Source organism: Rhodoferax sp. GW822-FHT04A08 (genome assembly GCF_058801025.1).
Genome location: NZ_JBXAMW010000014.1, coordinates 1 through 57,671 on the forward strand (window position 1 = coordinate 1; position 57,671 = coordinate 57,671).

A 57,671-nucleotide genomic window follows, 5' to 3' on the forward strand; every position below is an offset into this window, starting at 1 on the left:
CTAAGGCTGATTCGCGTACACCTCCCGGATGCCCCGGTACTGCTCATCGCTGACGTGCGCAAAGCCTTCGCCATTCATGCCGCGAAACATATCTTGCAACGAGGCGCTATTCTGGAAAAAGGCCTGTTTGATCTTGTCTATCACTGGCTGGCAGAGTTGGCCGCGATAGACAAAGGGGTCGTAGGGTATGGGGGATGACTTCCAGAGCACCTGCAATTCGTCTGCCCGCAAGCTGCCGTTGCGCACGGCCTCGTCCAGGCGGCTGCTGGAAACAAAGGCGGCATCAACCAGGCCTTTCTGCACGGCCTGTATGGCGCGGTCATGGGAGCCTGCGAAGGTGATGCGACCGAAGTAGTGCTCCAGCGCCACGCCGGTCAGCTTGGCGATGGCCTGCCGCGGTATCAATGCGCCCGAAGTGCTGGCCGGGTCAATCAGGCTGATGTTGCTGCCACGCAAATCAGGCAATCCATGGAACTTCTTGTCGCGCCGCACCACCAGCAGTGAGCGGTAGCTGTCGCCCGCTTCGGTATGGGGGCCCACGCGCTGGATCATCGATGCAAAGGCCGTGATGCGATTGTCCCGCGCCTTGGCTTGTGCGTAGGACGCCGGCCCCAGTTCAGCCAGGTCCACGGTGCCTGCCAGCAGACCTTCCACCACCGCTCCGTAGGAAGAGGCCATGACGATCTCCACCGGCTGTCGCACCGCAGCTTCCAGCACCTTGACCAGGGGTTGGTACTCCGCGCCCAGGGCATCGGATGACTTCTTGGGGATCAGCGAGACACGAATGATCTTCGGGCTTTCGCAAGTCTGGCCCTGGGCCAGGCAGGCACAACCTGCCATGAGCAGGCCCAGCAAATGGATCGCGATGGTGCGGGTCATTTAGGCGGTGTCAGTATGGATTGGCGAATGAGTTGGCCCGCCGCTCCTGCATCCACCGGGCGGCTCATGTAGTACCCCTGGACCTGGTCGCAGTTGATGGACTTGAGGTGCAGCAGTTGGTCCTGTAGCTCGACGCCTTCAGCCACCACCTGCATCTGCAGCTTGTGTGCCATGGTCACTATGGTTTCCACAATGGTGGCATCCTGCGGGTTGTTGCGGATGTCCTTGATGAAGGCACGGTCGATCTTGATGGCGTGAATCGGCAGGGTGCGGATGTAGGAGAGGCTGGAATAGCCGTTGCCGAAGTCGTCCAAGGCAATGCGCACGCCAATCTGTTGCAGCTCGGTCAATACTTTGGTGGCGATTTCTATGGACTCGACCAGGCTGCTTTCGGTGATCTCGACTTCCAGCAGATGCGTTGCAATGCCGAACGATGCCAGCATGGACGCAACCCGCTGCGGAAACTCCAGGTCGCGCAGCTGGCGTGCCGAGACGTTGATGGCAACCGGCACTGGCTCCAAGCCCATTTCCTTCCATTGGGCCAGTTGCATGCACGCGCTTTGCGCTACCCAGTCGCCCAGCGCCACGTCCATGCCCGAGAGCTCCGCCATCGGTACAAATTCGCCGGGGTAGATCAGCCCATGCTCCGGGTGCTGCCAGCGCACCAGCGCCTCCAAGCCCACGATCTTGAAGTCGCTCAACCGCACCTTGGGCTGAAAGTGCAGCACCAGCTCATCTTCGGCAATGGCTGTCGGCAAGCGCTGCTCCAGGCTGAACTGGCGGTCGCTGGCGGGGTTGAGTGCGGGGTCGTAGAAGGTATAGCGCCCCCGTCCGGCACGCTTGGACTGGTACATGGCTGCGTCCGCGTGCTGGCACAGCGTCTCCACGTTATGCCCGTCCTGCGGGAACACGGCGATGCCAATGCTGGGACTGACCTGGATGTCATTGCCATCCAGATTGGTGCAGGGGCGGCTGATGAGCTCGATGATCTTGGTTGCCACGCTCACGATGTCCGCCACGCTGTCGAGCTCATTGAGCATCACCGTGAACTCGTCGCCACCCATGCGGGCAATGACGTCGGATTCGCGCAAGGCGGACTGCAGACGACTGGCCACGGTTTGCAGCAGCAGGTCACCCACATGGTGGCCCAGCGTGTCGTTGATGCTCTTGAAGCGATCCAGGTCCACATACAACATGCCGAAATGTTTGCGGCTGCGTTTGGCACGGGTCAGGTGCGTGTGGCTCATCTCCAGGAACAGGCGGCGGTTGGGCAGGCCGGTCAGGGCGTCGTGCGAAGCCAGCTCGTAGGCCTGGTGCTTCTGGTCTTCCAGTTCCAGGATCAGCTTGCGGTTTTCCAGGTCTGCCTTGCGCAGCGCGTCGAACAGTTTTTCGCGGGCCCGCAGCGAGCGCCCGATCCAGAAGGTGGCCAGCAGAATGATGACGGTGAACAGACACAAGACGCCCAGACCGCGAGCGCGACTGGCGCCGTATTCCACCTGCAGTTCGGCCACGTCGCGGCTGACCACCACCATGAAGGGGTATTTGGCCAGGTGCTTGTAGCTGGTCAGGTATTCGTGTTCGTCGCCAAAGTAGTTTGCGACCACCGATCCCTGCTCGCTGTGCAGTGGCTGGAAGAGGGCGGTCTGCCAGGTTCCCTGGGTGTATTCCAGCCCGCCCATGCGTGCCCTAGCCACTTCCTTGCCGTCGTTCAGCAGGACTTGTATGGCGCCGGTGCGGCCTATGTCGACGTCGCGGTAGAGCCCCAATACATAGCCCAGATCCAGCACCACCAACAGGATGCCGCGGCTCTTGTTGTCCTTTCCAAGCACCGGAAGCAGCATTTGTACTTGCCAGGCCCGCGTCATGGAGTCCACGGGAGGGACCAGCTGCAGCCCCGACATGTCCGCGGGATTGGCCAGCCGATCATGGATGGCCTGCGTCAAAGCACTGGTGTCTGTATCCGGCGAGGATGCGTACACCTGCCGCGCCGTATCGTCGTAGAGCGCAATGCGCAAAAAGAGCTGGTTGGCCGAGCACATGGCCGAGAGGCGCTTGGCGGCATCCTGCGGGTTGCCGTCAAACCACTCGGATGACGCCATCGAGAAAATCCGGGCCTGGTCCATGGCCCGGTTGAAGTTCTCGGAAATGATGATGGCCAGGCTTTCCTGCCGCGCCTGGGAGTTCTTGAGCATCAAAACCTGCTCGTTGCCCAGCCATTGCCAGGTTACGGACCAGGTGGTGGCCAGAAGGATCAGTGACAGTGCGATGACGCCATGCAGCGGACGTCGCAGGTCTCTTGCCTTGGGTGCGTACAGCTTTTGCCAGAAACGTGGAAGGATGGTGTCGGTCACTCGGAGGTACTGGACAGGGCCAAAAGGCCAGAGTGTGTTTCCATCATGTGACAGTTATGTGACGAATTTGTCAGAAATGCCGCAATTGCCGGTATTTCGCAATTTGGTCGGAAATTGCCGATGAGACCAGATGCTGTTTGAACTGAATCGCATGAACCGTGTGACGCATCCCCCCAGAATTGATTTGCATCAACGCAGAAGTTGTCCGACTATCCGAACATGCGCTCTTGAAAAATTCGGGAGTCCAAAATGAATGTTTCCAATCTGAAGATATCTGCCCGCCTGGCCTTGGCATTTGGCGCCGTCCTAGTGGTGTCGCTGGTTGCGGCAGCGCTGTCGCTGTTCAAGCTTGCCAGCATTCAGGAGAATCTGAGCGACATCGTGCTCGACAACAACGTGCGCATCGAGTTGAGCAACTCCATGGGCGACGCCATCCACATCGTCACCCGTGTCATGCGCAGCGTCGTGATTCTTAGCGACAAGTCGGCCAAGGATGCCGAAATGACCAAGATCACCAAGGCCCGCGAGGCCTATGACAAGGCCTGGACAGAGCTGCAGAAGATGCCGGCCAGCGAGGCAGGCAAGGCGATACGCGAAAAAATTACCGCAGCCCGCGACTTTGCCAGGCCTCTCAACAACAAGGTGATCGAACTGGGGCTGGCTGGCAATGTGGATGAGGCCAACAAGCTGCTGGTCCAGGAGGCCGGCCCGGCGACCCAGAAGTGGCAGGACTTGCTGGAGGAGAACATTGCGTTCCAGAAGAACATCACCCAGCAGAAGTACCAGCAGGCTACGGAGGACTATGCCCAGGCTCGCAGTCTCTTGATCATTGCCAATTGCATCTGTATCGCCCTGTCGGCCTTGCTGGGCTGGCTGGTAACGCGTTCCATCACGGTGCAGCTTGGCGCCGAACCTGCCGAGGTCACTCGGTTGGCGCACGCCGTTGCGCACGGAGATCTAAGCCTGCCCATTGCGTTGCGTGAAGGCGACCAGCACAGCATGATGGCGCAGCTCAAGGAGATGCAAAGCAGCCTGGTGCGCATCGTGGCCAGTGTGCGCGCGGGCGCCGAGTCCATGGCTACCGCCACGGGTCAGATCGCTGCAGGCAATGTGGACCTTTCTTCGCGCACCGAGGAGCAGGCCAGTGCACTGGAGGAAACAACGGCCTCCATGCAGGAGTTGGCTTCCACGGTGAAACAGAATTTTGAGAGCGGCAGGCACGCCAACCAGTTGGCCACTTCAGCTTCCCATGTGGCCGTAAAGGGGGGGGAAGTGGTGACGCAGGTGGTGCATACCATGGAGGCCATCAATGTCTCTTCGCGCAAGATTGCCGACATCATTGGTGTGATTGACTCCATTGCGTTCCAGACCAACATCCTGGCGCTCAATGCTGCAGTGGAAGCGGCGCGAGCCGGCGAGGAGGGTCGTGGCTTTGCCGTGGTGGCCAGCGAAGTGCGCAATCTGGCCGGTCGCTCTGCCACGGCGGCCAAGGAGATCAAGGCGCTGATTGAAGCCTCAGTGACTAACGTGGCCGACGGCTGCAAACTGGTGGAGCAGGCCGGTAGTACCATGGACGAGATCGTGGTGAGCGTGCGGCGGGTTTCCGACATCATGGGCGAGATTTCCGCCGCCAGCCAGGACCAGAATGCCGGTATCGACCAGATCAACCAGGCTATGGGTCAGATGGATCAGGTCACGCAGCAAAATGCGGCCTTGGTGGAGGAGGCCGCAGCGGCGGCCCAATCGCTGGAGCAACAGGCGCGTCAGATGGTGGATGTTGTCAGCGTGTTCAAGCTTCAGGGTGGCGGCCACTCCATGCGCTTGTTGGCAGCATGAAGAGGTCCGATTCGTGCACGTGATGACATAAAGGCAGAGTGATTCGTATGGCGTATTTCGAATGGGCAAAAGACATGGAGATCGATGGCGGGGCCATCGATGCGGACCATCGCCGGCTGGTGGACCTGGTCAATGATCTGCACACGGCAACCAGCGTGGGAGAGGGGCAGGCGGTGGTGGCAGACATACTAGCTTCACTGATCAAGTACACCAAGACCCACCTGAAGACCGAAGAAGAGCTGATGGCCCGCATGCATTTCCCCCATATGGAGGGACATCAGCGCGGACATGAGAAGTTCATCGAGGACCTCCTGAGTCTGGAGAAGAAGTACCAGAACGGCAGCATCACGGTGGCGTCCCAGTTGTCGACTGTGTTGCGGGACTGGCTGTCCTTGCATATCAGGCGCAACGACAAAGAGCTGCACCAGTATTTCAAACGTGGTTAGATGACACACAAGCGCGCAGGATCAGACAAGCCGCCCGCAGAGCGGGATTCAGCGCTTGCTCCGCCACAGGATTCACAAGAGTCCGCGCACAGTCTGCGCAGACTCGTTCTCAGCGAGGAGATGTACCGCAAGGCCTTCTTCCTAACCCCGGATGCGATGAATATCACCCGTCTTGAAGACGGGATGTATGTTTCGGTCAACCATGGCTTCACCCAGATCACGGGCTATGAGGAGTCGGATGTCATAGGCAAAACGTCTCTTGAAGTGGACATCTGGGTCCATGCCGAAGACAGGGCCCGCCTGGTGCAGGGGCTCAAGACCGATGGGATGGTCATCAATCTGGACGCACAGTTCCGGACCAAGCGCGGCTTCATCATCGATGGGCTCATGTCGGCTGCCGTGATCCGGCTGGGGGAAGTGCCGCACATCATCAGTGTCACATCGGACATCACCGACAGAAAGAACGCAGAGACCCAGTTGCAGAGAAGCGAGGAAAAGTACCGTCAGCTGGCAAACGACTTGCCGGCGTTCATCGTGACCTACTTGCCGGGCGGTGTTCTGACCTTCGCGAACCAGGCCATTGCAAAATTGGTCGGCATGGAGCCGCATCAGCTGGTAGGGTTGAATTTCCTGAGCTTCCTCAATGAGTTCGACCGACAGGTGGTGCAGAAACGCTTGTCGCAGCTGACGCCGCAGCAGCCTGTGGAAGCCCATGAGCAGACCTATGTTGGCCCGGCGGGTGAAGTGGGATACCACCAATGGACCAACCGGGCCTTTTTCGATGCCGGTGGCGTTGTGACGCACTTTCAGGCCGTGGGAGAAGACATTACCGAACGCAAGCTGGCCGCGGAGGAGATGAAGATTGCCGCGACCGCATTCGAGTCGCGTGTGGGTATTGCAATCACCAATGCCAAACTGGCCATTCTGAAAACCAACAAGGCGTTTACCGACATCACGGGCTACTCAGCGCAAGAGGTTGTCGGCAAGACGCCGAAGTTGCTGAGTTCGGGGCGGCACGGGCCGGAGTTCTATGCCGAGATGTGGCAATCCATCACGCAGAGGGGAACCTGGGAAGGCGAAATCTGGAACCGCCGTAAAGGCGGTGAGGTCTTCCCCGAATGGTTGACCATCACCGCCGTGCGGGACGGCGCAGGCGTTGCCACCCACTACGTTGGAACCTTCACGGACAACACCTTGCGCAAGGTGGCGGAAGACCAGATCAAGACCCTGGCTTTCTACGATCCGCTGACCCAGCTGCCCAACAGAAGGCTGCTGATGGATCGGCTGGCCATGGCGCAGACCAACAGCTCCAGGCGGCAGCACCGGTGCGCCCTGCTGTTTGTTGACCTAGACAATTTCAAGACCATCAACGACACCGTGGGACATCAAGTGGGGGACAGGCTGCTGGAGGAAGTGGCCAGGCGCCTGTCACATTGCGTGCGCGAAGGGGATACGGTGGCGCGTCTAGGTGGCGATGAGTTCGTTGTGATGCTTGAAGACCTGAGTCTGCATGAATTGGATGCGGCCACACAGGCCGAAGCCATTGGCGAAAAAATTCTCAGAGCGCTCGATCAGGTCTACGAAATTTCCGGGCATCGCCACTACAGCACGGCAAGCATCGGCGTAACCTTGTTTGGAAGCGTCAAGAACGAAAGCATCGACGAGCCGCTCAAGCGCGCAGACATGGCTATGTACCAGGCCAAGGCTGCAGGGCGCAACGCCTTGCGTTTCTTCGATCCCAATATGCAAGCCGTGGTGGCGGCCCGTGCGGAGCTCGAGGCTGGCCTGCGCAAGGCGCTGGACCAGCATCAACTGGTGTTGCATTACCAACCCCAGGTATCCAAGGATCACCGCGTGCTGGGTGTTGAGGCTTTGGTGCGCTGGAAGCATCCGCAGCGGGGCATTGTTTCTCCGTCGGAATTCATCCCGTTGGCTGAAGAGACGGGGCTGATTCTGCCGCTAGGCGACTGGGTGCTGCGTGCGGCCTGTGCGCAATTGGTCGCGTGGTCTTCCAATCCCGATACCAGCCATTTGACCGTCGCCGTCAATGTGAGCGCGCGCCAGTTCCACCAGGAAAAGTTTGCTGAGCAGGTACTTGCCGTACTGGATCAAACCGGTGCCGATCCGCGCTTGCTCAAGCTGGAGTTGACCGAAAGCCTGCTGGTCACCAATGTGGAAGGCGTCATCGCCAAGATGAACAAGCTCAAAAGCCATGGCGTTTGCTTTTCGCTGGATGACTTTGGCACCGGCTATTCATCGTTGTCCTACCTGAAGCGGTTGCCGCTGGACCAGCTCAAGATCGATCAGGGGTTCGTCAGAAACATCCTGTCCGACCCCAATGATGCCGCCATTTCGAAGATGGTCATTCTGCTGGCCGAAAGCCTGGGACTTGACGTCATTGCGGAGGGTGTGGAAACGCAAGCCCAGGAACAGTTTCTTCATAGCCAGGGTTGCAGGTCCTGCCAGGGCTATCTGTTCAGCCAACCCTTGCAAGCCAGGGACCTGGAGGCTTATCTGCATCGATTTGCGTCGAAGTCGTAATATTTTTCCTGTAGCATGCTGTCAAAACATTGCAACAGCACAGGGAGTAAACATGCGGAATGCAACGATTGCATTGGCGGCACTTGTCGCCAGTTTGGGTGTCCATGCGCAGGAGTCACACTGGCGCTTCATGGCTGGACTTGGCTACGCAGATGGAGGCGAGAAGATCGCATCCGGCACCATCACCACCATCGGCACCAATACCGTGCGGCCCTTCGATATCCAGTCTGGCAATGGCTTCCAGTTCCGGGTGGGGGGCGAATACCGTTTGAGCGACCGGGTTGCACTGCAGGGCTCACTGGGCCATTCATCGAGCGAAGCCATGGGTATCAACGGCAGCTATGACTTCACCGTCATACCTTTCGAGTTGATGGGTTTTGTGGATATCGCAGCGGGGTGGCGTGTTGGCATTGGTGCACGCCAGTCGTCTGCGGAGCTGCGCGGTACCGGCGTGGCCGCTAATTCACCTGTCAACGGCACTTTTGTCAGCAGCCAAGGTGCGGTTCTGGAGGTGCAATATCTCTTTCAAAACGAGTCGGGGGCCCGGGGCAAGTCCGTTCCCCAGTTCGGCTTAAGTTTGCGCGGTGTGAACGAGACCTTTACCCAGACCTTGGGCACAATCAACGGCAACCATGTAGAGATTGGCGCGGTCATCTATTACTAAGTAGGTTGCCCGACCCGAGCTCTGAGGCCGTCAGGAGAATGTCTGGGGGCTCCATTGCAAGTGTCACAATGGCGCATCCATTCGATGTGTCAAAAAAATGAGCTTGCCAACCACCCGCACTGAGCCATCCATCTCTGCCGATTTCGAGCAGATGTTTCATTCGGCACCCATATCGCTGTGGCTTGAGGATTACAGTGCACTCAAGACCCTGTTTGATGCCTGGCGCGCACAGGGTGTGACGGACATCGCATCGCATCTGCGGCAGTTCCCTGCATTGATCACCCAGTGCTCCAGCAGCCTGAAGGTGCTGAAGGTCAACCAGCAGACATTGCGCCTGTTTGCCGCACGCGACCAGCAAGATCTGGTCAGCCGGTTGCACGAGGTATTCCGGGATGACACCTTGGACCAGATGCTCTCCGAGCTGGTGCATCTGTGGTCCGGCAACTTGAGCTTTTCCAACCAGACCGTGAACTACGCGCTGGATGGCCGCCGCATGGATGTGCAGATCAACGTCAGCGTTCTTCAGGGGCACGAGTCCACCTGGGACCGCGTCATGGTGTCGCTGGAAGATGTGACCGACAAAGTGAAGGCGCGCGCCGATCTGATTGCCAGTGAGCGCTATGCCCGCAATCTGTTTGACTATTCGCCGGTGTCGCTCTGGGTGGAAGACTTCAGCGGTGTGAAGCAACTGCTGGACGAGGCGCGCGCACAGGGCATAGAGGATTTCCGCACGTTCGTGAGCGTGCACCCGGACTTCGTCGTGCGCTGTGCGGAAAAGATCAAGGTGTTGGACGTGAACCGGCAAACGCTGCAGATGTTTGCTGCCAGAACCAAGGAAGAGTTGCTGACCCGGCTGGATGTGGTGTTTCGCGACGAAATGCATGTGTCATTCACCGAGCAGCTGGCCGACCTGTGGAACGGCAGTACCAACCAGATGCGCGAAGTGGTGAACTACTCGCTGGCCGGCTCGCTGATTAACATCCACATGCAGTTTTCCGTCCTGAGCGGGCACGAAGACACGTGGGACCTGGTGCTGGTGTCTCTGGTGGACATCACCGCACGCAAGAAGGCCGAAGCCTATCTGGAATTCCTGGGCAAGCACGACTCGCTGACCAAGCTGCACAACCGCGCCTTCTACACGGAGGAGCTCAACCGTATTTCGCGCCGCGGCCCGTGGCCGCTGAGCATTCTGGCGATGGATCTCAACGGGCTGAAGTCCGTTAACGATGTGGAAGGCCATGCGGCAGGCGACGGTATGCTGCGCCGCGTGGGCGAGGTGCTCAGCAGCGCTTCGGCCGGCACCAACTATTGCGTGGCACGGGTGGGAGGCGACGAGTTCATTGCACTGCTGCCAGGCTGTGACGAACGCGTGGCCCAGGCCTTCAAGGAGCGCGTGGAGTCCTTGCTGGAAATCAACAACCAGTACTACACCGGGCGCAAACTCAGCCTGGCCATCGGCATCGCCACGGCACAATCCGCAACCCACGTAGATGCACTCAGCCATGAGGCGGACAAGGCCATGTTCGCTGCCAAGACGCGCTTTTACGAAGACACCAAGATGGAGCGCAGGCGCTAGTCAGTGTGAGTTCGCTGGCGGCTTATATCCGTCGGTGAGCGTGCGCAGGAACGCGACCACGTCGCGGATCTCGGCGGCATTGAGCGCAGGCTTGTCACCACGCTTGCCACCAAATGGGGCGTCGGTGTTGATGGCGATTTGCAGGTCGTTGGGTAGGTCGTCGAAACGCTGCACTTCGCCTTTGCTGTTGCGTGGGTAGTATTTCTCGGGGCGGGTGTCACGTTCAACGTAAAAGGCCACGGCCTCCTCCAATGTGTGGAATACGCCGTTGTGGAAGAAGCTCTTGCGTATTGCCACATTGCGCAACGACGGTGTCTTGAACCTGCCGCAGTAATCCTTGTGATCCGTCAGATCCGTGCGTATGGGGCCGCACAACCCCATGTCATACCAGTCTTTGTTTGCGTTGGCGGCAATCCTGTTGTTGCGCGGCACGCCCAGGGCAATGAGGCCGAAGTCAGTGAAGTCCGGGAATGCGCCGCGTTTGACAGCGCTCACATGGCAGGATGCGCAGTTTCCTTTCTCCGGATCGTTGAAGGCACGCATACCGCGTAGCTCCTGTTGGCTGAGTTGGGTTTGGCCCCGCAAAAAGGCATCGTACTTGCTGTTGTAGGGATAGAAGTCTTCAGGATTCTGTTGAAACACCTCCAGCGCCCACAACAAGCCGTTCCAGGCCTTGTCGGGCGTGTCCAGTACGTGGGGGCCGAAAGTTTCGCGCATGCGCTGCGCGCTGGCAGATTGCTGCAACTGCCGAACCACACTGGCCGAGTCTGCATTGGCCATTTCCAGCGGCGACAGCAGGGGGAGCTGGGCTTGCTCATGAACACTGCTGACACGGCCATCCCAGGTGCTTCCGCCGGTAGGGCCTTGGTCCTCACTGTCGTTGCCATCGTTATCACTGAAGTGCTCGTTGAACGGTGGTGTTTGCTGGCGATAGGTCAGCGATGGCACCGCGCGCAGTCCGGGCGTGCGCAGGGCCGGGCCACCCAGTTGCACAGGTAGTGCATTGGGTGGGCCGTAGGCATGTTGCGGACTATGGCAGGACGCGCACGACATCTTGCCGGACGCCGACAGAGCCGTGTCAAAGAACAGGGCCTTGCCCAACTCTGCGAGTTCTTTTGCACTGGGGCGGCGCTCGAATGCCGTCTCATAGAAAGAGCGTTGTGGTGCTGGGGCTGAGGCCGCATGTGCCGGTGCAGATAGGGCAGGCGTTGCCGGATTGCAAGCGGTCAGCCAAACGGAGCACAACAAGGCAATGGGAAGAGTGGGCGTGACGACGCGCGCCGCTGAGCACCTCAGAAAGCGGCAAAGAACGTGAACTTGCATGCATTCAGCTTACTTTTGCCGTATGACGGTTGGGTGACAAGACCTTCCACCTTCATGAAGTTGTCTTAATGCGTCGATACATTGGGCCTTTCGACAAACAAATTTTGGTAGCGCTCATGAAGAATTCGCCGATGAAAGCATGGTTCCCACTCACAGCAGTAGCCGCTCTGGCACTTACCGCCTGCGGCAGCGGAGACACTGATCCGACCAAGGTTTTGCAATCCAGAATCAAGAACGTTGTGGTGATATACGCAGAGAACCGTTCTTTCGACAGCCTGTACGGCAAGTTCCCAGGGGCCAACGGACTCAATGCTGTGCTGGATGCCAATGGCAACCCGACTTCCGCCTATATTCCTCAAAAGGACCGTGATGGCACTACAGTGCTGGCCACGCTGCCGCAAACCTGGGGCGGTGTTACGGCTGGTGGTGTTACGCCGGTTGTGACGCAGGCGCAAAGTGCTAATTTGCCGAATGCACCTTTCTCAGTGGAAACGGCTTTTTTCGCGGCTTCTGGCTCCAAGTTGACCACCAGCACAGTGACACGTGACCTTTTCCACCGCTTCTTTGAAAACCAGATGCAAATCAACGGTGGCAAGAACGACATGTTTGCTGCGTGGGCCGATGGTGGTGGTCTCACTATGGGAGGCTTTGACTACAGTGCGTCGCCCATGTTCAAGTTGGCCAAGCAGTACGTGCTGGCAGACAACTTCTTCCAGGCGGCGTATGGTGGCTCTTTTCTGAACCACCAGTACCTGGTGTGTGCTTGTGCGCCGGAATATCCCAACGCAGATACGGCGACCGCAGCGCCTACCATTGCGAAACTCGATACCGATGCGTCGGGCAATTACCTTCCCAAACTGACCGTCAAAGGCACCAGCCCGGCCTCGGCAATGACAGGTCCAGCCGCTTTCCTGCTGAGCGGCAACATCACACCCGCCAACTATTTTGGTGATGGCAAGTTCTACGCCGTCAACACCATGCAGGCGCCTTACCAGCCCAGCGGCAATCCGCCCGCCAACGTGACTGGCAACAATGCTTTGTATGCCGACACCACCAAGGCCACCACATTGCCCCCGCAAACCGCCACCACCATCGGTGATTTGCTGGATGCCAAGAAGGTGAGCTGGAAGTGGTATTCGGGCTCCTGGAACAACGCGGTGACAGACGGCATGCAGGCACCGACGGCCACCCGCAATGTGATCTACAACGGCAACACCTTTGGCGTTGCAACGACCGCCAACCTGGACTTTCAGCCGCATCACCAACCGTTCAATTACTACGCCAAGTTTGATCCGGTGGCCAATACCGCCAACCGCACGGCACATCTGAAGGACTACACCGATCTGGTCGCCGATGCCGCCGCAGGTACATTGCCCGCCGTGACTTTCTACAAACCGGAGGGGCTCTACAACCAACATCCCGGCTACGCCAACATCTCCGATGGCGATGCCCGGATTGCAGACCTGATCGCCAAGTTGCAGGCCAGCCCGCAGTGGAACAACATGGCAATCGTGGTGACCTACGACGAGTTCGGTGGTCAGTGGGACCATGTGGCACCACCCAAGGGTGACAAGATTGGCCCTGGCACGCGCATTCCCGCATTGGTGATTTCGCCCTGGGCCAAATCCGGTACCGTGGACCATACCCAATACGACACGGGCTCGGTCTTGCGCCTCATTACAAGAACCTTTGGTCTGGACACCTTGCCCGGCCTTGCCGCGCGTGACGCCGCATTGAAGGCCAATGGTGCATCGCCCATGGGTGACATGACCAACGCGCTGATTCTGAATTAATTGTTCCATCCGCCCGTCCGCTGTGGCGGGCGTTTGCAAGACGCACGTGTTGCAAACACGGTAAGCGCCTGACCGGAACGCCGGGCAGGCGCTTTCTCTTTGGGCCATTCGGGGACCCGTTTCTGAGCACCTGAGCACAGAACATACAATATGCCCGTGCTCGCTGGAGCACATTCGCTAGGGGTGTTGGTCCGCGCAATCGGACTGACTGAGAAAGTCCCTTTGAACCTGATTGAGGTAATCCTCGCGCAGGGAAGCAGTTTCAGACGGCACCGAGCCGTAGTCTCCCGCTTACCTGCCAACACTTTTGCATGGAGCAACAGGATGGCAACGACAACTACCGGCACTTCGTCCGGATCTACCAATTACGCATTGGGCAGCCTGCCCGCCAGTGAGCGCGTCTTCAGCTGGCATGAGCATGCTTCGCTCTGGTTCAGCCTGGGGGTGGGCCTGCTGGTGATGCAAATGGGCGCCTATCTGGTGCCCGCTGTAGGCACGCGTGATGCGGCTATTGCCATCTTGCTGGGTACCGCAGTGGGTGCGGGCCTGCTGGCCTGGACTGCCAAGCTGGGCGCGGACAGCGGCCTCACCAGCGCGGGCCTGATGCACAAGACCTACGGTCACTGGTTTGCCCGGCTGCCGGTGTTTCTCAATATCGCGCAACTGATCGGCTGGACCACGTTCGAGCTGGTCATCATGCGCGATGGCACCTTGGCCATTCTCAAACAATCCCTGGGCCTGCCGCTCGAAGGCTGGGTGGGCAACGCGGCGACCACGCTGTTGTGGGGCGCGGTGCTGACGCTGCTGCTGGCCGGGTCCATGACCCAGCTGGTGCGCAAGATCATCGGCCGCTATGGCCTGCCGCTGGTGCTGCTGTCGCTGCTGTGGCTGAGCTGGCAGTTTGGTGGCAAGGTGCAGTCACACGGATTCGCTGCCTTCATGGACCGCGCGGGTGACGGCAGCATGGGTCTGCTTGCTGCCATGGATCTGGTCATTGCCATGCCGGTGTCGTGGTTGCCGCTGGTGGCGGACTATGCACGCTTTGGCAAGAGCGGACGCGGTGCCTTCTCGGGTACCTGGGTCGGCTACGCGGTGGCCAATGTCTGGTGCTACGCGCTGGGTGTGATGGTGGCCAGTGTGTCGGCCCCCGACGCCGATCTGGTGGGCACCTTGCTGCTGGCGCAAGGCGGCCTGATTGCGCTGAGCCTGATCCTGGTCGACGAAATCGACAACGCCTATGGCGATGTGTATTCCGGCGCGGTTTCCACCCACAGCCTATTACCCAAGTGGTCCATCCGCACCTGGGGCATGCTGCTGGCGGTGCTGTGCACCGTGCTGGCACTGGTGCTGCCCATGCACGACCTGGAGCCTTTCCTGCTGATGCTCAGCTCCGTGTTCGTGCCACTGTATGGCGTGATCCTGGGGCGCCTGGGCTTTGCAGAAACCCGGGGTAGCTCGGGCGTGAAGGTGGATTTTGTCGCCGCCGGCATCTGGATCGCAGGCATTGTCGTGTTCCAGGTGTTGACGAATTTGGCGCCGCAGTGGGGTGCCACCTTGCCCACCCTGCTGCTGACCGGCGTGCTGGCGGTCGTGACCCGCAAACCCTGAGCGTTTCAGCGCGGCAAGCGCACCATGGCCTGGGGTGCGTAGCCGTGGTTGAGTGGTCCGCTGCCTTTGCCGGTGCGCACCTGCGCACCGTGCAGCAGGGCACCCCGTATGTAGTTGCGGGCAGATTGCACCGCCTCTGCCAGGGGTTGGCCCAGCGCCAGATGGGCGGCGATGGCCGAAGACAGAGTGCATCCGGTGCCATGCGTGTTGGGCGTGTGGATGCGGCTGTCGCGCATCCAGACCTTCTCGCCGGTCGCCAGCGCCAGCAGGTCACTCACTGCCTCCCCCTGCAAGTGCCCGCCCTTGACCAGCACCGCGTTGGCGCCCATGGCTAGCAGGGCGTTGGCTGCGGCTTCCATGTCGGCTTCATTCTGAAGCTTGCGCTTCACCAGCAGCTCCGCTTCGTCGAGGTTGGGCGTGATCACAGCCGTGCGCGCAAACAGCTCACGCACCAGGACGTCTATGGCCTCATTGTCGATGAGCACGGCGCCGCTGGTGGCGACCATCACCGGATCGAACACCACTTTCTGCAGCGCGTGACGGTCAATGGCCTGGGCCACGGTGCGCACGATCTCGGGGGAATGCAGCATGCCGATCTTGACGGCATCCACGCCAATGTCCTCCACCACCGCATCGATCTGATCGGTCAGCATCTGCGCCGGCACGCCATGGATGGCGCGCACGCCCTGGGTGTTTTGCGCGGTGAGGGCGGTGATGGCCGTCATGCCAAAGCAGCCCAGCGCGCTGAAGGTCTTCAGGTCGGCCTGAATGCCGGCGCCACCGCCGCTGTCGGAGCCGGCAATGGACAGTACACGGGGGTAGGTGAATGGCAAATCAATGGGCATCGATCAGGTCTCTCAAGTGTTGGCTGGCGCTGCGCGGGTCATCGGCCGAGCAGATGGCACTGACCACGGCCAGGCTGTCGGCCCCGGCCTGCAACACGGCAGCAGCGTTGTGGGCATGGATGCCGCCAATGGCCACCAGCGGCAGCGGCGTTGCGGCGCGTGCGCGCTGCAGACCATCCAGTCCCCAGGGCGTGGCGGTATCGGTCTTGGTGGGAGTGGCATAGACCGGGCTCACGCCTAGATAGTCCACCGGCAGGCTCGCGCTTTGCATCACTTCGTCCAGTGTCTCCACCGACCAGCCGATGAAGACCCCCGGCGGGAGCAAGGCGCGTGCCGCTGCCACCGGCAGATCGCTTTGCCCCAGATGCACACCCTGTGCGCCACACGCCAGGGCAATGTCCAGCCTGTCGTTGATGATGAGCGGAATCTGCAAGGGCTGCAGCAGGTCCATCAGGGCCATGGCCAGCGCGTGGAAGTCGCGGCTGTTTGCGTGCTTCTCGCGCAGTTGCACGCAGGTCACGCCGCCCTGAACTGCGGCTTGCACCACATCGGTCAAGGTGCGACCTTTCAGGCTGGGTTGGTCGGTGACCAGATACAGGCGCAGAGCTTCGCGCAGCCGCTCGCGGCTCCAGGGTGTGGCCTGAGCGTGAGTTACCAAGGCTTGAATTCCATCTTCAGGCGCTGCTCAAACGTGGCCTGGTCCAGCAACTGCAATTCGTCGAGCATGATCACCTGCATGCTGCCCACGCCCTGGCGGCGTACCACGGCCTTTTCGGCAGCCACTTCACCGACCACGCCCATCAACGCCATGGCAGAGACTGTGGCGCGCCAGGCGTCGGGCTGCACGGCGCAGAAGGCGCCGATCAGGGCCGTAGCCGAGCAGCCCACGCCGGTGATGCGGGTCATCCATTCATGGCCGTTGCTCAGCAGCGCCCAGCGCTTGCCGTCCACGATATGGTCGGTCGGGCCGCTCACGCACACCACGCCGCCGGTGCGCGCCACCAGGGCGCGCGCCGCACCCAGCGCATCGTTGGATGCGGCGCTGCTGTCCACGCCCTTGGTCTGCACGTTGGAGCCGGCCACGCTCATGATCTCCGAGCCATTGCCGCGGATGACGGTGGGCGAGGCGGTGCCCAGCAGCAGCTCGATGCTCTCGTTGCGGTAGGCCGTGGCACCGGCACCCACCGGGTCCAGCACCGTGGGAATACCGCGCTGCGTGGCGGTCTGCAAGGCCAGGCGCATGCTCTCGATCCAATAGGGCTCCAGCGTGCCGATGTTGAGCACCAGCGACTGCGCGATGCTGGCCATGGCCTGCACCTCTTCGCGGGCATGGGCCATCACGGGCGAAGCACCGGCGGCCAGTAGTACATTGGCGTTGAGGTTCATCACGACGAAGTTGGTGATGCTGTGCACCAGGGGAGCACGCTCACGCACAGCGGTGACGTCGGCCCAGATATCGGCGGGGGAGAGCAGGTCGGTCATGGTCTTCCTAGTGTGGTCAGGGACCGGGACCATGCAGGTGGCAGTGAAGCGAGCTTCCCTACGCTGGCATGACCCAGATCAGGTTCAAAGAGTATTTCTCAGCCGCCGACGGCGGCACCTCTAGCAGGGGGGATTATCGGCGATGTTGCATTGCCAGCAACAAAGGTCTCACTTCATTTTGGAGGCCAGTTTGATGGTTTCTCCCGCAATGGCAAACAGGCCGTGCCCGCGGTGGTGCAGCGTGGCCGGTTTCTTGAGAGACGCGTCCACCCAGGCCTGCACCACTTCCAACACAAAGAAGCCATAGCGATTGACCATGCGTGTATCAAACACCCGGCACTCCAGACTGGCATAGCACTCTGCCACCAGGGGAGGGGCCACTTGAGAAGCTGCCACGCGGGTCAGGTCGAAGGCCTGGAACTTGTCCAAGTCTCGGCCCGTGCTGTTGCCGCATTGCACGACCTTCTTGGCCAGGTTGGCGGTGGGAATGTTGAGCACGCATTCGCGCGTGGCCTTGAGCGCGGTATAGCTGAAGTCACCAGTGCTCACCACGCATCCCACCAGCGGTGGCTCAAACTCCAACATGGTGTGCCACGACAGGGCCATGACGTTGGAGTGGCCTTTGTGTGCAGTCGTCAGCAGCAACACCGGGCCAGGCTCCAGCAGTCCATACACCTTGGCAAGGGGAAATGATCGCTTGGACATGTACGCAGACTCCTGATGCGCGGGGCTTGGCAGCGGGTCCGGTTCACTGTACTCCTGCACGCAATCGTTTCAAGAGGTGCAATGGTGCGAATCTGTTTTAGATCAAGAGTTGGGGCCATCCCTGGCATAGAATGGCCCGAAAGCTATAAGCCCGCGACAGAGTGAGACCGTGTGGCTCTGGGAGGGGCCGCAATGTTTTTCTTCTTCCCTGCAAACTAGGATCAGCCAGGCCTGATCGGTTCTTCGTACCCAAGAAGTCCGCTTCCCGTCAAAGGGGGGCGATTTAATTCTGGCTCCTTGTCGAGCCACGGCGGATGAACCTGTGCAGTGCAAACCGCATGGCCACCTGCCAAACCCCAGGAGGTGCGATATGGATATTGGAACGGACGGGGATAGTTCTGCAGCACCACCAGAGCCCGACCTGAATGCACTCCATGTGCGGCAAGCAGACCGGCAGGAGCGCCGTGCGGTCATCAGCCAGTTGACCTCCAGGCAGTTGGTTCACGAATTGCGTGTGCACCAGATCGAGCTGGAGTTGCAAAACGAGGAGCTTAGGCGCATGCAGAATGAGCTGGCCGATGCCCGCAGCCGGTACTTCGATTTATATGACCTTGCACCCGTGGGCTACTGTACTGTCAGCGAAGGCGAAATCATCCTGGAGGCCAACCTCACTGCCGGCAGCCTGCTGGGTTTGCCGCGTGACGCCATGGTGGGGAAGCGGGTACAGAATTTCATATTGGCTGCTGACCAGGACGTCTACTATCTGCATCGCATGCGGCTTTTTGATACCGGACTGCCGCAGTCCTGTGAGGTGCGGCTGCTGCGCGCCGATGGCAGCACGTTCTGGGGTCTGCTGCGCTCCACATTTGACTCGGGCACAAGTGCCAATGCCTTGCACCGTCTGGTGCTGACCGATGTCGACGAACGCAAGCTGGTACAGGACCACATACGCATCAGCGACATTGCGCTCAAGGCTGTGTCTCAAGGCGTATTGATTGCCAGCCCCGACTTGCGCGTGGTCTCTGCGAACCAGGCCTTCCTGTCGATGACGGGCTACAAAGAGTCCGAGCTTACGGGCGTTTCGTGCAGCGTATTCAATGGGCCACAGACCAATGCGGACACGCTCGCCGCGTTCATGCTGGCCGTCAAGGAGCAGCGCGATTTCAGCGGCGAATTCGTCAACTATCGCAAGGACGGAAGCCATTTCTGGAATTTGCTGACCATGTCTCCTGTGCGCGACGATCAAGGGCGGCTGACGCATTTCATCAGCATCAATACCGACGTCAGTGTGCGCAAAGAGCTCGATCGCGTTCTGCTGGAGAAGAACCTGGAGCTCCAGCGCACCACGGCGCTGGCTGAGCGAGCCAATCAGGCCAAGTCCGACTTTCTCTCCAGCATGAGTCATGAATTGCGCACGCCTCTCAATTCCATCCTGGGGTTTGCGCAGTTGCTGGAGTCGGGTACCCCGGAGTTGACCACGCTGCAGCAAAGAAATATCCAGATGGTCCTGCGCGGGGGCTGGTATCTGCTGGCGCTGATCAACGAGATACTGGATCTGTCGTCCATTGAGTCCGGAAAACTCGCGCTGTCACTGGAACCGGTTGCCATATCGCAAGTGCTGGCTGATTGCCAAAGCCTGATTGCCCCCCAAGCGGAACGCAGCGGCATCCAGGTGAATTTTCCGGTGCTCAGCGATTCGCTGGTGGCCACAGCCGATCCCTTGCGGCTCAAGCAGGTCATCGTGAATCTGCTGTCCAACGCCATCAAGTACAACCGCGTCAATGGCGTGGTGGATGTGACGGTGAGCAGCGACGCGCAGCAGACGCTATGCATCCGCGTGCAGGACATGGGTGAGGGCTTGTCCGAGGAGAATATGTCGCAGCTGTTCCAACCCTTCAACCGGCTCGGGCAGGAGTCCAAGGGAACGGAAGGGACAGGCATTGGCCTGGTCCTGACCCGGCGCCTGACCGAGTTGATGGGAGGCCGCGTCGGAGTGCAAAGCACCATGGGGGTAGGCAGTGTCTTCTGGATCGAACTCTGCGTGCCGCAAGGATGAAGGTATGACAAACAAGAAAAACGCCACACGCAGCACGGATGATCGTGCAGTGGCTGCTGTGGATTCCGGTGCAGTGTCTTTCCCTATTGTCGGAATCGGCGCCTCTGCCGGTGGTCTGGCTGCGTTTGAGGCCTTCTTCGCCGGCATGCCTGCGGACCGCGACACCGGCATGGCCTTTGTGCTAGTACAGCACTTGGCGCCCGACCACAAGAGCATTCTCAGCGACCTGATTCGAGGCTACACCCGCATGCAGGTCTTTGTGGTGACAGAAGGCATGGTGGTTCAACCTGACTGCGCTTACATCATTCCGCCGAGCTTTGACATGGCACTGGTGCACGGCGTGCTGCATCTGGTCGAGCCGCTGGCGCCGCGTGGGCAGCGTCTGGCGATTGACTATTTCTTCCAGTCGCTTGCGGAGGACCAGCAGGAGCGCGCCATTGGCATTGTGCTGTCGGGTACGGGTAGTGATGGCACGCTGGGCGTGCGTGCCATCAAGGGCGTAGGCGGCATGGTGATGGCGCAAAGCACGGCGTCCAGCGAGTTCGATGGCATGCCGCGCAGCGCCATCGCCACCGGTCTGGTGGATTACCAGCTGCCGCCAGCGGATATGGCGGCACAGCTCATGGCCTATGTTGCCCATGGCATGGGCAAGCTGTCGCGTACCGTCCATTCAGCCATGCCCATGAGCGAAAGCGCGCTCAAGGAAATATTTGTATTTCTGCGCACCCAGACCGGGCACGACTTCTCGCAATACAAGCCCAGCACCATCTGCCGCCGCATCGAGCGACGCATCACCTTGCATCAGCTGGACTCGCTGGAGACGTACGTCACCTTCCTGTTGCAAACTCCGACCGAGGCACAGGAGCTGTTTCGTGACCTGCTGATCGGTGTGACCAATTTCTTTCGTGACCCGCAGGCATTCCAGGTGCTGGCTGATGAAGTCATTCCCTCGCTGTTTGAAGGCAAGCCTTCTGGCGCCACGGTGCGTGTGTGGTCGGCCGGCTGCTCCACCGGCGAGGAGGCGTATTCGCTGGCGATTCTGCTGGTGGAGCAGATGCAATTGCGCAAGCAAAGTTATACGGTGCAGGTGTTTGCCACCGATATCGACGCCCGCGCTATCGCCGTGGCACGGGCCGGGCTCTACCCGGCTGGTATTGCCGCTGACATCAGCCCAGAGCGGCTGGCCCGTTACTTTGTGCAGGAGCCCGATGGCGCGGGCTATCGCATCCACAAAAGCATCCGTGATCTGCTGGTGTTTTCCGAACAGGACCTGATCAAGGACCCGCCTTTCTCCAGGCTGGACCTCATCAGCTGCCGCAATCTGATGATTTACCTGGACGCCAATTTGCAGAAGCGGCTGATCCCGTTGTTTCACTACGCGCTGCGGCCCGGCGGAACGCTGTTCCTGGGCAGCTCTGAAGGCATTGGTGAATACGACGCCCTGTTTGCTGTGCTGGATCGCAAGTCCAAGCTGTATCTGCGCAGCGGCGAAAAGTCGGCTGGACAGCCCAACCTGGGTTTCCTGCTTGCACCGCTGCCAACGGATGAGTCCCCAGCGCGCCAGGGGCGGCCTACCAAGGCAGCGTATTCCTTCAAGCCGCCCTTGCGTGAGCTGATGGAGCAGGAACTGATCAAGCGCGTGGCCCCGGCCGCGGCCCTGGTCAATGCCAAGGGTGACATCGCCTATCTGCATGGACGCACCGGGATGTACCTGGAGCCCAGTGCGGGGGAGGTTGGGGTGCAGAACATTCTCAGGATGGCGCGCGACGGGTTGCGTCCCGGTCTGAGTACGGCCCTGCGTACTGCTGCAGCCACGCAGAAATCAGGTGAAGCCCTCAACCTCATGGTCAAGACCAACGGGCACTACACGCAGGTCCATGTGCTGGTCCATCAGGTGGGCGCCAGCGGCGCGGGTGTACCGGAGGAACCGGTGTTTCTGGTCATCCTGCAGGATGCGCCCCACGCTGCGCCGCTCGCAGCGGCAAACGGCAGCGCCGACGTGACTGCATCTGACAGCCGCGCACGCATCGAGGCGTTGATGCAGGAGTTGCGGGCCAAGGATGAGTACCTGCAGAACACCCACGAAGAACTGGAGAGCTCCAACGAAGAGCTCAAGTCCAGCAACGAAGAAATGCAGTCCGTCAACGAAGAACTGCAAAGCACCAATGAAGAGTTGGAGACATCCAAGGAAGAGCTGCAATCCGTCAACGAAGAGCTGGCTACGGTCAATGCCGAGCTGCAAAACAAGGTCACCGACCTCTCGCATGTCAACAACGACATGAACAACCTGCTGGCGGGCACCGGCATCGGCACGGTGTTCGTGGACTTCAAGTTGTGCATCCTGCGCTTCACCCCGGCAATCAGCAGCATCATCCATCTGATCCCTTCCGATGTGGGGCGCCCGGTGGCGCACATTGTTTCCAATCTGGTGGGCTACAGCAGCCTGGTGGCCGATATCAAGAAAGTCCTTGCAGATCTGGCGCCCCTGGAGCGCGAAGTGCAAACCCCCGAGGGACAGTGGTACACCTTGCGTATCCAGCCGTATCGCACCTTGGACAACGTCATCGAAGGTGCGGTGATTTCATTTGTCGATATCTCCGAAATCGTGCGCGTGCGCACTGCGCTGGCCACCACGCGTGCGCTGATGGAGCGCATCGGTGAATTGGCCAAGGTCGGCGGCTGGGAGTTCGAGGTGCAGAGCCGCGCACTGTACTGGTCTCCGGAGACTTGCAGAATTCACGAGGTGGACCCACCGCTTGCACCCACACAAGAGGCCTCGATCCAGTTCTATGCGCCGCAGGCCAGAACAGCAATTCAGACGGCTTTTCAGGCGGGCATGGAGCATGGGACCGCTTGGGATCTGGAGTTGCCGCTACAGACGGCCAGGGGTCGCGCCATCTGGGTGCGCTCACAAGGTATGGCCGTGATGGAGGCCGGCAGGGTGATACGACTGTTGGGCGCCATTCAGGACATTACCGAGCGCAAGCAGATTGAAGAGGCACTGCGGGAAGCGAACCACCGACTGCTGGCCCAGGCACAGGACCGGAACTGACTCGCTAAGCCCGCCTACTTTTCAAAAGGCGGCAGGCTTGTGGCACTGTGACACGGGCTTGTCATATTATTCTATTATCATCGAACTATGGAATCCAACGAAGTAGTCAAAGCCCTCGCGGCGCTTGCCCAGTCGTCCCGGCTGGAGGTGTTCAGGATGCTGGTTGTCGCCGGTGCGCCCGGACTGACCCCAGGTGCCCTGGCAGAAAAGGTGGACGTGGCGGCCAATACGCTGTCGTTTCACCTCAAGGAGCTCCTGCACGCCGACCTGATCACCCAGGAGCGCTCCGGGCGCAACCTGATCTACCGCGCCCGCTTTGACCAGATGAATGCCTTGCTGGCCTACCTGACCCAGAACTGCTGCCAGGGCCAGGCCTGCCTGGCAGAAACCTCCACGCAATGTGATTGCTGAAACCCGAAAGACCACCCGTGACAACGACAACCCCACCTCTGAATGTGCTGTTTCTGTGCACCCACAACTCGGCGCGCAGCATCCTGGCCGAAGCCCTGCTCAACAGCATGGGCAAGGACCGCTTCAAGGCCTATTCCGCTGGTAGCAGCCCGCGCGAAAACCAGCAGCCCAATCCCTTGGGTCTGCAGGTTTTGCAAAAGGCAGGCATTTCCACCGAGGGCTTGCGCAGCAAGAGTTGGGACGAGTTTGCAATCCCCGGCGCGCCGCAGATGAACCTCATCATCACTGTCTGCGACAACGCCGCCGGCGAGGTCTGCCCGATCTGGCCTGGACACCCTGCGACTGCCCACTGGGGCTATCCAGACCCTTCCGAGGGCGACGGCACGGATGCGGAAAAGCTGGAAGCATTTCGCAAGACCCTGCACGCCATGAAACGTCGTCTGGAGCTGCTGGTCAGCTTGCCGTCTGCCAAGCTGGATCAAGGTGTGCTGCAAACCAGCGCGCGCGAACTTTCCAAGGCCTGAGCCCTCAATGCGTACACAAACCATGAGCGTGTTCGAGCGCTACCTGACGGTATGGGTCTTTTTGTGCATCGTGATCGGCATCGCCTGCGGGCAGTTCCTGCCGGATGTGTTCCAGGCCATTGGCCGCATGGAGATTGCCAAGGTCAATCTGCCGGTGGGGTTGCTGATCTGGGTCATGATCATCCCCATGTTGGTGAAGGTGGACTTCGCCGCTTTGGGTGAGGTGCGCAAGCACATCAAGGGCATTGGCGTCACGCTGTTTGTGAACTGGCTGGTCAAGCCATTCTCCATGGCGTTTCTGGGCTGGCTGTTCATCCGCCACTGGTTTGCGCCACTGCTGCCGCCGGACCAGCTCGACAGCTACATCGCCGGCCTGATCCTGCTGGCTGCCGCGCCCTGCACGGCAATGGTGTTTGTGTGGAGCAGGCTCACCGGCGGTGACCCGCTGTTCACCCTGTCGCAGGTGGCGCTCAACGACAGCATCATGGTGGTGGCATTTGCGCCGCTGGTGGCCTTTCTGCTGGGGCTCTCTGCCATTACCGTGCCGTGGGATACCTTACTGACCTCGGTGGTGCTCTACATCGTGATTCCGGTCGTCCTGGCGCAGTGGCTGCGCAGGTCCTTGTTGTCCAGGGGTGTTGCGGCTTTCGATGCGGCCATGGCCCGCATCGGCCCCTGGTCCATCACTGCGTTGCTGGCAACCCTGGTGCTGTTGTTCGCTTTCCAGGGCGAAGCCATCCTGCAGCAACCGCTGGTGATCGGTCTGCTGGCGGTACCTATCCTGATCCAGGTGTTTTTCAACTCGGCACTGGCCTACTGGCTCAACCGTGCGGTTGGCGAGAAGCACAACATTGCCTGCCCCTCAGCGCTGATTGGCGCCTCCAACTTCTTTGAACTGGCGGTGGCCGCAGCCATCAGTCTCTTTGGATTCCATTCGGGAGCCGCATTGGCAACCGTGGTGGGCGTGTTGATTGAGGTGCCGGTCATGCTGCTGGTGGTCGCCATTGTCAACCATTCCAAGGGGTGGTACGAGCGCAGTGAAGCGGCCTGAATTACCACTAGGTTCAAGAGGTTACTCCTTAGTCATACAGTCGTTGCATCCCCACGCGGGCATGGCAACTTCCAAGGAGCATTCATGAACTACCGGTCAAAACTACTTTCCACATCTCTGGTTGGAGCGCTGCTGGCATTCAGCGGCGCGTGTATGGCAGATACCATGCGTATCAAGGCTTCACTGTCCGGTGCCAGCGAAGTTCCTGCTACAACGAGTGCAGGCGTAGGCATGGTGGACGGAACGTTTGACACACAGACCAATCAACTTAGCTGGACGCTTACCTATTCGGGTTTGACGGGACCGGCAAAGGCCGGGCATTTTCATGGCCCGGCTGATGTGGGAAAGAATGCGGGCGTTGCCCTGGGCTTCACCGGGTCGGTGGAGAGTCCGATCAAGGGTACGGCCACACTGACTCCGGCCCAGGCACAAGATCTGTTGGCCGGCAAGTGGTATGCCAATCTGCATACGGCGGCCAACCCCGGCGGTGAAATCCGTGGCCAGGTGACAGCCGCGCCGTAAGCCAAGTCAGGGACATCCAATGGAGCGATACGCAGGCGGCAGATGGTTTCGCTCGTGGTTCCAGTGGCGCGCGCTTGCGCTCCTGGGTTTGATATGCACGTCGATGGCAGCCATGGCACAAACCAAACCAGCAACTCCCACAGCATGCCCTGCGCTGCTGCAGTACCAGTTCCCGCGTCTGCAGGACGACAGTCCCCAGAATCTGTGCCAGTACGCTGGCAAAGTGCTGCTGGTGGTCAATACGGCGAGCTACTGTGGCTACACCCGACAGTACGAGGGGCTGGAGGCCTTGTATGCCAAATACGGCAAAGATGGTTTGGTGGTGCTGGGCTTTCCGTCCAATGATTTCGGCAAACAGGAGCCCGGCAACTCCAAGGAAATTGCCGACTTCTGTTTCAACACCTACGGCGTGAAGTTCCCCATGTTCGCCAAGAGCGTTGTCTCAGGGCCGGGCAAAAATGCCTTTTATGGGGCGTTGACCCAGGCAACCGGCGCCACACCGCAGTGGAATTTCCACAAATACCTGATAGACCGCAGCGGCAAAGTGCTTGGCCATTACCCCAGCGACGTGGAGCCACAAAGTCCCAAGCTGGTGGCGGCCATAGAGCAGGCATTGCGCTGAACGGCGCCTGCTCTAGCTGGTGCTGGCTTCTGCCACCAGCCAATCCTTGAGGTATGCCACATCGGTGCGCAGGGCCTTGCCCTGAGGGGCCGTGATGTAGAGGGGGTGATCGGTCGTCACGCTGGCGTCAATGGGGCGCACCAGCAGGCCCTGCGCGATCAGCGGTTGCACGATATGCCGCCAGCCCTGCGCCACGCCTTGTCCCTCGATGGCCGCCTGCAGCACGATGGAATAGTCGTTGAAGCGAAACAGCCGGGGCTGGCGTGGCAGGCTGATGCCAAAGCGGGCCAGCCACTCCTTCCAGGCCATGCGCGGACGGTAACGCTCTTCCAGCAGCAGCAGAGGGCTGCTGGCTAGGGCTTTCAGGTCGGGCAGCGGGTTGTTCTTCAGAAACTTCGGGCTGCAGACCGGGAAAATCTCCTCGTCCACAAAATGCCAACGCTGGTAGTGGGCAAAGTCGTCTGCACCCAGGGTGACAGCCAGGTCTATGCGCTCGCGCGCCAGGTCCAGGTCGGTGTCGGTGGTGATGACGCGCAGCTCGATATCCGGATGCATCTGCTTGAAGCGCGCAATGCGGGGCAGCAGCCACCAAGTGGCGGTCGCGGTGGAGACGGCCAGCGTCACTTGGTGCGCCTGCATGCCGCGCACTTCGCGCAGTGCCTGGTCGATCAGGGATAGGCCCATGCCGACCTGCTCCAACAGGTACTTGCCAGCCTCGGTGGTTTGCACGCCCTTGTGCTGGCGCTCGAACAGCGCCACACCCAGGTCTGCTTCCAGCAGGCGCATGGCGTGACTGACTGCAGGCTGGCTTATCCCCAAGTCTTCCGCAGCGCGGGTAAAGCTGCCCCGGCGCGCGGCGGATTCAAACACCAACAGGTTGTTCAGACTTTGGTTGGTTTTGGTGTCGGTCATAAGCTGAGTTTATGACAGACATGAGTGCGTTTGCCATTCACAGACACGGACGTTTGGCATAAGCTGGGCTCACGGCTGGCTCAGGGTCAGTCGCTGGTGCAGCTCTCTGCGCCAGTCCACCAACAACAAGGCAGAAACGATGACCGAAGCAGTAGCCTCCACCTCAGACGCCGAACTCCCACCAGTGGCTGCGGGTACCGACCACAAGAAGCACCGTCGTGCCGGCGGACGCGAGCGCCGCGACCCCAAGGCCAAGATCAATGGCCCGGCCTACATCCAGCGCAACATCCCGACCTACGACGTGATGGGCGAGGAAAACCTGCAGAAGATCGAAGCGACTGCGGAGCGCATCCTGGCCGAGGTGGGGTTGGACATCCGCGATGACGAAGAATGCCTGGACCTGTTCCGCAAGGCCGGCGCCAAGGTCAACGGTATGCGTGTCACCTTCGAGCCGGGCCATGTGCGCGAGATCCTGAAGACGGCGCCCAGGGAGTTCACCCAGCACGCGCGCAACCCGCAGCGCAGTGTGCAAATCGGCGGCAAGAACGTGGTGTTCTCTCCGGCTTACGGGTCGCCCTTCGTGATGGACCTGGACCGGGGCCGCCGCTACGGCACGCTGGAGGACTTCCAGAACTTCATCAAGCTGGCTTATGCCTGCCCTTGGCTGCACCACAGCGGCGGCACCGTGTGCGAGCCTACCGACGTGCCGGTCAACAAGCGCCACCTGGACATGGTGTATTCGCACATGCGTTACTCCGACAAGGCCTACATGGGCTCCATCACCTCGGAAGAGCGTGCCGAGGATTCCATCGAAATGTCGCGCATCCTGTTTGGCCGTGAGTTTGTCGACCAGAACTGCGTGATCCTGGGCAACGTCAACGTCAACTCACCGCTGCTGTGGGATGGCACCATGACCAAGTCGGCACGGGCCTACGCGCGCGCCAATCAGGCGGCGGTCATCGTGCCCTTCATCCTGGGTGGCGCCATGGGCCCGGTCACCAATGCCGGCGCCATCGCCCAGGCCCATGCCGAGACCATGGTGGGTTGCGCCATCACGCAACTGGAGCGGCCCGGTGCGCCGGTGATCTATGGCAACTTTTTGTCCAGCATGTCGCTGCGCTCGGGCTCGCCCACCTTTGGCACGCCCGAACCTGCCATCGGCTCCATGGTGATTGGCCAGCTGGCGCGCCGCCTGAATCTGCCGTTGCGTTGCGCGGGCTCCTTCACCACCTCCAAGCTGCCCGACGGACAGGCCATGCAGGAGAGCGTCATGTCCATGCTCTCGGCCATCCATTGCGGCGCCAACTTCATCCTGCATTCGGCTGGCTTCCTCGATGGTCTGCTGTCCATGAGCTACGAGAAGTTCATGATGGATGCCGACTTCTGCGGCGCCTTGCACAGCTACCTGGGCGGCGTGGTGGTGGACGACAACACACTGGCCATGGACGCCTTCAAGGAAGTCACGCCCGGCGGCCATTACCTGGGCAGTGCCCACACCATGGCCAACTACACCACCGCCTTTTTCGACTCCACCATCTCCGACAACACGCCGTTTGAATCCTGGGTCGAGGCCGGCAAGACCGATAGCGCCACGCGTGCCAACATACGCTGGAAGACCGCACTGGCCGACTACGAGGCGCCCGTCATGGACGTGGCCGTCGATGAGGCCCTGAAAGACTTTGTGGCCCGCAAGAAGGCCGCCACCACCGATCAGTGGTACTGAACGCAATTCCATCCGAAAGACTCTCCATGGCTCCCGAGAACGATCCCCTGTTGCAACCCTTCCAACTCAAACATCTGCGGCTCAAGAACCGGTTGATGCTCACCTCCCACGAGCCGGCCTACCCCGAAGAGGGCATGCCCAAGGCCAAGTACCGCGCCTACCATGTGGAGCGCGCCAAGGCCGGCATTGCACTGACCATGACGGCTGGCTCGGCAGCCGTGTCGCGTGACAGCCCGCCCGTGTTCAACAACATCCTGGCCTACAAGGATGAAGTGGTGCCGTGGATGAAAGACCTCACCGACGCCTGCCATGAGCACGGCGCGGCGGTGATGATCCAGATCACCCACCTGGGACGGCGCACTAGCTGGTCCAAGGCCGACTGGCTGCCGGTGGTGTCGCCTTCGCATGAGCGCGAGGCATCGCACCGGGCCTTCCCCAAGAAGATGGAAGACTGGGACATTGCACGCATCATCAAGGACTATGCCGATGCCGCTGAGCGCATGCATGCTGCCGGTGTGGACGGTTTGGAGTTGGAGGCCTATGGGCATTTGATGGACCAGTTCTGGTCGCCTGTGACCAATACGCTGGAGTCGCCCTACGGCGGCTCGCTGGAAAACCGGGTACGCTTCACGCTGGAGGTGCTCAAGGCCATCCGTGCGCGCGTGGGGCCGGACTTCATCATCGGAGTGCGTGGCGTGGCCGACGAGGCGCAGCCGGGTGGTTTGACGGCAGAGGAGGGCCTGGGCATTGCGCGCTATCTGGCCAAGTCGGGCATGGTGGACTTCCTCAACATCATCCGGGGCCATATCGATACCGACGCCGGTCTGACCGACGTCATCCCGGTGCAGGGCATGCGCAGCGCGCCGCACCTGGAGTTTGCGGGTGGCTTGCGCGCGCAACTGGGTGGCATTCCCATCTTCCACGGCGCCAAAATCCAGGATGTGACCACCGCCCGCTTTGCCATTGAGAGCGGCAAGCTCGACATGGTGGGCATGACCCGTGCGCACATGGCCGACCCGCACATCGTGCGCAAGATCATGCTGGGCCGCGAAGACACCATACGCCCCTGCGTGGGCGCCAACTACTGCCTGGACCGCATCTACCAGGGTGGCGATGCCTATTGCCTGCACAACCCGGCCACCGGTCGCGAGCTGACCATGCCGCACACACTGGCCAGGGCGGAGAAACCGCGCAAGGTTGTGGTGGTGGGCGCGGGGCCTGCCGGGCTGGAGGCCGCGCGTGTGGCCTCCGAGCGCGGTCACCAGGTGGTGGTGCTGGAAGCGGCAGACAAGCCGGGCGGCCAGATCCGCCTGACCGCACAGAGCCAGCGCCGCCGCGAGATGATTGGCATCATCGACTGGCGCGTGGCGCGTTGCGAAGAGGCCGGCGTGCAGTTCCACTACAACACGTTGGCCGACAGCACGCGCGTGCTGGCCGAGCGGCCGGATGTGGTCATCATCGCCACCGGAGGCCTGCCGCACACCGAAGTGCTCAGTCGTCCGCCGGGCCTCCCCAAGGATGACTGCACCCCCTCGGGGGGCCAGGCGCAGCCTGGGCTGGGGGCCATGTCGGCAGGCAATGAGCTGGTGGAATCCACCTGGGACATCATCAGCGGAGCGGTCAAGCCAGGCAAGAATGTGCTGCTGTTTGACGACGCCGGTGACCACGCCGCGCTACAGGCCGCCGAGGTAATTGGTGCCAGTGGCGCGCATCTGGAAGTCATGACACCCGACCGCAGCTTTGCGCCCGAGGTCATGGCTATGAACCTGGTGCCCTACATGCGCAGCCTGCAGAAGCTGGACGTCGTCTTCACTGTGACCTACCGGCTGCTGTCGGTGGAGCGCGGTCCGCAGGGACTGATTGCCCACGTGGGCAGCGACTACGGTGGCGTGCGAAAGCAGCGCGTGGTGGACCAGGTCATCATCAACCACGGCACGCGTCCGCTGGATGATTTGTACTTTGAACTCAAGGCAGATTCCCTCAACCAGGGCGCCGTGGACCATGCTGCATTGATTGCCGGCGTGCCACAGCCGCACAGCGCCGCCACAGGGCAGGGCTATCAGTTGTTCCGCATTGGTGATGCGGTATCCGCGCGCAACACCCATGCGGCCATTTACGACGCATTGCGTTTGGTGAAGGATTTGTAAAGTATCCCCATACGCGTCGGGTTGCGCTACCCCGATATGTACGGGGAGCAGTATGTGCAAGAATCGTCCTATTCGGGATTTCGCTACATACAACAATGATTCGGTGGTTTGCTTTACTTGTTGGCCTGCTCATGGCAGTGCCTTCCTTTGCGCTGACAGTGGCATTCATCAATCCCGGAAAGTCGGATGAGGCCTACTGGGTTGCCGTGGCCGAGTCCATGAAAGCGGCGGCGGACAGCCTGGGCATTACGCTGGAAATGCGCTTCGTGGAACGTGACCATCCACGTGCCTTGGCCGTAGCAAAGGAAATTGCCAGCCGCCCCAAGGCCGAGCGGCCCGACTACCTGATACTGACCAATGACTACGACCTGGGGCCCAAGCAGCTGAGCCTGCTGGAGGGTAGCGGCATACGCTGCTTCTTTGCTTTCAGTCCGCCCAGCGTGGCGGCCCGCAAGGAGATTGGGGCTCCGCGCCAGCGTTACCCATTCTGGATAGGGTCGTTGCAGCCGCATGCCTCCGATGCTGGTTACCTCACCGCCAGAAGCCTGATAGCCAAGGGCCGCGCTGAAAAAGCCCAGGCCCCCGATGGTAAGCTGCACATGCTGGCGATCGCGGGCGACCGTTCCACACCCGCCTCCATAGAGCGCAACGAGGGCATGCGCCACGCGGTCTTGGATGCCGGCGATGTCGTGCTGGACCAGGAAGTCTTTGCCGACTGGAGCCGTGACAAAGCCGCTGAACAAAGTGCGGTGCTGTATGGCCGCTATCCGGGTACGCGCCTGGTATGGGCTGGTAGCGACCAGATGGCCTTTGGTGCCATGCAGACCTGGGAAAAGCGCGGGGGAAAGCCGGGGCAGGACGCCTGGTTCAGTGGCGTCAACACGTCGCAGGAAGCCCTGGAGGCGGTGCAGTCCGGTCGCCTGACGGCTCTGGCCGGCGGGCATTTCATCGCCGGTGCCTGGGCGCTGGTCATGATTTACGACTACGCCCACGGCCGTGACTTTGCCGACGAAGGTCTGGAACTGGATCGTCCGATGTTCACCTTGTTCGATGCGGAGAGCGCAGAGCGATTTCGTGCGCGCTATGCCAGCGGCTACAGCAGGATCGACTTTCGCAAATACAGCAAGGTACTCAATCCGCAAGTCAAGCACTACAACTTTTCTTTTGAGCAGCTCATACGCTGAGGGCAGGGTCCCGCCATGCCAAGCCGTCCCTTCCGACCCATTGCCAACGTACTGATCCAACGGGTCGTTGCGCTAGCGGCGCTGTGCTTTGTCGTGCTCGGGTCACTGCATGCCCTGATTGAGTACCGCTCTGGGAAGGTCGCCTTTCAGACCACCATACGCGACATATCCGTAGCCAGTGCTCCGCAACTTTCCGTCAGTCTGTGGGACATTGAGCTGGAGGCGGTGCGCAAGCAGCTCACCCTGATTGCGCAGCGCCCAGAAGTGGCCTATGTGGAGCTGTGGACCCTGACCGGAGAACGTTACGTGGCAGGCGACACCACGCTCACCGACGGTGAGGTCAAGAGTCGCATTGAAGTTCCGTCCCCCGGCGGCAGCGGCGCACTGGGCACTTTGCAGGTGACCGGCAAGGATGCGTACCGGCATGCCAAGATCAAGCGTGAGATCGCCCAGTTGCTGCTGGGCTATTTTGTATTTGTGACGGCCATCTGCCTGGCCATCACGGTGCTGTTGCGCCAGAAGCTGGAACGCCCGCTGTCCACGCTGGCACGGTTCGCGCGGGAGCTCGTGCCGGGCGCTGCTCCGGCACCCGTTGTGTATGACAAGGGCTCCAAGCGCTATGCGGACGAAGTGGATGTATTGGCCGAAGGATTTCAGACCTTGCAGAGTGCCGTCTACTCACACGTGTCAAACCTCGATCAGCTGGTGGCCGCGCGCACGGGTGAACTGGCTTTGCACAACCAGATACTGGATCAAATCAGCCGTGATGTCCCCCTGCGCAATCTGCTGGACGCGCTGACCCGGCAGGTGGAGCAGCTGCACCCGGATATGTTCAGCTCGATCCTGCTGCTGGACAAGGAAGGCAAGCACCTGCGGCATGGCGCTGCGCCTGGTCTGCCGCAGTTTTTCGTGGACGCCATTGACGGCGTGGCCATAGGCGAAGGGGTTGGTTCATGCGGCACAGCGGCTTTCCGTGGCGAACGGGTCATCGTTGAAAACATCCAGCAGCATCCCTACTGGGCGTCGTACCGAGATATTGCTGGCCAAGCGGGCTTGCAGGCGTGTTGGTCAGAGCCCATTATTGGAACCGAAGGGCAGGTGCTTGGCACCTTTGCGCTGTACCACCGCAAGGCAGCAAAACCGTCAGGCGTCGAAATTGAGCTGATCGAGCGCTATGCCAGACTGGCTGCTCTGGCCATTGAGCGCAAGCGCGCGGGCGAGCGCCTCAATACCCTGTCACGCGCCATTGCGCAAAGCCCGGTTTCCATCCTGATAACCGACCCCTTGGGCGTCATTGAATATGTGAATCCCAAGTTCGAGGAGGTCACCGGCTACCGCAGTGCAGAAGCCATAGGCAAGACCCCGGGGATTCTGAGCAGCGGTGAAAAGTCGCGCGAAGAGAACGACAAGATCTGGCGGACCATCCGGTCCGGTCATACCTGGAGCGGGGACTTCCATAACCGCCGCAAAGACGGTTCCCTGTTCTGGGTGCACGCTTCCATTTCCCCGATTCTGGATGAGCAAGGTGCACTGCTTCACTTCGTGGCGGTCAAGGAGGACATCACGCAACGCAGGGAGCATCAGCGGCAGCTGGAGCATATTGCGCACTATGACGTGCTGACCAATCTGCCCAACCGTGCCTTGCTGGCAGACCGCCTGGTTCAGGGCATGGCGTTGGCGCATCGACGCGGACACAAACTGGCCGTGGTGTACCTGGATCTTGACGGCTTCAAGGCCATCAACGACCAGCACGGGCATGCAGCCGGCGACCAGATGCTGATTGCCGTGGCCAGTCGCATGAAACATGCACTGCGTGAGGTGGACACACTGGCCCGCATTGGCGGCGATGAGTTCGTGGTAGTGCTGGTTGATCTTCCGGATGCGCAGGACAGCCATCCCATGCTCAACCGCTTGCTGGTTGCGGCATCGCAGTCCGTACAGGTGGGTGAGCTCACACTACGGGTTTCGGCCAGCCTGGGCGTGACGTTCTACCCGCAGGCTCAGGAAGCGGAAGCGGACCAATTGCTGCGCCAGGCGGATCACGCCATGTACCAGGCCAAGGTGAGCGGCAAGAATCGGTACCACGTCTTCGACGCCGAGCACGACAACAGCATTCGCGATCACCACGAGAGTCTGGAAAACATCCGACTGGCCTTGCTCAATGACGAATTCGTCCTGCATTACCAGCCCAAAGTCAATATGCGTACCGGCGCCGTCATCGGGGCCGAGGCACTGATTCGCTGGCAGCACCCGACCAAGGGTCTGCTGCCCCCAGCCAGCTTCTTGCCGATCATCGAGGACCATCCGCTGGCGGTCGATTTCGGGGAGTGGGTGATTCACCGGGCACTGAGTCAGATGGGCGCCTGGCAGGCGGGCGGGCTCGATATCTCGGTAAGCGTCAACATTGGCGCCCGTCAGTTGCAGCAGACGGATTTCGTCGAGCGTCTGCGCGATCTGATGACAGCGCATCCCGGGGTCAAGCCCGGAGACCTCGAACTGGAGGTGCTCGAGACCAGTGCGCTGGAGGACCTGGAGCACGTTTCCAGCGTCATGGAAGCCTGCCGGGCCATGGGGGTTGAATTTGCGCTGGACGACTTCGGAACGGGCTATTCATCGCTGACCTACCTCAAGCGTCTGCCCGTGACCATGCTCAAGATCGACCAGAGCTTTGTGCGTGAAATGCTGGATGACCCAGATGACCGGGCCATCCTGCAAGGCGTGATCGGCCTGGCCGCGGCTTTCAGACGCAAGGTCATTGCAGAAGGGGTGGAGTCCGTGGCGCACGGCACCGTGTTGCTGCAGTTGGGTTGTGAGCTGGCGCAGGGCTATGGCATTGCACGCCCCATGGCCGCCGACCAGTTGCCGACCTGGGCAGCGACCTGGCAACCCCACAGCCGTTGGAGTGCGTAGCCTTTTTGGTGCGTGGAATAGGTTGTCCAGGGCATTTGGCATACCTTTAATCCCGAAAATGCACTGAAACAAGACGTCTTTAAAGATCTTTGCGCCGTTGTGGCGCATTTATTGCTTACAAATGGTGCGACAGTGGGCGTGTGCAATTTTCCGCACCGTCTGAATGCATTATTTCCAAGAGGTTGTTTATGAATGCACTACAACAGGGCGCCAATGCCCTGTTTATTTTGTTGGGCGCAATCATGGTGCTTGCCATGCATGCGGGTTTCGCTTTTCTGGAGTTGGGTACGGTTCGCCGCAAGAACCAAGTCAATGCGTTGGTCAAGATCCTGGTGGACTTTTCCGTTTCCACGGTTGTGTACTTTGTGCTGGGTTATGCCGTGGCTTATGGCACCAGCTTCTTTGTCGGTGCGCAAGACCTGGCGGCCAAGAATGGCTATGAGTTGGTGAAGTTCTTCTTTCTGCTGACCTTTGCTGCGGCCATTCCGGCCATCATTTCCGGAGGCATTGCGGAGCGCGCCAAGTTCTGGCCCCAGCTCATGGCCACGGCCATGATCGTGGGCGTTGTCTACCCCTTCTTTGAAGGCATAGCCTGGAACCAGCACTTTGGTGTGCAGGCCTGGCTGCTGGCAAACACCGGAGCCGAATTCCACGATTTCGCCGGCAGTGTGGTGGTCCATGCGCTGGGAGGCTGGATTGCGCTGGGTGCGGTCATGTTGTTGGGTGCGCGCAGCAACCGCTATCGCAAGGACGGCGCCATATCGGCACATCCGCCCAGCAGCATTCCATTCCTGGCGCTGGGCGCCTGGATTCTGACGGTGGGCTGGTTTGGCTTCAATGTGATGAGCGCGCAGACCCTGGACAAAATTTCCGGCCTGGTGGCCGTGAACTCGCTCATGGCCATGGTGGGCGGTACCCTGACGGCCCTGCTTCTGGGCAAGAACGACCCCGGCTTCGTGCACAACGGCCCGCTGGCGGGCCTGGTGGCCGTGTGCGCTGGCTCCGACCTGATGCATCCGCTGGGCGCCTTGGTGGTAGGGGCCGTTGCCGGTGCAATCTTTGTATCGATGTTCACTCTGACGCAAAACAAATGGAAGATCGACGATGTGCTGGGTGTCTGGCCCTTGCATGGGCTGTGCGGGACGTGGGGCGGGGTGGCCGCTGGCATCTTTGGCAGCAAGGCCCTGGGCGGTCTGGGCGGGGTCAGCATGGGGGCTCAGGTGCTGGGCACCGGCCTGGGTGTCGTCTGGGCACTGGTCAGTGGTTTTGCCGTCTACGGTCTGCTCAAAGCCCTGCTGGGGTTGCGTTTGAGCCAGGAAGAAGAGTACGACGGTGCCGACTTGTCCATTCATAAAATCAGTGCGAGCCCGGAGCGGGAGGCCAATTGGTAGCCTCCTGAATCGTTCTGTAACAATTTAATGCCCTTTTTGCCCGGTAACAGACAGAAGTTTTGACACAATGCCCAGCATTCATGGTGGACTCACACTGCGATCTTTATGAGAACAGGTAGCTATTAATGGGACGTTGGGAAAATGGTGCAGAGCGCTGGCTGCCTGCACTTTTAAATAAAGTGTTTCGTGCCAGCGATGACCGCGCATGCGAAGAGGCCCTCAAAAGCCTTCCGCCCATTCGCTTCAGTCACACCCCTTTTGGCGTGCGTTCCTACATCACCGCGGGAACGGGTGCCTACACCGTGGTTTTCGAGTCCGGCCTGGGCCAAGGCAAGGAGGTCTGGGCACCTGTTTTCAATGCCCTGAGTGCGGTGACCCGTGTCGTTGCCTATGACCGCGCCGGCTATGGACAGAGTGATCCCTCCGGGCTGACGCGCGACGGCGGACAAATCGTCGAAGAGCTGCGCGCCATGCTGCAAGCTGAAAACATTCCACCGCCCTACGTTCTGGTTGGACATTCCCTGGGTGGCACGATCATGAAGCTCTTTGCCCGCACCTACCCCGAGGAAGTGGCGGGCGTGGTGCTGGTCGATGCCAGAGATGCCGACTTCGTACAACGCTGCAAAGGGCGTGGCCTGCTGCGCCTGCTGTACGAGCCGCCAATTGGTCTCTTCATGCTGGGCCGCTCGGAAGTGCGCCGTGAGCTCGAGGCGGCGGCCATTACGCACCAGCAGGCCCGCATTACCGGGGACTTCCCCAACATTCCATTGAGCGTGCTGACCCACCATCGCCGGATCCTGCACTGGCCCGACAGCATCGCGCGGGCGTGGGCAGAGGGGCAAAGGCGTATGGCAAGCATGTCTGCCAAGGGCTATTTGCGGGTGTGTGACCGCAGTGGACACCACATCCACCGTGATCGCCCCGATCTGGTGGTGCAAGCCATCCACAGGGTTTTGCAGGCGATAGCGCCCGCCCACATGCTTAGCCACGTTACGATGTAGGCATGGCACCTCGACGAAGTGGCGCGCTGCCGAATGCAGAAAAGTGAAAAGGTGAAGAACGTTGAGTACTGAACACCCGGGCCTTGATCGCATACCTGTTTCCGTACTGATGCACGACGGCATGCGCGTCAGGGGCTATGTCTATCTTCCGAGTGATCAGCGCCTTCAGGACTTGATGAACGACGTACGGGGATTCATACCCATTGACCAATCCAATGCGGACGGAACCATGACCATGCTTGCGAAGCGTTACATGGTTTCCATCGAAGAACTTGACGAGAGCATGACTGAATCGGTGTTGGGGCCGCTGCGACTGGTCTGAAACATTTCAGTAGCTAGACCTTACTGCGGTCCCAGTTCAGCTGGCGTGGTACGCGGGGTGTCAGGGTCTATCTCCCAGTCGTCCTGATCTGCTACCTTGTAGCCCGCCCGTCCCGCCATCTTTGCCCGGTACATAGCCGCATCGGCGGCGTTCACAAAGGTGCCAGGCAATAGGCCGAAAATGGAAGACGTATTGGCAACACCGATGCTGAAAGTCAAAGTGGACATGCCTGAGCCCTTGTGCTCAATGGCCCGCTGGCGCAACAACGTGATGCAGGTCTGAGCAATTTCGACGGCATGGTTCAAGTCGGACCCTGGCAGGAGCACCACGAATTCCTCTCCTCCGTAACGTGCCACGGTTTCACCTGCCCGCCGCACACAGCGCCGCAGTACGTCAGCAACTGCACGAAGACATTCATCACCAGCCACGTGACCATAGTGGTCGTTGTACTTCTTGAAGTGATCGATGTCGATCATCAGCAGGCTGATCGGAGTGCCACTGCGTTCGGATCTGGACAGTTCAATGGCCAGTACTTCATCCAAACGGCGTCGGTTGATCAGACCGGTAAGCGGATCCATGCTGTTCAATTGTTGCAGCAGTGCATTGCGATCCTGCAGCTCCCGCTCCTTGCGTACCAGATCCGTCACGTCGACCCAGGAAGTCACCAGATAGCCTTCTGCGGTTCGCTGATCGTGGGTTCTAAACCACTGATCACCCGTGTATTCCTTCAGCTGTGGATCCGTCTTCCTGCCCCGCATCTGCATACGGGTTGCCAGCCATTCCTCTTCGCGTCCAATAGCCACCACAATTTGCCGCTGCTGCAACTTCGCGCGAGTCAGCTCTTCAAAGGTCTTGCCAATGTCTCCGGGGGTCCTGAAGTCAATGCGCAAGCGATTGATTTGCTTGTTGTAGTGCAAGAGCCGGTCGTCGGCGTCCCAGATTTCGAGCCCCACATCTAGCGTATTCAGCACCGAAACCAGAAGTTTTCTGGAAGCCTCCGCCCTGCGCGCCAGTTGATAGGCCCTGTACCAGGTTGCCATCACGAACCCGAACACACTGAGCAGTCCCAGCCACAGCGGCAGCGCCTGTAATTTCGGCTGATCGTCGCGCCACCAGGCGAACACCTCGAATCCCAGGCCTACCATTGCCAGAGGCACAAGAGCCCAGAACCACCCAATGTGTTTCGCGATTTTCACTGTGGTTGCAATATTTCATCTGCCCCCAGCCTTGTCAACGCACTTCCCGCATGGGGTAACAATTCGACACAAATTAGATTGCCCCGGTCAAGAGGGCTCTATGGCCATGCGTGTCACCTTAGCCTGTTTCAACAACCAGGCATTGAAGGCCTGAATTTCTGGGCGAGAGCCACTTCGGGGGCCTTTGATCAGGAAGGTGGCATACGGTGTTTCCAGGCGTTTTCCAGGAAAGATCTCGACCAAATCACCATTGGCCAGACTGTCGGCAACCATGGGGGTTCTGGCCAAGGCTACACCTTGGCCAGTGAGCGTCGCCTGCAGGATCTGGTGCGCGTAATTGAGGTACAGCCAGCGCTTTGGCTCCAGCTTGGCGTGGCCATTGGCATCCAGCCAACGACGCCAGGTCAACCATTGCAGATGCTTGGCCTGGTGGCTGTTGGTAGCCTCGATGAGCGCATGGCGCGCCAGATCCGCTCCATGGCGCAAGGGGCCGTTGCGTTCAAGTAGCCAAGGGCTTGCAACCGGCGTCAGTTGCTCGCCAAACAACCGGATCGCGTCCGGCCCGACTTTCTCCGGGCGGGTGTAACGCAAAGCCAGGTCTGCGTCACTGGTCTCCAGATCGACGGGCATGTCGGTCGCATCGATGCGGATGTCTATATCGGGATATTCCGATTGGAACGCCTCCAGTCGCGGGATCAGCCAGATGGAGGCAAACGAAGCCCAGGTATTCAATGTCACCGTCTTGCGACCTGCGGAATGGCGAATCGTGCGCACTGCACTGTCAATCCGGTCCACGGACGGTGATGTTGCACGCAATAGTTCGGCCCCGGCGCCGGTCAGCTCAACCGACCGGGTATGGCGCAAGAACAAGGGGACACCCACTTCATCTTCCAGTGCCTGGATTTGACGGCTGACTGCACTCTGTGTCAGCGCCAGTTCATCGGCCGCAAGGCGGAAATTCAAATGCCGAGCGACCGCTTCCAAGGTGCGCAAGTGGCCCATGGATATAGGCCGACTGGGCATGCGACTTTCTGACGGGGATGATTTGGAAGTGCCCATACTTTCGTTTGATTGATGCGAAGCGGGAATGAATAGCATATCCCGATTTCATTGGACCCGTGCCGCCCCTGCGGCCAGGATGGCATACCATCCCACAACAAGGAATTGGATAAGGAACCCCGATGAAACTCATAGGTATGCTGGATTCTCCCTATGTCCGCCGTGCGGTCATTTCGCTTCGCATGCTGGGTCTGAAGTTTGAACACCAGTCATTGTCGGTCTTCAGTACCTACACCGAATTTCAGCGCATCAACCCCGTAGTCAAGGCACCAACACTGGTATGCGACGATGGTACGTACATCATGGACTCGACGCTGATCATTGAATATGCTGAGGCGCTGGCACAGCCACGCAGCCTGATGTCACCCAATATCCGTGACAAGCAGTACGAATTTCACGTGGTGGGGCTGGCGCTCGCGGCATGTGAAAAAAGCGTGCAGATCGTCTATGAACGGAACCTGCGCCCCAGCGAGAAGCAGCATCAGCCGTGGGTCGCACGGGTGACCGAGCAGCTGCTTGCAGCCTACGGCGCCTTGGAAGAGGCAATCACGCAGCGACCACTTGCTTCCCCCGGTGCAGCCATGGGGCAGGCAGGTATATCGACTGCGGTGGCATGGTATTTCACGCAGAAGATGTTGCCTGAAATCGTGCGCGCGTCAGACTTTCCCAACCTGGTGGCGTACTCGAAGGCGGCTGAAGCGCTGCCCGTTTTCCTGGCGGCTCCGCATGGCGATTGATTCATCAGTTTGCAAATGCAAAGGTGCGCTCCATTCAGTGCGTCCATATTGGCTTGCCTTGGTTGGAATGATGGCCGTTGCTTCAGGCGCAGCCCAAGCTGAAACCGAAAACTATGCCATCGATCCCAGCCATACCTTCGTCACTTTTGAAATAGGGCACTTTGGTGCATCGACCAACCGCGGTCGCTTTGACCGGAAGGAAGGTTCCGTTCAGCTGGACCGCACTGCCAAAGTGGGCAAGGTGGAAATATCCATCGATATGACTTCTGTCAGCACGGGAACCGAAGCCTTCAACAAATTCCTGCAGGGTTTTGAGATATTTGATTCGGCCACCTATCCGACAGCCAAGTTTATGGGCGACAATTTCAGCTTCAGCTCAGACAACGTGAGCGAGGTCGCAGGAACCCTGACTCTGCTGGGTAAGACCAATCCGGTGGTGCTCAAAGCCAATCAGTTCAGGTGTTACCGAAGTCCCGTTTACTTGCGTGAGGTTTGCGGCGGAGACTTTGAAGCCACCATCGACCGTGTCGATTGGGGGATGAACTATGGACTCATCTTTGGCTTTCCCAGAACGGTTCACCTAGTCATACAAGTGGAAGCGATCAAGCAGTAAACGCCCACGGCCCTGCCGAAAGTAGGAGGGTGCATAGAATTGTGTCCGTGACACTGCCATTTGAATACCAGAATCCCACGCTGCAGTTCGAGCGCTTCATGGTGGATGCCCGCGATAGCGCAGGTCTGCCCACCACAAATATGGCATGGAACATGGTGGTGGGTGTCTTGCATGCGTTCCGATGGCGCCTGTCAGTGAGCCAGGCACTTTCTTTCGCCGCTGTTCTCCCGCCGGTGGTTCGCGCACTGTTCATTGAAGACTGGGAGCCTGAGCGACCCGTCCTGCCATTTGGCGAGCCGGCCGATTGGTTGGCAGACGTTCGCAGTGTCCGCTCTCGGCACAATTTTTCCCCACCTGATGCGGTGGCCTCGGTGGCTACCGCGCTTCGCAAGCATGTGGATGCGGAGGCCTTGGACCGTGTGCTGTCGCAATTGCCAGTCGAGGCACGCCGCTACTGGCAGCCAAAGCTGCCTGCAATGACTTGATATGCCCAAAAACCAGTCCACGCAATCAAGGCCCTATCGGTCACAGGTGCCGCTCAATAGCGTCATCAGCACGTATCTGCCTGGAGCGTATTTTTATGATGCTACCTCCATATCGGTAGAAGACACCGAGGCAACGGCCTTGGACTATTTCCTCAAAGCCTTGCGGGAAACGCCAACTTGGGTCGATCTGCTGATGTCGGCCCGCAATCGGGTCGTATCGCTGTTTGGGCTCAAGGACCTGGGCAGACTGTCACGATTGGACCCCGGCAAACCTGCTTCTGAGTACCTTGCCGGAGATCGGGTTGGCATATTTACCCTCATCATGAACAGCCCCAGCGAAGTACTGCTGGGTGACAAGGACAGACACCTGGATGTCAGCTTGTCGGTCCACAAATCTCATGATGCGGGCCATGTACATGCCACGATCACGGTGACGACCGTGGTGCACGTTCATAACTGGCTCGGTCGCCTCTACATGCTTCCCGTGACTCCCATGCACCGCATGATCGGGCCTGCCGTTCTCGGTGCAATTGGATAGCGTCTGCGATCAGGCCCGGTTGCCTGCGGCCAATGGGCTGCCGTCAAATTGCGTTACATATGCCGCAAACGCGTCCTGCGTCAGTGGTTTGCTGAACCAGTAGCCTTGGTAGGCTTGGCATCCCAGTCGTGCCAGGGCGTCACGGTGCTCTTCCGTTTCGACACCTTCTGCGATGGAGGTCAATCCGAGGCTTTGTGCCAAGGCGATGACCGTGCGGCAGATAGCCGCGTCATTGGGGTCGGTAAGGATGTCACGCACAAAGGATTGGTCGATCTTCAATTGCGAAAGAGGCAGGCGCTTGAGGTATGCAAGAGAGGAGTAGCCAGTGCCGAAATCGTCCAAGGAGAAGGTCACGCCTATCGCTCTGAGCGCGTTCATTTTCTCGATAGTCTCTTCCACCCCATCGACCATCAGGCTTTCCGTCAGCTCCATCTTCAGTTTGTGCGGGTTGGCTCCGCTGTTGCCGAGTGCGTTCATGACTTCGGAGACAAAATTCTTGTTCCGGATCTGACGGGCGCTTACATTGACCGCAATGCTCAGGTGCGCCATATCTGGCCTGTTGGCCCAATCTGCCAGTTGGGCGCATGCGGTATCCAGAACCCACGTTCCCAGCGGCAGGATCAATCCCGTTTCTTCGGCCAAAGGGATGAATTCGGCGGGTGACACCATGCCGCGCACCGGGTGGCGCCAGCGTACCAACGCCTCAGCTCCCACAATGCGCCCCTCGCTATCAACCTGTGCCTGGTAGTACAGCACAAATTGCTGTTGGCTCACTGCCTCACGCAATTCGATCTCAAGGGCTGCGCGTGAGGTCACTACGGCTTGCATGACTGGGTCAAAAAAGCGCAGCGTGTTGCGCCCGGCGGCCTTGGACTGGTACATGGCCAAATCGGCTCTTTTCAACAACTCTTCTGCGGAGACTTGCTGTCCGTTAAACACGGCAACTCCAACGCTCGGTGTGCTGCGGATTTGCGTGTTGGCCAGCGTGTAAGGCTGATTGAGTGCAACCAGTATTTTTTCACCCAGGATATCAACCTGGCTGGCGGCTCCTTCCGTGTATTCGGACAGTCCTTCCAGCATCACGACGAATTCGTCGCCACCAAGGCGAGCCACCGTATCGCTCTCGCGCACGCAGGATGTCAGGCGCTGTGCCACTTGCTGCAGCAGCAGGTCACCTTTGTCATGGCCCAGGGTATCGTTGAGGGTTTTGAAGTCATCCAGGTCAATCAACAGCACGGCACCGCAACGGCCAATGCGTGCGCTGGTAGTCAATGCCTGATGCAGTCGGTCCATCAGCAGCCGGCGATTTGGCAGGTCCGTGAGCGAATCGGAAAAGGCCAGATGCTCAATGCGGTCCTGCGCTACCTTGTGTTCTGTTATGTCGGAGAAGACGCCCACATAGTTGGTAGTTGCTCCCTTTTCGTCCAGCACGGCAGTAATGGCGAGCCACAGAGGAAATACCTCTCCATTCTTGCGTCTGCACCACATTTCACCTTGCCAGTATTTGTCGCGATTGACACGACCCCACATGGCCCGGAAATAACTATCACTGTGACGCTCTGATCGGAGCATTTGCGGCGTATTTCCAACGACTTCACTCGGTTCGTAACCCGTGATATGGGTAAACGCTTTGTTGACCTTGAGAATGATCTGATCGGCATCGGTGACGATCATGCTCTCCAGCGATTCAAAGGCGGTTGCAGCCACGCGCAATTCGGCCTGCGCTTGTTTGTGGGAGCTGATGTCAGAGGCGGTACAAATAAGCAATCGCCTGTCATTGAGCAAGGTTTCATAAACCCGCAGCTCCAGGTCAAACCCGGAGCCATCCTTGCGTCGTCCCATTGCCTCACAAGGAGAACCGATGGCCTTTCTTACGCAGGAATAAAGGTCGCTGTCGGGTGCGGATTCATTTACGTATTGGCTGGGATCCTGCATCAACATCAAGATGCTTCTTCCCAACACTTCTGTCTCGCCGTAGCCGAACATGTGCTCGGCCGACTGATTGAATGATTCGATGATTCCATTTTCGGACATGGATATCACGCCACTCTGAACACCCTCCAGAATCACGCGCTGGCGCTTCTTTATGTCCCTGAGTTGAATATTGCGCCTGAAACCAATATTGATCAACACCAGAACATATCCGACCACGCCCAGTATGCAAATCACCACGGCTGGCCACTCAGTGTGCAGCGAAATCTGCAGACCATAGATGCTGGTCCAAACAAGAATACCCGCCAACAAACCCAGAACCGATTGTGGAACTCCCCACCATCCCTTATTGGCCACACTGTTGATCAGGTTTGCCAATATGGCAGCGAAACTGAGCCAGAGTGAAAACTGGATGGCTGCAACATACAAACCGAGTAGCACAGAGTCGACCGACAAGTTGCGCAGTTCCGATCGAACCGGGTTTGGAGAAGCGCAGGCTCGCCAATATTGAAAATGGGGATATACAAGAAACAGAAGCGCAAGAGCAGTCCACGCAATGGAGTCAAACTCTTTGCCGTATATTTGAAAACCAGTGGCTACAAAAGCCAAGGCAAATGTAACTGCACGTGCACGGTAGTGCACTTGGACCAACCAGGACCTCATGGCTCGGCGAGCTGTCAAAACTGTGCACTCACCTGAACAGGCAGCCTTTGCAAGGTAATGAGTACCAAGTTCACAGAATCCAAATTGCTCATGAAACAAATCCCTTTCAGAACTACCGGACGCGCTGGCAGACAAAGGGCGGAATACCTAGGTTGAAAACCTGAGAGCAACTCAGCCACCCATCCATTGATCAATGGGTTCGGGTCTGTAGCTTTGCGTCCGCACCTTTCGATGCGTTTGCCAAAATCGTGGCCGATCTTACTTCGAAATATGTGCAACGAATGTCTCGGGCGTGGCCTTTACTGGTTTAGAAGTAAAACATCTTCGATCTATTGCATATATTGTATTTTTATTGATACAAAATGCGACTCCCGCGCTGCGCTTCACGAAAATATGTATCTCGGTTCATAAGGGTTGTGTGGGATGCAATTAGAGGGATTTTTGATATGGATTTGCATATGACATGGAAGATATTCACATTTCATGAAATATCTTTGCATCCCGGCTTTTACGCAAAGCGCGCCACACGCTCTTGAATATATAGAGGCTGAAGAGGGATCAGGAAAGTCGTGGCGCCTGCTATGTATAGATCCATGCGATGCGTAATCACACCGCCTAAGCCGATCTGCCTCTCAGTTATTGCAAAAAGCCCATGCTTGCCTTCTTGCCACCAGCTCTTGGCACGTCGATTGCGCGCACGGTGTCGCTGCGGTCCAGGCGGGCATTGCCAAAGCCAGTCATCCAGGCGCGGCGCATGTCACGTGGGGCGCACTCGCTCAGGATGTCGAGTACATCGTCCAAAGGCTCGGGCGCAAAGTGCTCGCCCCAGCCGTGTTCACTGCGAATGGACTTGTACAGATTGCGGGCAATCTGCCTTGCTGCTTCCGGCGATGGCGGTAGCACTTCGAACACATTCATGCGATTGAGAATGGGCTCGGGGATGCAGCGTTCGTCATTGGCAGTGGTGATCCAGATCACCTGGCTGGCGTCTACCGCCACCTCGGCAAATTCATCGGTGAAGGCTTTGGCGGTGTCATGCTCGAGCAGGCTGTAGAGCGCACCCAGGGGATCGTATTGCGCGTCTGCCGCCGCCTTGTCAATCTCGTCCACCACGATCACCGGATTGGCGTATTCGCCGTCCACCAGTGCCTCGAATACCTTGCCCGGCTTGGCTCCCTTCCATTGCGAGGATGCACCCGAGAGCAGCCAGCCTGCGGTCATTGAGCTCATGGGCACCAGAGTCATGCCGGTGCCCAGCAGGTCCGCCAGCTTCTTGGCGAAGTGCGTCTTGCCGATGCCGGGCTGACCCAGCAGCAGAATGGGCGTCACCTCAATGCCATCCGTGCAATCCTGGGCCAGCGCCACGTGGCGCTTCACGTCGTCCAGCACTTCCGTGAAATTCGGCAGTGACTGGTACAGCTCACTCATATCCGGAACGCCCGAGGGCTTGACCTGGAAGCGCTCCGGTCCGCGCTCCAGCATACGCTGATAGGTGGTGCGCAGGTTGTCGTGCTCGTTGCCCTGCAGCTTGGCGAGTTTGCGTTCAACCTCCTGCGTCTGGAACACCTGACGCATTTGCGCCACGGGTAAACGGAACGGTGGTGATTGCGGGACCAGACTGCCAGATGCCATGGAGACCTCCTGTGCAAAATTCCTTTAAACAATGCGCTGATTTCTATTCAAGCACAGGCACAGGCGCTGCACGCGCCATACGGGAATTTTTTTAAACGATGTTGACAATTTGCCACTGCCCGCGGGAGGTGGCGCGTGGCGTCAGAAGTTCACCGCGGGGCGCATCTCGGTGGGGCGCACATATTGCCAACGGCCCAGGCAGCAGGCGCACACCAGTGCGCCCAGACAAGTCAGCCCCATCACGGTAAGCGGATGCTGCCAGGCTCCTTCATAGGCGCCGAACAGACAGATCTTCATGGCGCGTACCACCCAGGTCAGAGGTAGCCAGGGACTGATCTCGCTGAACAACGTGCCACTGAGTTCCACTGGCAGGATGCCGCCCGAGCTGGAGAGCTGCACAGCCAGGAAAATCATCGACAGGGCCTTGCCCGCGTCCCCCATGGCACGGGTGAGCGCCATGACGATGCACAGAAAGGTAATGGCCGAGAGCGCCAGCGTGATCGTGAAGAGCGCTGGCATGGCCACGGGTATGCGCAGGCCAAACACCACCAGCGCATACAGCAAGGCGGCTTGCAGCAGCACGATCACCAGCGGAACCGTGATCTTGCCCAGGAGTTTGGCCGAGCCGGAGAAGTGTTGCGCCCGCACCGGCAGCAACCGCACATGGATGAGAAAGGCGGCCACGCCCGCACCCAGCCACAGGGACGCAGGGATGATGTTGGGCGCAAAGCCGCTGCCGCTGTTGGGTACGGGCGCCTCCACTTCCACCACCGGGCTGACGGAGTTGGCCAGCCCTTGGGCACTGCCGTCCGGTTTTTCCACCGCAGGAGGCAGCGAGGAGGCCAGCAACTCCAGCCCGGCGCTCAGGCGTGCGGCGCCTTGTTGCGCCGTGACGGCGCCGCTTGCCAGTGCGGTGTTGGCCGCCTGCAGCGTATCGGTGCCCTTGTCCAGCTCGTCCAGCAGGCTGTCCTCCGGCAGTTTGGTCACCATGGTGCGCAGGCCCTGGTTCATGGCGCGCACGCCAGTGGTCAGGGCACCGACGCCGCTACTGAGTGCGTCGGCGCCTTCGGCCAACTTGCCCTGCGCCTCCAGCGCGGTCTGCAATCCTGCATCGAGTTGGGTCACGCCGCTGTGCAACTGGTCCAGGCTCTCTGCCACCTTGCTCGGCACCAGAATGCTGTCGTGTGCCTGGTCGCGAAACGCGGCCACGCTGGTGCGTATGGCCTGGCTGCCGGTCTTGAGTTCGACCATGCCTTTGGACAACTCGACGTGGCCTGCGGCCATCTGCTCGGCGCCGCTCCTGAGACGGTCCAGATCGGAGCCGCGCGGATGCTTGGCATCCATGGTGCGCAGGCCGTTGGCCAGTTGGCGCACACCGCTGCTGAGCTGGTCTACACCGTTGTTGATCCGCTGAGAACCCGTGGCAGCCTGCTGCGCACCGTTTACCAGCGGGCCCATACCCTTGCTCAATTCGTGGGCTCCGGCACGCAGTTGGTCGACACCATCGCGCAGCCGTTCCACACTGCGTTGCGAACCCGCTGCGTTGAGCAATACCAGTCGCCAGCGCCGCTCGTTCAGGCTTTCATTCACGTCGTGGCCGAGCTCACGCGCAAAGCTGCGGGCCAACTGCGCACTCTCGTAGTTGTTGCCGGCTGATGTGTACACCACCAGCTTGCCCGCACCGGCCTCGTGGCCTGGTAGCGCGTTGGAGCTGAAGTCCTTGGGAATCACCAGCGCAAAGGCCAGCGCACCCTTGCGCACCTGTTCGCGCGCCTGGTCTTCCCGTTCAAAGTCCTGAAAGCCAAAGGTCTGCTTCTTGCGCAAGGTGGCGGCCACTTCCCAACCCACGTTGAATACCTGGCCACGGTATTCCACGCCCTGGTCCAGGTTCACCAGGCCTACCGGCAAGGCAATGGCACGCGCAGCCGGGTCCCACACACTGGAGAGGTAGATAAAGCAGTAGAACGCAGGGATGCAGGCCACCAGAAACGTGGCCGCAATCAGGCGCGGGTAGCGGATGAAAGACTGCACTTCCAGGCGCAGGATCAGAAGAATTTGTGACAGCCAAGGCATGGCCCATTGTGACGCAGCCCGGCCTGATCTGCTCAGGCCGCAGTGTTGACCCCATGCCCGATGCACCCCATACTTTGCACCGCTGTCGCCCGTCCAACCAACTACCCGATTGCCTATGTCTACCTTGAACGAAGAGCAGGCCCGCGCCTACATGCACAAACTCCTGGCCGCCATGAGCCAGGCCGGTGGGTCGGATCTGTTCATTGCCAACGACTTTCCCCCCAGCATGAAGGCCCACGGCAGCATGCAGCCGCTGACCAACCAGAAGCTCAACGGTGAGATGACCAAGATGTTCGCCCACTCCCTGATGAACGAGAAGCAGCGCGCCGAGTTCGCCAAGGAGATGGAATGCAACTTTGCCATCAGCATTCCCGGCGTGTCGCGTTTTCGCGTCAACGTCTATGTGCAGCAGCAGAACGTGGCCATGGTGGTGCGCACCATTGCCTCCGAGATTCCCAATTTCGAGAAGCTCTCGCTGCCGCCCGTGCTCAAGGACGTCATCATGAACAAGCGCGGGCTGGTGCTGGTGGTCGGCGGCACCGGCTCAGGCAAATCCACCTCGCTGGCCGCCATGATCGACTACCGCAACCACACCTCGGCCGGGCACATCATCACGGTGGAAGACCCGGTGGAATACGTGCATGTCTCCAAGAAGTCGCTGGTGAGCCACCGCGAAGTGGGCGTGGACACCCACAGCTGGCACCATGCGCTGAAGAACACCTTGCGCCAGGCGCCGGACGTGATCCTGATCGGCGAGATCCGCGACCCCGAGACCATGGAGCACGCCATCGCCTTTGCCGAGACCGGCCACCTGTGCCTGGGTACCTTGCACGCCAACAGCGCCAACCAGGCCATAGACCGCATCATCAACTTCTTCCCCGAAGACCGGCGCAACCAGTTGCTAATGGACCTGTCGGCCAATCTGCGCGCCATCATCTCGCAGCGGCTGGTGCGCACCGAAGACGGCAAGGGGCGCAAGGCAGCCATCGAAATCCTGCTCAACACGCCCACGATTGCCGAGCGCATTTTCAAAGGCCAGTTCGGCGACATCAAGACCATCATGGAACGATCGCGCGAACTGGGCATGCGCACCTTTGACTGGGCCCTGTACGAACTGTATGACGAGGGCCACATCAGCTTCGAGGAAGCCATCCGCAATGCCGACTCCGCCAACGAGCTGCGCCTGGCCATCAAGCTCAAGAGCCGCCGTGGCGAGCCGCCCGGCGCGGACGGCCCAACCCTGTCTTTCGACAAGGAACCCACGCCCGAAGAGCTCGAAGCCATGCGCCAGGAGGAGCAGCGCAAACAGGCCGAGCGCAAGCGTCAGCTGGAGAACGATGAACTGGAGCGCAAGCTCAAGGAAAAGGGCCTGGACAGCCGTTTCACCGACAGCCGCATCAGCACCCAATAGCACGTGTTAACCCTATTGACCACCCGCGTCGCAGGGTGTACGCGCGACGTCGCTTTCGCATAGGTCCATTTGAATCTCCCTGTGGTCTCATTCACCACGTTCTAGGTGCCTGGCGGAAATTCTCCATCGGGATAATTGGGAAGCCGGTGTGATACCGGCGCTGCCCCCGCAACGGTAACGATGCCTCCAGTCCCGACAGGATGGCATCGAAGCCCGGAAACCAGCCTGGAAACACTGGATTTCGGCTGATCGCGGCGGGCGGTCAAGAGGCTGAGCACACGGGGCGTGTCAGACTACGTCACCTTCCGTGTTGTCCTCTTGCATCACCATGCGTTCAGTCCTCTTGTTTTTTTAAGGACTCACATGGACACACGCACCAAGATGCTCCATCTGCTTCGCAGCAGACGGGACGGTTTCACTCTGGAACAGCCCTTTTACATCGACCCCGACTTCTACAAGCAGGACCTGGACCTGATCTGGTACCGCGACTGGCTTTTTGTCGGGCACAACTGCGAGGTCACCAAGCCGGGTAGCTACTTCACGGTTCAGGTGGGCGACTACCCCATTGTGGTGGTGCGTGGACGGGACGGGCAAATCAGAGCTTTTCACAACTCCTGCCGCCACCGCGGCAGCCGGGTCTGCGCATCGCACCGTGGCACGGCGGCCCGTCTGGTCTGCCCTTACCACCAATGGACCTACGACCTGGATGGCTCACTCGTCTTTGCGCGGCAGATGCCTGAGGACTTTGACAAGGCGGAGTTCGGTCTGAAACCCGTTGCTTGCGAAGATGTGGGTGGCTACATCTTCATCTGTCTGGCGCAAACCCCGATGGACTTCGAGCCGTTCCGGCAAATGGTGGAGCCGTATTTCGCACCGCACCGCCTGACCGATGCAAAGATCGCTTTCGAGTCGACCATCATCGAGAAGGGCAACTGGAAGCTCGTGTGGGAAAACAACCGCGAGTGCTACCACTGCGCGGCAAACCATCCGGCGCTGTGCAAGACCTTCCCCGAGGCGCCGACCGTCACCGGCGTGGAGGGCGCGGAAAACGATCCGGAGATGTTGGCGCATTGGGACCGCTGCGAGGCGGCAGGTCTGCCTTCGCGTTTTCGCATAGACCAGGCCGGACAGTACCGCACAAGCCGCGCGCCGTTGTTGGGTGACAGTGTCAGCTACACCATGAGTGGCCAGCGTGCGGTACGCAACAATCTGTCTGACGGTGTCTCTACGGACCGCATTGGAACGCTGCTGCTGTTCCACTATCCCACCACATGGAACCATGTGCTGGGCGACCATGCGGTCACCTTCCGGGTAATGCCCATCAGTGCCACGGAGACGGCGGTCACCACCAAATGGCTGGTGCACAAGGACGCGGTCGAAGGGGTCGACTACGACCTCAAGGAACTGACCAAGGTCTGGATCGAGACCAATGACGAAGACCGGCGCATCGTCGAAGAGAACGCGTTTGGCATCAAGTCGCCAGCCTATGAGCCGGGCCCCTATTCCGAGATGCACGAAGGCGGCGTGGTCCAGTTTGTGGACTGGTACGCCGGCTTCATGGCGCAACGTCTGGCCGAAATCGAAAAGCCCAAGCTGGGTAAGGTAGTTTGAGGAGCATGAGATGAACGCTGTGACGCATGCAGGCAATTTCCGGACACTTGATGAGATGGAGCCCTGGAACGACAGTCAGCAAGGGCTGGAGGTGATCTCCGTCGTCGACGAGGCGCCGGGGGTGAAGACCTTCACGTTCCGTTCCGACACGCTTAGTTGGTTTCGTTACAAGCCCGGGCAATTCATTACGCTGCAGCTGCCGGCGCAGGACGGCGTTCTGAACCGGACCTACACCCTGTCGTCCAGTCCGTCGCGGCCCCATGCCATAGCGGTGACAGTGAAGGCACAGCCCGGTAGCGTAGGAACGCAATGGATGTTCGACAACGTGAAGTCAGGTTCCCGGCTCAAGGCCATGGGGCCGTACGGCGACTTCACGCTGCACAAGCATCCGGCGGCAAAGTACCTGTTCATCTCGGCGGGCTCGGGCATCACGCCCATGATGTCGATGCTGCGCTGGCTGTACGACTGCGCGCCCGGCGCCGATGTGGTGTTCGTGAACTGCGCTCGCGCGCCGGAAGAGATTGTCTTCCGACGGGAACTGGAGTTGCTGGGCAGTCAGATGCCGGGCCTGTCGCTGCGCTTCCTGGTGGAGCAAAGGTCGTTGCGGGAAAGCTGGCCGGGCTTTGTCGGGCGCATTGATGCGCTGCCACTCACACAGATGGCGCACGATATCCAGCAACGTGAGGTGTTCTGCTGCGGCCCCGATCCCTTCATGCGCACCGTGCAAGGCATGCTGAAGTCTGCGCAATTTGATATGTCGCGCTACCACCAGGAGAGTTTTGGTGCAGCCGAAGCCGAAGTGCTTGGCACGCACGCCGCCGCGGGTGAAGCCCAGCAAGCGGCACCGGCGACATTGCCCATTCGCTTCATGGACTCCAACCTGCAGGGGGAGTGCCTGCCCGGGAAAACGGTTCTGCAAACGGCGCGTGCCAGTGGCGTTCGCATTTCTGCAGCTTGCGAATCGGGCATTTGCGGCACCTGCCGGGTGCGCAAGATATCCGGCGAGGTCTCCATGAGCCACAACGGCGGCATTCTGGACGAAGACATCGCGGAGGGCTACATCCTGGCCTGCTGTGCAAGACCCACAACCGCGCTGGAAATAGAGGCCTGAGTCCCGTTTGCGTACACTACGGGCCGCAATCGCAGGCCGTGAGAGCATGGCCTGCGACCATCCCGTATCTGTATGAAAGAGTTGATGCAAACCTCCACGCCTTCGCGCTACACCCGCGCCCAGCAGCTGCCCGAGATTCTGGACCAGCGGATCATGATTCTGGACGGCGCCATGGGCACCATGATCCAGCGTTTCAAGCTGAGCGAAGCACAGTACCGGGGCCAGCGCTTCAAGGATTTCCACAAGGACGTGAAGGGCAACAACGAGTTGCTGAGCCTGACCCGCCCCGACATCATTTCCGATATCCATGAAGGCTATCTGGCAGCCGGCGCCGATCTGATTGAAACCAATACCTTCGGGGCCACGACGATTGCGCAGGCCGACTACGATATGGCGGACCTGGCCGTTGAAATGAATGCGGCATCGGCCCGCCTGGCCCGCGCAGCATGCGACAAGTTTTCCACGCCGGACAAGCCGCGCTTTGTGGTGGGCGCACTGGGCCCCACACCCAAGACCGCCAGCATCAGCCCGGATGTGAATGATCCGGGTGCACGCAATATCGACTTTGAACAGCTCAACGTGGCCTACTACGAGCAGACCCGTGCGCTGGTTGAGGGCGGGGCCGATGTGCTGCTGGTCGAAACCATCTTCGATACCTTGAATGCCAAAGCGGCCCTGTTTGCCATTGACCGCTATTTCGAGGACTCAGGCGAGCGCCTGCCCATCATCATCAGCGGCACGGTGACGGATGCGTCGGGGCGCATTCTGAGCGGCCAGACCGTCACCGCCTTCTGGCACAGCGTACGCCATGCACAGCCCCTGGCGGTCGGACTGAATTGCGCGCTGGGTGCGGCGCTGATGCGCCCTTACATCCAGGAACTGCACCGGGCGGCACCCGACACCTTCATCAGTTGCTACCCCAATGCAGGTCTGCCCAACCCCATGGCGGAGACCGGATTCGACGAGACACCGGAAGTCACCAGCCGGCTGCTGCACGAATTTGCGCAGGAGGGCTTGGTCAACATCGTGGGCGGCTGTTGCGGCACCACGCCCCAGCACATCAGCGCGATTGCCCGGGAAGTCAGCCCGTTTTCTCCGCGCACGCTGCACCAGGCGGCTTTCTACCGTTAGAATCGCCGCTCATCCAAGGAGCGTTGCAGTGCGGGCGAGGGCCCCACCAGGCTTGGATCTGCACTTTCATTGCAACGACGCTCACCTGATATTCCTACATCGGTGAGTCACATGCTTCGTTCTCAATACCTCGCACCCATGATGCTGTCCGGCCTGGAGCCGGTTGTCATCAACGCGGATACCCTGTTTGTCAACATTGGTGAGCGCACCAATGTGACGGGCTCCAAGGCCTTTGCCCGCATGATTCTCAACGGCGAGTTCGAGCAGGCCCTGGCCGTGGCACGCCAGCAGGTCGAAAACGGCGCACAGATCATCGACATCAACATGGACGAGGCCATGCTCGACAGCCAGGCTGCCATGGTGCGGTTTCTGCAGCTGATCGCCAGCGAGCCCGACATTTCGCGCGTGCCCATCATGATTGACTCCAGCAAATGGAGCGTGATCGAAGCCGGCCTGCGTTGTGTGCAGGGCAAATCCATCGTCAACTCCATCAGCATGAAAGAGGGCGAGCAGGCATTCAAGCAGCAGGCCAAGCTGGTGCGGCGCTACGGTGCGGCGGCGGTGGTGATGGCTTTTGACGAGCAGGGCCAGGCCGACACCTACCAGCGCAAGATCGACATCTGTGCGCGTGCCTATCGCATCCTGGTCGATGAGGTGGGTTTCCCACCCGAAGACATTATTTTTGATCCCAACATCTTTGCCATTGCCACCGGCATCGAGGAGCACAACAACTACGCGGTGGACTTCATCGAAGCCACCCGCTGGATCAAGCAGAACCTGCCGGGCGCCAAGGTGTCGGGCGGCGTGTCCAACGTCAGCTTTTCCTTTCGCGGCAATGACCCGGTGCGCGAGGCAATCCATACGGTGTTTCTGTACCACGCCATCCAGGCGGGAATGGACATGGGCATCGTCAATGCCGGCATGGTGGGTGTGTATGACGAACTGGCACCCGAGCTGCGCGAGCGCGTCGAGGACGTGGTGCTCAACCGCCGTGCCGATGCCGGTGAGCGCCTGGTGGAAATTGCCGAGAGCACACGTGGTGCCGCGCGCGACGAGAGCCGCAGGCTGGACTGGCGCGGAACGCCGGACGCACCCGTGTCGGTCGGGCAGCGGCTCAGCCATGCGCTGGTGCATGGCATCACCGATTTCATCACCGAAGATACCGAGGAGGCCTATCGCGACTTGCTGGCCCAGGGCGGGAGACCGCTGCATGTCATCGAAGGCCCGCTCATGGACGGCATGAATGTGGTGGGTGACCTGTTTGGCCAGGGCAAGATGTTCCTGCCTCAGGTGGTCAAGAGCGCACGCGTCATGAAGCAGGCCGTGGCGCACCTGTTGCCCTACATCGAGGCCGAAAAGGCCGCGATGGTGGAAGCGGGCGGGGAAGCCAAGGCCAAGGGCAAGATCGTCATTGCCACCGTCAAGGGTGATGTGCATGACATCGGCAAGAACATCGTGACCGTGGTGCTCCAGTGCAACAACTTCGAAGTGGTCAACATGGGCGTGATGGTGCCCTGCCACGAAATCCTGGCCCGCGCCAAGGTGGAGGGTGCCGACATGATCGGCCTGTCCGGGCTGATCACTCCCAGTCTGGAAGAGATGGCCTATGTGGCTGGCGAGATGCAGAAGGATGACTACTTCCGCATCCGCAAGATTCCGCTGCTCATTGGTGGCGCCACCACCAGTCGGGTGCATACAGCGGTCAAGATTGCGCCGCATTACGAGGGACCGGTTGTCTATGTGCCGGACGCCTCGCGCAGCGTGGGCGTGGCGCAAAGCCTGCTGGGCGAGCAGGCGGCCAGCTACCTGGAGACGCTGGCTGCGGACAACGACAAGGTCCGCGAACAGCACGCCAACAAAAAGCAGGTTGTGTTGTGGTCGTTGGAGCGCGCGCGCGCCAACAAGATGCCGCTGGACTGGACGGCCTTCCAGCCCACCCGCCCCAAGTTCATTGGCCGACGCGTGTTTCGCAACTTTGACCTGAGCGAGCTGGCACGCTTCATCGACTGGGGGCCGTTCTTCCAGACCTGGGATCTGGCGGGTCCGTACCCCGCCATCCTGCAGGATGAGGTGGTGGGCGTGCAGGCGCAGCAGGTGTTGCGCGACGGGCAGGCATTGCTCAAGCGGGCCATTGATGGCCGCTGGCTGACGGCGAATGCGGTGCTTGGGCTGTACCCGGCCAACACGGTGCATGACGACGACATAGAGCTCTACACCGATGAGTCGCGCAGCCAGGTGGCCATGACCTGGTACGGCTTGCGCCAGCAGTCGCCCAAGCAGGAAATCGATGGCGTCATGCGACCCAGCCGCTGCCTGGCGGACTTTGTCGCACCCAAAGGTGTTGCGCCGGACTATGTGGGCGTGTTTGCCGTGACGGCCGGTATTGGCGCTGAGAAACGCGAGCAGATCTTCATGGACGCACACGACGACTACAGCGCCATCATGTTCAAGGCCATTGCGGACCGTCTGGCAGAGGCCCTTGCCGAATGCCTGCACCACCGGGTACGCACCGACTGGTGGGGCTATGCGCCAGATGAAAACCTGGATATGGAGGCCATGATCAGCGAGCGCTACCGTGGCATACGTCCGGCGCCGGGCTACCCGGCCTGCCCGGACCACAGCGCCAAGAAGGACATGTTTGACCTGCTGCAGTGCGCAGACATCGGCATGGAGCTGACCGAAAGCCTGGCCATGCATCCTGCCGCCAGTGTCAGCGGCTTCTACCTGGGACACCCGCAGGCCAGTTATTTCAACGTCGGCAAAATCGGTGACGACCAGTTGCAGGAGCTGTGCCAGCGCCGCCAGATGCAGCCGGCTGAGCTCTCGCGGTTGCTGGCGCCCAATCTGTGAGCGAAAGGCCGGTTGCAGCCAGAGTCAAGGGGCCGAATGTCTCGTCAGGAACGGTAATGCGTGTTGAAGCACTTCGTCGGGTGCCTCTTCTGCCATCAAGTGCCCACAATCAATCGTGGCCCCTTCGACCTGATTGGCCCAGGTTCTCCAGATTTCTTCCGGGGTGGGGCTGGTGGTAACTGATTTGTTCCACAAGATCTGAACGGGGCAAGCTACTTTGTGGCCGTTGGCCAAATCCACTTTGTCATGCTCGAGGTCAATGGAAGCGGCGGCTCGACAATCTTCCATCATGGCGTGCCGCACGGACTCCCTTGCAAATGCGCGGTGGTACTCGGCACGGCACTCGGAATGGATGGCTGACTCTTCCATCACCATGTTGCGCAAAGTCCAGTCCAGAAAATAGGAGGGGTCCGAGCGCAACAGGCGCTCTGGCAGATCAAAGGGCTGGGCAAAGAGATACCAATGAAATGCCTTCATCCCAAATGCCATGTTGGCCCGGCTCCACATTTCCGCAGTGGGGACCACGGTCAGGGAGGTAAAGCAATTGACCGCTTGCGGGGCATCAAGACACATTCGGTAGCCGACCCGTGCACCACGGTCATGGCCCATCACCGCGAAGCGTGAAAACCCGAGCGACTGCATCAGGGCCAAGTTGTCCAGGGCCATGGTTCTCTTGCTGTATTGCGTATGCAGTGCGTCACCCGGAGGCCCCACGCTGTCGCCGTAACCCCTCAGGTCCGGAGCGATCACGG

General features: G+C 59.9%; 44 protein-coding genes and 5 riboswitches (1 of these 49 running past the window's edge). Of the genes, 30 read left to right on the forward strand and 14 right to left on the reverse strand.

Features of this window, described 5'->3' with window-relative positions:
• Together AC1RMF_RS21020 and AC1RMF_RS21025 are read right to left on the reverse strand one after the other, a co-directional pair.
• On the reverse strand, positions 1 to 879 hold the full coding sequence (locus AC1RMF_RS21020; protein ID WP_493144087.1) for a phosphate/phosphite/phosphonate ABC transporter substrate-binding protein: 879 nt from the start codon (positions 877 to 879) through the stop codon (positions 1 to 3).
• The gene (locus AC1RMF_RS21025) at positions 876 to 3,230 is read right to left on the reverse strand and encodes a putative bifunctional diguanylate cyclase/phosphodiesterase (protein ID WP_342616393.1); all 2,355 of its coding nucleotides are present in this window, start codon (positions 3,228 to 3,230) and stop codon (positions 876 to 878) included. Before AC1RMF_RS21025 ends, AC1RMF_RS21020 begins: the two co-directional genes overlap by 4 nt.
• A gap of 249 nt (positions 3,231 to 3,479) precedes the next feature.
• Here AC1RMF_RS21025 and AC1RMF_RS21030 point away from each other — a divergent pair, with 249 nt between their 5' ends.
• The 5 genes from AC1RMF_RS21030 to AC1RMF_RS21050 all read left to right on the forward strand — a co-directional run bounded on the left by AC1RMF_RS21030 (position 3,480) and on the right by AC1RMF_RS21050 (position 10,293).
• On the forward strand, positions 3,480 to 5,066 hold the full coding sequence (locus tag AC1RMF_RS21030; RefSeq protein WP_493144089.1) for a methyl-accepting chemotaxis protein: 1,587 nt from the start codon (positions 3,480 to 3,482) through the stop codon (positions 5,064 to 5,066).
• Positions 5,067 to 5,113: 47 nt separating this feature from the next.
• Positions 5,114 to 5,512: a bacteriohemerythrin gene (locus AC1RMF_RS21035; RefSeq protein WP_493144091.1), complete on the forward strand. Its 399-nt coding sequence runs from the start codon at positions 5,114 to 5,116 to the stop codon at positions 5,510 to 5,512.
• A gap of 120 nt (positions 5,513 to 5,632) precedes the next feature.
• Positions 5,633 to 8,053 (forward strand): sensor domain-containing protein, encoded by a 2,421-nt coding sequence (locus AC1RMF_RS21040; protein ID WP_493144220.1) that lies wholly within the window; start codon positions 5,633 to 5,635, stop codon positions 8,051 to 8,053.
• Between the two features lie 52 nt (positions 8,054 to 8,105).
• Complete coding sequence (locus tag AC1RMF_RS21045) at positions 8,106 to 8,717, forward strand: hypothetical protein (protein WP_493144093.1); 612 nt, start codon at positions 8,106 to 8,108, stop codon at positions 8,715 to 8,717.
• 97 nt (positions 8,718 to 8,814) lie between these two features.
• Complete coding sequence (locus AC1RMF_RS21050; protein ID WP_342616397.1) at positions 8,815 to 10,293, forward strand: sensor domain-containing diguanylate cyclase; 1,479 nt, start codon at positions 8,815 to 8,817, stop codon at positions 10,291 to 10,293.
• Here AC1RMF_RS21050 and AC1RMF_RS21055 read toward each other — a convergent pair whose 3' ends face one another.
• Positions 10,294 to 11,616: a cytochrome-c peroxidase gene (locus tag AC1RMF_RS21055; protein ID WP_493144094.1), complete on the reverse strand. Its 1,323-nt coding sequence runs from the start codon at positions 11,614 to 11,616 to the stop codon at positions 10,294 to 10,296.
• Between the two features lie 116 nt (positions 11,617 to 11,732).
• Here AC1RMF_RS21055 and acpA point away from each other — a divergent pair, with 116 nt between their 5' ends.
• Together acpA and AC1RMF_RS21065 are read left to right on the forward strand one after the other, a co-directional pair.
• Positions 11,733 to 13,409: an acid phosphatase gene (gene acpA, locus AC1RMF_RS21060; protein ID WP_446737888.1), complete on the forward strand. Its 1,677-nt coding sequence runs from the start codon at positions 11,733 to 11,735 to the stop codon at positions 13,407 to 13,409.
• 169 nt (positions 13,410 to 13,578) lie between these two features.
• A riboswitch (TPP riboswitch) is annotated at positions 13,579 to 13,681 on the forward strand.
• A gap of 52 nt (positions 13,682 to 13,733) precedes the next feature.
• Positions 13,734 to 15,017, forward strand: a complete 1,284-nt coding sequence (locus AC1RMF_RS21065; protein ID WP_342616400.1) for a purine-cytosine permease family protein — start codon at positions 13,734 to 13,736, stop codon at positions 15,015 to 15,017.
• Between the two features lie 5 nt (positions 15,018 to 15,022).
• On the opposite strand, the gene thiD is transcribed toward AC1RMF_RS21065, so the two are convergent.
• The 4 genes from thiD to AC1RMF_RS21085 form a co-directional block, all read right to left on the reverse strand.
• Positions 15,023 to 15,862, reverse strand: a complete 840-nt coding sequence (gene thiD, locus AC1RMF_RS21070; protein WP_493144096.1) for a bifunctional hydroxymethylpyrimidine kinase/phosphomethylpyrimidine kinase — start codon at positions 15,860 to 15,862, stop codon at positions 15,023 to 15,025.
• Positions 15,852 to 16,520: a thiamine phosphate synthase gene (thiE, locus tag AC1RMF_RS21075; protein WP_493144097.1), complete on the reverse strand. Its 669-nt coding sequence runs from the start codon at positions 16,518 to 16,520 to the stop codon at positions 15,852 to 15,854. The genes thiD and thiE overlap by 11 nt, the downstream gene beginning before the upstream one ends.
• Positions 16,514 to 17,344: a hydroxyethylthiazole kinase gene (thiM, locus tag AC1RMF_RS21080; RefSeq protein ID WP_493144099.1), complete on the reverse strand. Its 831-nt coding sequence runs from the start codon at positions 17,342 to 17,344 to the stop codon at positions 16,514 to 16,516. The genes thiE and thiM overlap by 7 nt, the downstream gene beginning before the upstream one ends.
• Before the next feature lie 38 nt (positions 17,345 to 17,382).
• A riboswitch (TPP riboswitch) is annotated at positions 17,383 to 17,476 on the reverse strand.
• 36 nt (positions 17,477 to 17,512) lie between these two features.
• On the reverse strand, positions 17,513 to 18,049 hold the full coding sequence (locus AC1RMF_RS21085) for a flavin reductase family protein (protein ID WP_493144101.1): 537 nt from the start codon (positions 18,047 to 18,049) through the stop codon (positions 17,513 to 17,515).
• Between the two features lie 370 nt (positions 18,050 to 18,419).
• On the opposite strand from AC1RMF_RS21085, the gene AC1RMF_RS21090 reads away from it, so the two are divergent.
• The 7 genes from AC1RMF_RS21090 to AC1RMF_RS21120 all read left to right on the forward strand — a co-directional run bounded on the left by AC1RMF_RS21090 (position 18,420) and on the right by AC1RMF_RS21120 (position 26,287).
• Positions 18,420 to 20,105, forward strand: coding sequence for a sensor histidine kinase (locus tag AC1RMF_RS21090; RefSeq protein ID WP_493144103.1), 1,686 nt, complete (start codon positions 18,420 to 18,422; stop codon positions 20,103 to 20,105).
• A gap of 4 nt (positions 20,106 to 20,109) precedes the next feature.
• Entirely contained in the window at positions 20,110 to 23,157 is a 3,048-nt protein-coding gene (locus AC1RMF_RS21095; protein WP_493144104.1) for a chemotaxis protein CheB, read from the forward strand.
• Positions 23,158 to 23,244: 87 nt separating this feature from the next.
• Positions 23,245 to 23,568 (forward strand): ArsR/SmtB family transcription factor, encoded by a 324-nt coding sequence (locus tag AC1RMF_RS21100; RefSeq protein ID WP_342616407.1) that lies wholly within the window; start codon positions 23,245 to 23,247, stop codon positions 23,566 to 23,568.
• Positions 23,569 to 23,585: 17 nt separating this feature from the next.
• Positions 23,586 to 24,092 (forward strand): arsenate reductase ArsC, encoded by a 507-nt coding sequence (locus AC1RMF_RS21105; RefSeq protein WP_493144107.1) that lies wholly within the window; start codon positions 23,586 to 23,588, stop codon positions 24,090 to 24,092.
• A gap of 7 nt (positions 24,093 to 24,099) precedes the next feature.
• The gene (gene arsB / locus AC1RMF_RS21110) at positions 24,100 to 25,143 is read left to right on the forward strand and encodes an ACR3 family arsenite efflux transporter (protein WP_493144109.1); all 1,044 of its coding nucleotides are present in this window, start codon (positions 24,100 to 24,102) and stop codon (positions 25,141 to 25,143) included.
• An 84-nt stretch (positions 25,144 to 25,227) separates the two neighbouring features.
• Positions 25,228 to 25,665, forward strand: coding sequence for a CHRD domain-containing protein (locus AC1RMF_RS21115; protein ID WP_493144111.1), 438 nt, complete (start codon positions 25,228 to 25,230; stop codon positions 25,663 to 25,665).
• A gap of 112 nt (positions 25,666 to 25,777) precedes the next feature.
• Complete coding sequence (locus AC1RMF_RS21120) at positions 25,778 to 26,287, forward strand: glutathione peroxidase (RefSeq protein ID WP_493144113.1); 510 nt, start codon at positions 25,778 to 25,780, stop codon at positions 26,285 to 26,287.
• A 12-nt stretch (positions 26,288 to 26,299) separates the two neighbouring features.
• Here AC1RMF_RS21120 and AC1RMF_RS21125 read toward each other — a convergent pair whose 3' ends face one another.
• A complete protein-coding gene (locus tag AC1RMF_RS21125; RefSeq protein WP_493144115.1) occupies positions 26,300 to 27,199 on the reverse strand; it encodes a LysR substrate-binding domain-containing protein in 900 nt (299 codons plus the stop codon).
• 139 nt (positions 27,200 to 27,338) lie between these two features.
• On the opposite strand from AC1RMF_RS21125, the gene AC1RMF_RS21130 reads away from it, so the two are divergent.
• The 7 genes from AC1RMF_RS21130 to AC1RMF_RS21160 all read left to right on the forward strand — a co-directional run bounded on the left by AC1RMF_RS21130 (position 27,339) and on the right by AC1RMF_RS21160 (position 37,877).
• A complete protein-coding gene (locus AC1RMF_RS21130) occupies positions 27,339 to 28,922 on the forward strand; it encodes a trimethylamine methyltransferase family protein (protein WP_493144118.1) in 1,584 nt (527 codons plus the stop codon).
• A 26-nt stretch (positions 28,923 to 28,948) separates the two neighbouring features.
• On the forward strand, positions 28,949 to 31,069 hold the full coding sequence (locus AC1RMF_RS21135; RefSeq protein ID WP_493144119.1) for an oxidoreductase: 2,121 nt from the start codon (positions 28,949 to 28,951) through the stop codon (positions 31,067 to 31,069).
• A gap of 131 nt (positions 31,070 to 31,200) precedes the next feature.
• The gene (locus AC1RMF_RS21140) at positions 31,201 to 32,253 is read left to right on the forward strand and encodes an ABC transporter substrate-binding protein (protein WP_342616415.1); all 1,053 of its coding nucleotides are present in this window, start codon (positions 31,201 to 31,203) and stop codon (positions 32,251 to 32,253) included.
• A gap of 15 nt (positions 32,254 to 32,268) precedes the next feature.
• Positions 32,269 to 35,163, forward strand: a complete 2,895-nt coding sequence (locus tag AC1RMF_RS21145) for a bifunctional diguanylate cyclase/phosphodiesterase (RefSeq protein ID WP_493144122.1) — start codon at positions 32,269 to 32,271, stop codon at positions 35,161 to 35,163.
• Positions 35,164 to 35,351: 188 nt separating this feature from the next.
• Positions 35,352 to 36,554 (forward strand): ammonium transporter, encoded by a 1,203-nt coding sequence (locus AC1RMF_RS21150; RefSeq protein WP_342616417.1) that lies wholly within the window; start codon positions 35,352 to 35,354, stop codon positions 36,552 to 36,554.
• A gap of 125 nt (positions 36,555 to 36,679) precedes the next feature.
• Positions 36,680 to 37,555 carry an alpha/beta fold hydrolase gene (locus AC1RMF_RS21155; RefSeq protein WP_493144125.1) on the forward strand — a complete coding sequence of 292 codons (876 nt, stop codon included), beginning with the start codon at positions 36,680 to 36,682 and terminating at the stop codon, positions 37,553 to 37,555.
• Between the two features lie 61 nt (positions 37,556 to 37,616).
• Positions 37,617 to 37,877: a DUF6812 domain-containing protein gene (locus AC1RMF_RS21160; RefSeq protein WP_342616419.1), complete on the forward strand. Its 261-nt coding sequence runs from the start codon at positions 37,617 to 37,619 to the stop codon at positions 37,875 to 37,877.
• A 20-nt stretch (positions 37,878 to 37,897) separates the two neighbouring features.
• On the opposite strand, the gene AC1RMF_RS21165 is transcribed toward AC1RMF_RS21160, so the two are convergent.
• Both AC1RMF_RS21165 and AC1RMF_RS21170 read right to left on the reverse strand, forming a co-directional pair.
• Positions 37,898 to 39,073, reverse strand: coding sequence for a sensor domain-containing diguanylate cyclase (locus tag AC1RMF_RS21165; RefSeq protein WP_493144126.1), 1,176 nt, complete (start codon positions 39,071 to 39,073; stop codon positions 37,898 to 37,900).
• Positions 39,074 to 39,160: 87 nt separating this feature from the next.
• On the reverse strand, positions 39,161 to 40,096 hold the full coding sequence (locus AC1RMF_RS21170; RefSeq protein ID WP_342616421.1) for a LysR substrate-binding domain-containing protein: 936 nt from the start codon (positions 40,094 to 40,096) through the stop codon (positions 39,161 to 39,163).
• A 158-nt stretch (positions 40,097 to 40,254) separates the two neighbouring features.
• Here AC1RMF_RS21170 and AC1RMF_RS21175 point away from each other — a divergent pair, with 158 nt between their 5' ends.
• The 4 genes from AC1RMF_RS21175 to AC1RMF_RS21190 are packed head-to-tail and all read left to right on the forward strand — an operon-like array spanning position 40,255 to position 42,505.
• The gene (locus AC1RMF_RS21175) at positions 40,255 to 40,869 is read left to right on the forward strand and encodes a glutathione S-transferase (RefSeq protein ID WP_493144130.1); all 615 of its coding nucleotides are present in this window, start codon (positions 40,255 to 40,257) and stop codon (positions 40,867 to 40,869) included.
• Between the two features lie 37 nt (positions 40,870 to 40,906).
• Positions 40,907 to 41,482: a YceI family protein gene (locus tag AC1RMF_RS21180; RefSeq protein WP_493144222.1), complete on the forward strand. Its 576-nt coding sequence runs from the start codon at positions 40,907 to 40,909 to the stop codon at positions 41,480 to 41,482.
• Positions 41,483 to 41,529: 47 nt separating this feature from the next.
• The gene (locus AC1RMF_RS21185) at positions 41,530 to 41,967 is read left to right on the forward strand and encodes a DUF2267 domain-containing protein (protein ID WP_493144132.1); all 438 of its coding nucleotides are present in this window, start codon (positions 41,530 to 41,532) and stop codon (positions 41,965 to 41,967) included.
• A gap of 1 nt (position 41,968) precedes the next feature.
• Entirely contained in the window at positions 41,969 to 42,505 is a 537-nt protein-coding gene (locus tag AC1RMF_RS21190) for a DUF2867 domain-containing protein (RefSeq protein ID WP_342616424.1), read from the forward strand.
• A 9-nt stretch (positions 42,506 to 42,514) separates the two neighbouring features.
• Here the strand turns inward: AC1RMF_RS21190 and AC1RMF_RS21195 are convergent, their stop codons facing one another.
• The 3 genes from AC1RMF_RS21195 to AC1RMF_RS21205 all read right to left on the reverse strand — a co-directional run bounded on the left by AC1RMF_RS21195 (position 42,515) and on the right by AC1RMF_RS21205 (position 48,805).
• Complete coding sequence (locus AC1RMF_RS21195) at positions 42,515 to 45,100, reverse strand: EAL domain-containing protein (RefSeq protein ID WP_493144134.1); 2,586 nt, start codon at positions 45,098 to 45,100, stop codon at positions 42,515 to 42,517.
• A gap of 162 nt (positions 45,101 to 45,262) precedes the next feature.
• Positions 45,263 to 45,352: riboswitch (cyclic di-GMP riboswitch) on the reverse strand.
• A 384-nt stretch (positions 45,353 to 45,736) separates the two neighbouring features.
• A complete protein-coding gene (locus AC1RMF_RS21200; RefSeq protein WP_493144136.1) occupies positions 45,737 to 46,732 on the reverse strand; it encodes an AAA family ATPase in 996 nt (331 codons plus the stop codon).
• A gap of 141 nt (positions 46,733 to 46,873) precedes the next feature.
• Positions 46,874 to 48,805: a YhgE/Pip family protein gene (locus AC1RMF_RS21205; RefSeq protein ID WP_493144137.1), complete on the reverse strand. Its 1,932-nt coding sequence runs from the start codon at positions 48,803 to 48,805 to the stop codon at positions 46,874 to 46,876.
• A gap of 115 nt (positions 48,806 to 48,920) precedes the next feature.
• On the opposite strand from AC1RMF_RS21205, the gene AC1RMF_RS21210 reads away from it, so the two are divergent.
• The 5 genes from AC1RMF_RS21210 to metH all read left to right on the forward strand — a co-directional run bounded on the left by AC1RMF_RS21210 (position 48,921) and on the right by metH (position 56,919).
• A complete protein-coding gene (locus tag AC1RMF_RS21210; protein ID WP_493144139.1) occupies positions 48,921 to 50,216 on the forward strand; it encodes a PilT/PilU family type 4a pilus ATPase in 1,296 nt (431 codons plus the stop codon).
• Between the two features lie 86 nt (positions 50,217 to 50,302).
• Positions 50,303 to 50,459, forward strand: a riboswitch (cobalamin riboswitch).
• Positions 50,460 to 50,579: 120 nt separating this feature from the next.
• The gene (locus tag AC1RMF_RS21215) at positions 50,580 to 51,827 is read left to right on the forward strand and encodes an aromatic ring-hydroxylating oxygenase subunit alpha (protein WP_493144140.1); all 1,248 of its coding nucleotides are present in this window, start codon (positions 50,580 to 50,582) and stop codon (positions 51,825 to 51,827) included.
• 10 nt (positions 51,828 to 51,837) lie between these two features.
• Entirely contained in the window at positions 51,838 to 52,938 is a 1,101-nt protein-coding gene (locus AC1RMF_RS21220) for an FAD-binding oxidoreductase (protein ID WP_493144141.1), read from the forward strand.
• An 84-nt stretch (positions 52,939 to 53,022) separates the two neighbouring features.
• A complete protein-coding gene (locus AC1RMF_RS21225; protein WP_342616431.1) occupies positions 53,023 to 54,069 on the forward strand; it encodes a homocysteine S-methyltransferase family protein in 1,047 nt (348 codons plus the stop codon).
• A gap of 9 nt (positions 54,070 to 54,078) precedes the next feature.
• Positions 54,079 to 54,159, forward strand: a riboswitch (S-adenosyl-L-homocysteine riboswitch).
• Between the two features lie 21 nt (positions 54,160 to 54,180).
• Positions 54,181 to 56,919 (forward strand): methionine synthase, encoded by a 2,739-nt coding sequence (gene metH / locus AC1RMF_RS21230; RefSeq protein WP_493144143.1) that lies wholly within the window; start codon positions 54,181 to 54,183, stop codon positions 56,917 to 56,919.
• A 24-nt stretch (positions 56,920 to 56,943) separates the two neighbouring features.
• Here metH and AC1RMF_RS21235 read toward each other — a convergent pair whose 3' ends face one another.
• On the reverse strand, positions 56,944 to 57,671 hold the 3' portion of the coding sequence (locus AC1RMF_RS21235) for an alpha/beta fold hydrolase (RefSeq protein ID WP_493144144.1). The gene runs 184 nt beyond the window's last position; 728 of the gene's 912 nt are visible here — the last part of the coding sequence; its start codon lies off the right edge, out of view; it ends in the stop codon at positions 56,944 to 56,946.

Coding starts and splice junctions, on each gene's coding strand:
- AC1RMF_RS21210 (WP_493144139.1), top strand. CDS start 48,921: ATGTCTACCTTGAACGAAGAGCAGGCCCGCGCCTACATGCACAAACTC.
- AC1RMF_RS21225 (WP_342616431.1), top strand. CDS start 53,023: ATGCAAACCTCCACGCCTTCGCGCTACACCCGCGCCCAGCAGCTGCCC.
- AC1RMF_RS21220 (WP_493144141.1), top strand. CDS start 51,838: ATGAACGCTGTGACGCATGCAGGCAATTTCCGGACACTTGATGAGATG.
- AC1RMF_RS21085 (WP_493144101.1), bottom strand. CDS start 18,049: ATGTCCAAGCGATCATTTCCCCTTGCCAAGGTGTATGGACTGCTGGAG.
- AC1RMF_RS21205 (WP_493144137.1), bottom strand. CDS start 48,805: ATGCCTTGGCTGTCACAAATTCTTCTGATCCTGCGCCTGGAAGTGCAG.
- metH (WP_493144143.1), top strand. CDS start 54,181: ATGCTTCGTTCTCAATACCTCGCACCCATGATGCTGTCCGGCCTGGAG.
- AC1RMF_RS21145 (WP_493144122.1), top strand. CDS start 32,269: ATGCCAAGCCGTCCCTTCCGACCCATTGCCAACGTACTGATCCAACGG.
- AC1RMF_RS21135 (WP_493144119.1), top strand. CDS start 28,949: ATGGCTCCCGAGAACGATCCCCTGTTGCAACCCTTCCAACTCAAACAT.
- AC1RMF_RS21045 (WP_493144093.1), top strand. CDS start 8,106: ATGCGGAATGCAACGATTGCATTGGCGGCACTTGTCGCCAGTTTGGGT.
- AC1RMF_RS21055 (WP_493144094.1), bottom strand. CDS start 11,616: ATGCAAGTTCACGTTCTTTGCCGCTTTCTGAGGTGCTCAGCGGCGCGC.
- AC1RMF_RS21100 (WP_342616407.1), top strand. CDS start 23,245: ATGGAATCCAACGAAGTAGTCAAAGCCCTCGCGGCGCTTGCCCAGTCG.
- AC1RMF_RS21050 (WP_342616397.1), top strand. CDS start 8,815: ATGAGCTTGCCAACCACCCGCACTGAGCCATCCATCTCTGCCGATTTC.
- AC1RMF_RS21150 (WP_342616417.1), top strand. CDS start 35,352: ATGAATGCACTACAACAGGGCGCCAATGCCCTGTTTATTTTGTTGGGC.
- AC1RMF_RS21115 (WP_493144111.1), top strand. CDS start 25,228: ATGAACTACCGGTCAAAACTACTTTCCACATCTCTGGTTGGAGCGCTG.
- AC1RMF_RS21090 (WP_493144103.1), top strand. CDS start 18,420: ATGGATATTGGAACGGACGGGGATAGTTCTGCAGCACCACCAGAGCCC.
- AC1RMF_RS21120 (WP_493144113.1), top strand. CDS start 25,778: ATGGCACAAACCAAACCAGCAACTCCCACAGCATGCCCTGCGCTGCTG.
- AC1RMF_RS21020 (WP_493144087.1), bottom strand. CDS start 879: ATGACCCGCACCATCGCGATCCATTTGCTGGGCCTGCTCATGGCAGGT.
- AC1RMF_RS21215 (WP_493144140.1), top strand. CDS start 50,580: ATGGACACACGCACCAAGATGCTCCATCTGCTTCGCAGCAGACGGGAC.
- thiD (WP_493144096.1), bottom strand. CDS start 15,862: ATGCCCATTGATTTGCCATTCACCTACCCCCGTGTACTGTCCATTGCC.
- AC1RMF_RS21195 (WP_493144134.1), bottom strand. CDS start 45,100: ATGAGGTCCTGGTTGGTCCAAGTGCACTACCGTGCACGTGCAGTTACA.
- thiM (WP_493144099.1), bottom strand. CDS start 17,344: ATGACCGACCTGCTCTCCCCCGCCGATATCTGGGCCGACGTCACCGCT.
- AC1RMF_RS21125 (WP_493144115.1), bottom strand. CDS start 27,199: ATGACCGACACCAAAACCAACCAAAGTCTGAACAACCTGTTGGTGTTT.
- AC1RMF_RS21190 (WP_342616424.1), top strand. CDS start 41,969: ATGCCCAAAAACCAGTCCACGCAATCAAGGCCCTATCGGTCACAGGTG.
- AC1RMF_RS21200 (WP_493144136.1), bottom strand. CDS start 46,732: ATGGCATCTGGCAGTCTGGTCCCGCAATCACCACCGTTCCGTTTACCC.
- AC1RMF_RS21030 (WP_493144089.1), top strand. CDS start 3,480: ATGAATGTTTCCAATCTGAAGATATCTGCCCGCCTGGCCTTGGCATTT.
- AC1RMF_RS21170 (WP_342616421.1), bottom strand. CDS start 40,096: ATGCCCAGTCGGCCTATATCCATGGGCCACTTGCGCACCTTGGAAGCG.
- AC1RMF_RS21155 (WP_493144125.1), top strand. CDS start 36,680: ATGGGACGTTGGGAAAATGGTGCAGAGCGCTGGCTGCCTGCACTTTTA.
- AC1RMF_RS21130 (WP_493144118.1), top strand. CDS start 27,339: ATGACCGAAGCAGTAGCCTCCACCTCAGACGCCGAACTCCCACCAGTG.
- AC1RMF_RS21065 (WP_342616400.1), top strand. CDS start 13,734: ATGGCAACGACAACTACCGGCACTTCGTCCGGATCTACCAATTACGCA.
- AC1RMF_RS21040 (WP_493144220.1), top strand. CDS start 5,633: ATGTACCGCAAGGCCTTCTTCCTAACCCCGGATGCGATGAATATCACC.
- AC1RMF_RS21140 (WP_342616415.1), top strand. CDS start 31,201: ATGGCAGTGCCTTCCTTTGCGCTGACAGTGGCATTCATCAATCCCGGA.
- arsB (WP_493144109.1), top strand. CDS start 24,100: ATGCGTACACAAACCATGAGCGTGTTCGAGCGCTACCTGACGGTATGG.
- AC1RMF_RS21095 (WP_493144104.1), top strand. CDS start 20,110: ATGACAAACAAGAAAAACGCCACACGCAGCACGGATGATCGTGCAGTG.
- AC1RMF_RS21035 (WP_493144091.1), top strand. CDS start 5,114: ATGGCGTATTTCGAATGGGCAAAAGACATGGAGATCGATGGCGGGGCC.
- acpA (WP_446737888.1), top strand. CDS start 11,733: ATGAAGAATTCGCCGATGAAAGCATGGTTCCCACTCACAGCAGTAGCC.
- AC1RMF_RS21175 (WP_493144130.1), top strand. CDS start 40,255: ATGAAACTCATAGGTATGCTGGATTCTCCCTATGTCCGCCGTGCGGTC.